This is a genomic window from Duganella fentianensis (assembly GCF_964031615.1).
In the GTDB taxonomy this organism is placed as follows: domain Bacteria; phylum Pseudomonadota; class Gammaproteobacteria; order Burkholderiales; family Burkholderiaceae_D; genus Rugamonas; species Rugamonas fentianensis_A.
In genome coordinates this window covers 57,672-114,585 of the sequence record NZ_CAXIQN010000005.1, presented here as the reverse complement: position 1 = coordinate 114,585, position 56,914 = coordinate 57,672, and the positions used below count along the sequence as shown (strand labels likewise).

The window sequence follows — 56,914 nt, the reverse complement described above, 5'->3', positions numbered from 1 at the left end:
GCCCAGCGTGGTCTTGGTGGCGCAGCCGGACAATGCCAGCGCGAAGACAGCTGCTGCCAGCACGGGCAGGCGGCGTGGGGTGGACTGCAACTTGGTCGGCTTGGGTGCCTGGGTGACGCGCATGTTTATCCTCAATCGGTTCGAGCGGAAGTGCCGAAAAACGCTATATCATAATGCACATGATGCAAGATGGGGCTAGCCGGGCACAGTTTGCGCAGGCATTATCCACCAAATCCAGCAGTATGTCCTTGTTTTATATAACTAAAATGTAAAACATTGCAAATTGCCGCGCGCCAGCGCAGCAGCGCCGCCGCAACGTTGCTGCGGCCAGCGCCGGAGTACGTTAAACTGTCGCCTCACCAGCACACATCCACACCACTGTAAGAGTCGCCAACATGGGTAACAATCCTAACGATCTGAAGGCCAGCGGCCTGAAAGCCACGCTGCCACGTCTGAAAATTCTGGACATTTTCCAGAACAGCGACGTGCGCCATCTGACCGCCGAGGATGTCTACAAGATCTTGCTGGCAGACAACATGGACGTGGGTCTGGCCACCGTCTACCGCGTACTGACCCAGTTCGAACAGGCTGGCTTGCTCAACCGCAATCACTTTGAAACGGGCAAGGCGATTTTCGAACTCAACGAAGGTTCGCACCACGACCATCTGGTCTGCCTCGATTGCGGCCGCGTGGAAGAATTCTTTGACGAAGAGATCGAAGTGCGCCAGCAGGTCATCGCGCAGGAGCGCGGCTTCAAGATCGCCGAGCACGCGCTGGCCATCTACGGCAACTGCACCAAAACGGCCTGCCCGCACCGCCAGTAAGCCTGCCGCCGCGCCGCCGCACTAGGCACAGCCCGCGCAGCGCTGCGCGCGGCCTAGCCGCTTATTGCTGGCTCAGCGCATTCGACAGCAGCTTGGCCGTAATATCCACGATCGGAATCACCCGCTCGTAAGCCATACGAGTAGGGCCGATCACGCCGAGCGTACCGACAATCTTGCCGTGCGCCGTGTACGGTGCCGTGACCACACTCATTTCATCCATCGGCACCAGACTCGATTCGCCGCCGATGTAGATCTGCACACCATTGGCCTTGCTCGACACATCGAGCAACTGCATGAGTCCCGTCTTCTGCTCGAACATATCGAACATCTGACGCAGCGAGCTCATATTCGAGGACAGATCGCTGACCGACAGCAGATTGCGTTCGCCGGCAATCACCATGTCTTCCGAATCGTCGGCCATGGCTTCGCTGCCCGCTTCCACGGCAGCCTGCATCAGCCGCCCCATATCGTCGCGCAGTTGTTTGACCTCACTCTGCAGACGGCGCTGCACTTCGTCGAACGCCAGCCCACCGTAGTTCTGGTTGATGTAGTTGGCCGACTGCACCAGCTGGGCGGGGCTGTAATCCACATCCGTCAGCAGCAGACGGTTCTGCACGTCGCCACCGGGCGCCACGATCACCAGCAGGATGCGTTTTTCGCCCAGACGCAGGAATTCGATATGCTGGAATACCGATTCGCGCCGCGGCGCCAGCACCACGCCGGCAAACTGCGACAGCGACGACAGCATCTGCGCCGCGTTATTGATCATCTTCTGCGGCTGCGGCGCCTGCAGGCGCAAGCGGCCCTCCACCGACTGCTCGTCCAGATGCTGCACCGTCAGCAGGGTATCGACAAAGATGCGGTAGCCGCGCGGCGTAGGTACGCGGCCAGCCGAGGTATGGGGGCTGGCCACATAGCCGAGTTCTTCCAGATCGGCCATCACATTGCGGATGGTGGCCGGTGACAGATCCAGACCGGAAATCTTGGACAGAGCGCGCGAACCGACCGGCTGGCCGTCCGCGATATAGCGCTCCACCAGAGCTTTAAGCAAAGTTTGCGCGCGGGGTTCGAGTTGCATGATGAGTGGTTCGATTAAAGCGAATTGCTGGCTACTTACTTCCTATTATGCACCGATGACAGGCCGGAGTGCTATGCAGCGTGGCATCAATGCTGCATCTGCCCCTCTAGCCAGTGACGCAAATCATGCAGATCGTGGCAGATCGCGTCCGGTGCCACCCCGGCTAGTTCGGCATGCTTGACGTCGCTGCGGCGCATCCACACGGCCCGCAAGCCCGCCTGCTGGGCGCCCTGCACGTCGAGCCGCAGGTCGTCGCCCACATACACGGCATGCTCGGGCGCTACCCCCATGGCGGCACAGGCGGCGTGGAAAATCGCCGGATCCGGCTTGGCCAGCCCGAAGCGGCTAGCGGCCAGATTGACCTTGAAATGGTGCTGCAAGCCGATCACGTCCAGATCGGCATTGCCATTGGTGACCACCCCCAGTGGCAGCAAGGCGCCCAGCCGGGCCAGCCCCGCCGCTACATCGGCATACGGCGTGACAGCATTGCGGCACTGGGCGAAATGGGCCATGGCACCGTCCAGATGACTGTGATCGGCGCCGATCTCGTGCAGCGCCTGCGCCAGCGCCACGCGGCGCAAGTTGTACAGATCGACGATCAGCTCCGGCTGCCGTTCCAGCAGGGCCATGCGCTGGCTGCGCAGTTCGGCAATGCTGTAGCGCGCGGTCAGTGCGGGCACGCGCTGGCTCAGCCAGTCATGCCAGCTCTGTTCGGCGCTGGCGATCACGGGGGCGATCGGCCAGAGCGTATCGTCAAGGTCAAACAGCAGGGCTTGCGGGCGGCGCTTCATCATCACTGGAACAGTCGGTAAAAGGCTTATTGTCGCACCAATCCCCCCAAGCCGGTGCGAGCTGAACCGGAGCAGCGTCCCGCGTGGTAAATTAACAGATTGCCCATGTGGAGTTATCGTGTCCCGATTGTCCCTGCCCCGCTCTTTTGTTTCCCTGCCGCCCGTGCTATTCACCGCGCTGCTGGCATCGCTACTGGGCGGCTGTACCGCGCTGGCACCTGCAGCGGCGCCGGCGCCAGAATTCAGTTCCTACGTCGTGCTGGGCGAAAACGGCCGTGCCGTGGCGCGCGTGCTGATCGATGCGCCGGCCTGCCCCGCGCTGCAGATAGACCAGCGCAGCGTGGCCATGACCGTGCGCTCGCTCCCTGCCACCGTGCCGCTGCGCCCCACCGTCTCGCCGCCAGCCAACTCGAAACCCGCCGTCTTTCCCCTGCTGACCTGCGAAGCCGAGCTGCCGGCCACCGGCAGCTATGCCAGCGCCAGCGTGCTGGGGCGTGCTTTGCCCCGTCCCGTGGCAGCGCCACAGCGCATTGTCGTGCTGGGCGATACAGGCTGCCGGCTGGCCGACCATGCGCAGAGTTATCAGGCCTGCAATGACAAGGATGCCTATCCGTTTGCCCGCATTGCCGCCGCTGCCGCTGCATGGCAGCCGGATCTGGTGATCCACGTGGGCGACTACCATTACCGCGAAAACGCCTGCCCGGATGGCAACGCCGGTTGCGCCGGCAGCCCGTGGGGCTATGGCTGGGACGCATGGCGGGCCGATTTCTTTGCGCCCGGCGCGGCCCTGCTGCAAGCCGCACCATGGATCATGGCGCGCGGCAACCACGAAAACTGCAGCCGTGGCGGTCAGGGCTATTGGCGCTGGCTCGATCCGCGCCCCTTGCTGCCCCAGCGCGATTGCGATCATCCCGCCAACGACAAGCTGGGCAACTACAGCGCACCGTATGCCGTGCCGATCGGGCAGGACACCCAGCTGCTAGTGATCGATAGCGCCAGCACCAGCTGGCGCGGCTTCAAGCCGGGCGATACAGGCTGGGAGCAGTACCGCGACACTTACCGCCAGCTGGCCGCACTGGCCGCCCGGACGCCGCGCAATCTGGGCATCGTCCACCACCCTATGCTGGCCATGGGGGCCGACCGCAAGGGCGATGGCCCTATCCAGCTGCTCAAGGGCGATGCCGGCCTGCTGCAGAGTTTCGGCTCGCTCAATCCGCTCTACCTGCCGGAAAACATCCAGACCATGCTGTCCGGCCATGTGCACCTGTGGGAGCAGATGAGCTTCTCCAGCCCCCACCCCAGCCAGTTCGTCTCCGGCTTTTCCGGTACGGCGGAAGACATCGTGCCCCTGCCCGAGCAACTCCCGGCAGGCGTGACGCCGGCACCGGGCGCCGTGGTGGAAGCGTTCAGCCACTGGATCGATGGCTTCGGCTTCATGACCATGGAGCGGCAAAGCGCCGACCAGTGGCTAGTACTGATCCACGACCTGCAAGGGCAGATCCGCAACCGCTGCCAGATCAACGGCCGCCATTCGCGCTGCGAGCAGGCGCAGGTCAGATAAGCGGACAGCCAGCCCGGCTGGCATCCGCAGGGCCGCTGCCGGCCGCCCCCCGTGTCACAGGCTGTTACATCGGCAAGTGCGCCGGGTGTTACCAAATGCACTAAAATACGGGCGATTCCGTGTAAGATGCCCCGGCTGCGCCCCACTGGCGCCCGCCCCATTTCGTTTTGGAGAAGAGTTTATGAAAAGTTTGTATCAGCGTGCAGGCCTTGCCCTGCTGTGCAGCGCGATCCTCGCAGGCTGCGGCGGCGGTGGCGGTAGTATGGCTCTGAGCGGCACCATCAGCGGCCTGGGCAAACCTGATCTGGTACTCGTGAACACCAAGAATGGCGAAACGCTGGCCATTGCATCCGGTCAGGCCAGCTTCGTCTTCACCAAGCTGGTGGCCCCGGACGAAGAATTCGACGTGCAGGTAAAAACCCAGCCTACCGGCGCCAAATGCGATCCGGTCGGTACCACCACCAAAGGCAAAGCCAGCGTCTACACGGTTTATTCGCTCCAGTTCACTTGCCAAACCAATCCCTACACCCTGGGCGGCACGGTTACCGGCCTCGATACCAAAGGTCTGGTGCTGACCAATGGTTCCGATACCGTCAGCATACTGCCGCCAGCGACGCCGGGCGCGGCCGTGAGCTTTACCTTCCCGACCATGGTGGCCGATGGCTCGCCTTACGGTGTCACCATCCTGACCCAGCCTAAGGACACCACCAAGGTCTGCACTCTGAGCAACGCCGTCGGCAATATGCCAGCCGGAAACTACAACGGCATCAGCGTTACCTGCCAATAATCTCTGCGCAACAGGCCGCCATGCTGGCGGCCCCCTGCCTGTCTATTCTGGAGCAATCGATGAACATCAAATTTATGGGCGCCGCAGCGGCGCTGGTACTGGGCGCGGCACTGGCTGGCTGCGGCGGCAAACAGCAGTTCGCCGTCCAGGGCACGATTACCGGCCTGAGTAATGCGGGTCTGGTACTGGCTAACGGCAGCGACACCGTCAGCGTGCCGGCCGGCGCCACCACCTTCACCATGCCTAAAACGATAGACTACGGTGCCAGTTTCAACGTGGTGGTACAGACCCAGCCAGCACACCAGACCTGTACGCCTGCCACCGCCACCTCGACCGGTTCGGCTGGCCACACGCTGTCGATTAATGCTGTGATCAGCTGCGTACATAATAGCTACGCACTGGGCGGCAAATTCACTGGCCTGTACGCCAACAACGATGCGACCTCGACCACTGCGGCAACCCCGCGCACCGTAGTGCTGCTGAACGGCACTACCGGCGGCCAGTTGTCAGTGTCCAGCGCCATGGCCGATACCAATACCCCGGGCGCAGGCTTCTTCAACTTCGCGGCCGCGGTGCGTTTCGGCGATGCCTACGGTGTGACCATCCTGTCCCAGCCTAGCGACGTCAACTGCACGCTGACCAATGGCAGCGGCATCATGCCGGAATCGAACGTCAGCAATATCGTGCTGACCTGCGTGCCGAAAACCTGATTTCAAGGAGGCCCGCGAGGCGATAGGCGCGTCATAGCAAGTCCGGCATAGAAATTCACAATGTGAATGATTGATATGCGAAAAATAAACTTGCCTTATATGACGCGACGCAGCATACTAGACCTGTCTCCTCCACTTCTTGCAAAGGAATTGGATTTAGCCCGCTCTCTGTAGCGGGCTTTTTTTTGCCTGCGCGGCTAGCCCGCCAGACTGGCGGACAAAAAAAAACCGCCAGCAGAGCTGGCGGTTGCAGGCTAGTTCCGGGCAAATCAGGGCAGATTGGCCAGTGCCACGTACTGTTCCAGACTGATGGTTTCAGGGCGCACGGTGGGATCGATACCCGCTGCGATGATCTGGGCTTCCGTGAACATTCCCGCCAGACAGTTGCGGATTACTTTGCGGCGCTGCGAAAACGCTTTCTGCACCACGGCTTCCAGCCGCGCGCCATCACAGGCCAGCGGCTGCGCCAGCGGGATCATGCGCACGATGGCGGAATCGACTTTCGGCGGCGGATCGAAAGCATCGGGCGGCACCACGAACAGCAACGTCATGTCATAACGCCATTGCAGCATCACGGACAAACGGCCATACACTTTGCTGCCCGGCTCGGCCACCATGCGCTCCACCACTTCCTTCTGCAGCATGAAATGCTGGTCCTTCACCTTGGGAGCAAAGGTCGCCAGATGGAACAGCAGCGGGCTGGAGATGTTGTACGGCAGGTTGCCGACGATGCGCAACTTCTGGCCTTCCGGTACGGGCAGGCTGCCGAAATCGAATTTCAGCGCGTCGCCCGCGTGCACGGTGAGCTTTTCCGGACGATAGCGCTGCTGCAGCCGCGCCACCAGATCGCGGTCCAGTTCCACCACATGCATGTGCGGCAGGCTGCGCGTCAGCTGGTCCGTCATGGCACCCAGACCGGGGCCGATTTCCACCATGGTGTCGCCGGCGGCGGGGGCGATAGAGTCGGTGATGCGGTCCAGAACGTGCTGATCGTGCAGGAAGTTCTGGCCAAAGCGTTTGCGGGCAACGTGTTTCATGATGTTCTTATAAAGTTTGTGAGGCAGCGACCATCGCCAGTGCGCTATCGATCGCGGCCAGCATACTACCACTGTCTGCCCGCCCCAGCCCCTGTGCGGCCAGATCGAGCGCCGTGCCATGGTCGACCGAAGTACGGATAAACGGCAGCCCCAGCGTGATATTCACGCCGCGCCCGAAGGTGGCGTACTTCAGCACGGGCAGGCCCTGATCGTGGTACATGGCCAGCACGCAGTCGGCCTCCTGCAGATATTTAGGCTGAAATACCGTGTCGGCCGGATACGGGCCACGCGCATCAATGCCGGCCGCCTGCGCTGCAGCCAGGGCGGGCTGGATCACATCGATTTCTTCGCGCCCCAGATAACCGTTTTCGCCGGCATGGGGATTCAGGCCACATACCAGTATGCGCGGTGTGGCAAGGCCAAATTTGTGTTTCAGATCCTGATCGATGATGCGCAAGGTACGCAGCAGACCGTCCACGCTGAGTGCTGCCGACACCTGCTGCAAGGGCAGATGGGTGGTGGCCAGCGCCACTCGCAGCGGTGCTGCGCCCGTTGCGCCAGTTGCGCCGGTAGCCGGATCGCCGGCCAGCATCATCACTACCTGTTCGGTGCCGCTGTGCTGGGCCAGATATTCGGTGTGTCCCGTGAAGGCGATACCGGCATCGTTAATGGTGGATTTCTGCAGCGGTGCCGTGACCATGGCGCTAAACCAGCCCGCCTTCAGCCCTTCCAGCGCCAGATCCAGCGTGGCCAGCACGCTGCGGCCGTTCAGATGATCGAGCTGTCCGGCTTTCACATGGGCCGCCAGCGGCACATCGATGGCGATCAAGCGGTCCGGTCCGAAATGGGGCAGCCCCCCATTACGCACCGCCTGCGAGGACAGTGCCGAAATACGGATAGCAGGATCAATATCGGCGGCCAGCATGGCCAGATAGGCGGCATCGCCCAGCAGCACGCAGTTGGCCTGCTGACGGCGCTCCCACGCGGCGCGAATGGCGATCTCAGGACCAATGCCGGCCGGTTCGCCGACCGTCAGGGCCAGCACGGGCCGGCGTCCCGCTAATTGATTGCTAGCGCCCACGGGCGACCCTTTCTGCTGATGTGATGAGGTGCAGGCCGTCCTGCCGGATCGGCCTGCGCGCCTTATTTGGCGGGGTTGCTGCCGTCTTCCGTACGGAACTCGACGTAGGCGCGGTCGCGCACTTCACGCTGCCAGCTTTCGCCCGCTTCTTCCATCTTGCGCTCGCGGATAGCCTGACGGGCATTGTTACGCTCGCGCTCTTTCGAGACGTCGTCGCTCTTACGTTCCAGTACTTCGATCAGGTGCAGACCGAAACTGGTTTCCACCGGATCGCTGACTTCGCCGATCTTCAGGTTGTTCATGGCCGCTTCGAATTCCGGCATGGTATCGCCCGGATACAGCCAGCCCAGATCGCCGCCCTTGGAAGCGGAACCGTCGTTCGATACCAGACGCGCCAGATCTTCGAACTTGGCCGCCTTGTTATCCAGCCGTTCCTTCAGTTCCAGCAGCTTGCGCTTGGCATCGGCGGCGCTCATGGTGGGCGTAACCTTGATCAGGATGTGACGTGCGTGGGTCTGCTGCACGGCAGCTACCGCCTGTGCTTCGGCCAGACTGCGGCGCTCGAACACCTTCAGAATGTGGAACGCGCCCACGCTCTTGATAATCGGCGTGACCTGACCCGGCTTCAGCTTGGACAGCGCTTCCGCGAACACGGGCGGCAGACGCTCAGGCTGACGCCAGCCCACCACGCCGCCCTGCAGCGCATCGCTGGAATCGGAATAGGTGCCGGCCATCTTGGCGAAATCGGCACCGGTGCGCAGCTGGCGCATCACGTCTTCGGCGCGGGCACGGCGCTGGGCAATCACTTCGGCCGTGGCATTGTCCGGAATCCGGATCATGATCTGCGAAATATTCAGCTCGAACTGCTCGGCTGCAGCGGCTTTTTCGGCCGCCAGGAAGCTATCCACTTCGGCGTCGGAAATCTGGATCTTGGCATCGACTTCATGCTCGCGCAGACGCTGCATGATGATCTCTTCGCGGATCTCTTCGCGGAAGGCAGCGTAAGGCATGCCGTCTTTTTCCATCTGGTTGCGCAGATCCTGCACACTCAGCTTCTGTGCTTCGGCGATACGGGCGATAGCGCGATCGAGCTGCAGGTCATCTACCCGCACGCCCATCTCCTTGGCCATCTGCAGCTGGGCGCGTTCCACGATCATACGTTCCAGCAGTTGGCGACGCAGGTCGGCAGCATCGGGCAGCGCCACGTTCTGCGCTTTCATACGGCCGGTCACCGTCTTGATACGGTTATTCAGTTCGCGCTGGGTGATCACATCGTCATTCACGACCACCACGATGGAATCGATCGCCACATTGCCCGATTCACCGGGCGGCAGGAAACCTTTGCCATCGCTCTTGACGGCTGGCTTGGCAGCCAGCGTGGCGGCCGGTGCTGCGGTAGCAGCCGGTGCGGCGACTGGGGCTGCTGCAGGGGCAGCGGCCGGCTTTTTGCCGAACAGGCTGCAACCGGCCAGCGCGCTGCTGCACAACAGCAGCGCCAGAACTTTCATCGGGATGGGACGGGCATTACGCATGGTAGAAGCTCAACAGTCAGTAGTCATCAATCAAACAGCAACTGCTATCCGGATAGGATGGCAGGCACCGGGGTCCTTAACGGCCATAGCCTTCATTTAAACGCTGGTAACCGGGAATACTATTCTTCATCGCTTCGAGCGGGCTGCCCACACCGAGGTGGGACAGGCCGTTCAGCTCCAGCTGGAAGAAGATCGGGGTGGAAGCCTTGGTCGAAGTCGTCACGAAACGCTGTGCACCCATACGGAACACCCAGCAATCGCTGTTGTACTCTAGACCGATCAGACTTTCCAGAATTTTCTTATCCTGCATCGAGTAGCTGACCCGGCCCACGCCATACCAGCGCTGGAAGATCGGCCACTGGCTCGACACATCGATATTTTTAAAGCTGTTACGCAGATAGCGGTAGCCCAGATTCAGTACCTTCTTCTGGCCCGGCAGCCACTGCACGGTATAGCTTTCCGAGACCACGCGGCTCTGGCTAGGGCTGTACTGCACGGCGCTATCGAAGCCCCAGCTTTCGGCGATGCGGCCGGTAGCGGCCAGCAGCATGTCGGAACGGGCATCCACCACCGGCGTGGAGGAGTTCAGCTGCACGCGCTGATCACGGAAATAGAAGCGCTGGCCGAACGCGAGGCGCAGGGCTTCGGCGCCCGCTTCATTGAGGAAGCGCGAGACCAGTGCCGCCGTCAGCTGGTTGGCGTCGCCGATCCGGTCAGAACCGACGAAGCGGTTCTCGCTGAAAATCTGGCTGAAGTTGAAGGTCGCCGCATCGGTATCGAAAGTGGGGAAGCGGCTCTGGTCACGGTAGGGCGTGTTCACGTAGAACAGGCGCGGCTCCAGCGTCTGCGTCACTTCCTTGCCGCCCCACTGGAGCGGACGCTCGAACACCAGCCCCGCATCGACCGACAGTGTCGGCACCACGCGCGACAGCTGCTCGGCCTTGCTGCCGGTAGTGTCATTGGCATCCAGATCGTAGCGCGCCAGATTCACACTGGCCTTGGGCGTAATGAAATAGCTGGCGCCGATCAGCGGATAGCTAAGCTGGGGTATCGCCACCATACGGGTGCCGCGCAACAGGGTCGGGTGATAGAAGCGTGTCAATTCGCTGTCCATGGCCCAGTCAAAGCCGCCGGCCACGTCGTACTGGGCGGCGTGGAAGTTAATCGCCGGCAGACGGTCGTAAGGGCGCGAAACGAACAGGCTAGGATCGACCAGCGCTTCCGGATCCTGCAGTACCTGATACTTCTGTACGCGCGCCGTCAGGGTCCAGAAGTCGCCATGATAGTCGGTGCGCAGTTCACGCAGCAGCTGGCGTTCCGTCGAGCTGGACACCGTCTTGGAAAAATCATTCGGATAGTTGTTGTCTGATGCCGCGCGCACCTGCCAGCCGTACGACCAGTCGGTACTCAGTTCCTGCGCATGCTGCGAACGGATACTCCAGCGGTCGGTCGAATCACCCGGCGTGGCGGGAATGTACTGCTTATCATGCGGCAGATATTCCAGATAGGTTTCGCCCTGATACAGCCCGCCTTCCGTTTCGCCCAGATAGCGCCCGTTGGCGCCCAGCTGGAAGCCGCGACGGGGAATGATTTTCGGGTACACCGTCAGATCGCGGTTAGGCGCGATATTGAAGTAATACGGCACCGTCAGTTCGGCCGCGCCTTTCGAGCCAAAGCCCGGCATCGGCGACAGCCAGCCGGAGCGGCGCGCACCGGACAGCGAGAACGACAGCGCTGGCGTACCCAGAATCGGCACATCCTTGAAGTAGATGATGGTCTTGCCGGCCGTACCCACATCGCGCCCCGAATCGAGGTTCAGGGTATTCGAGCGCAGATACCAGTCCGGATTGGCGCTCTGGCAGGTGCTGTAAGTGCCGTTCAATACCAGCGCTTCATCTTCATTGAGGAAGTTGATGCGCTCGGCCTTGCCCTGCGCATGGTTGGCTTCCAGCCGGTAGGTCGGGTTGAGCATATAGCCCTGCCCCGTATCCATATTCAGTTGCAGCGCATCGCCCGTGAAATAGTCACCAAAGCGCCAGATGCGCACATGGCCTTCCGCCTGCACTTCATCTTCCACCTGCCGGTAGCAGGCCGTATCGGCCTTGACGCGGGTCTGGTCCTTGACCAGTTCCGCATCGCGGTTCAGGGTGATTTCGCGCTCGGGGCGGCCGGTAATGTCTTCCGCCTGTATCACCGTCACTGCGGCCTTGTTCTCCACCCGTGGCGCGCGCGTCTTGCCGGGCAGGCTCTGGGCGTAGCCGGGCACGGACGTTACCGTCACGATGGCAGTCAGGGCATAGGCCCAGCGGGGCGAGGTAGAGGGGGGCAAAAGCCAGCGCAGGCAACTCATGAAAAATAAGGGCGTACCACCATGACAGGCGATTTTTTAATCTGAATCCCTTATTATAGGGGAATCTACAGTCTATACCGGTTTCCGCCGTTCGCTCCATGTCTTTATTACAGAATTTACCATCTGATACGCCTGCTAACAGCGCGCTTAACACTCCCGACCTGCGTCTGGCCGCTCTCACGGAGTGGCTGGCCGGCCTGAACGTGGTGAATACCGCCAGCACCCGCCCCGCTTCGGCCGATGCCAGTTTCCGCCGCTACTTCCGCCTTGATGTCTTGCCAGAACAGCAAGCAACGCTGGGCAGCACCCTGATCGCCATGGATGCGCCGCCGGAACGCGAAAACGTGCTCGGTTATGTCAAGGTCGCAGAAATGCTGCGTCAGGCCGGCGTGAGCGTGCCGCGCATTATCGCCACCGATTACGAACGGGGCTTCATGCTGCTGTCCGATCTGGGCACCACCACCTATCTGCAAGTGCTGAATCACGATAACGCCTCCGTCATGTACGCCGAAGCGCTGGAAGCCCTGAGCCGCTTCCAGCTGACCAGCGTGCCGGACGTACTGCCCGAATACGACCGCGCTTTCCTGCTGCGCGAAATGCAGCTATTCCCCGAGTGGTACATCGGCCAGCACCTGAAAGCTACCCTGACCGAAGCCCAGCAGAAATCGCTGCAGGGTGTGTTCGACGCGATTCTGGCCAATGTGACGGCGCAGGCGCAGGTGTTCGTGCACCGCGACTACCACTCGCGCAACCTGATGCAGATCGACGTGGGCAACCCCGGCGTACTGGACTTCCAGGATGCGCTGTACGGCCCCATGACCTACGATCTGGCCTCGCTGCTGCGAGACGCCTATGTGCAGTGGGATGAAGAACTGGTACTGGACTGGGTGATCCGCTACTGGCAGCACGCCAAGTCGCTGGGCCTGCCCGTAGCCGCCGACATCGATGACTTCTACAAGGATTTCGAGTTCATGGGCTTGCAGCGCCACCTGAAAATCCTTGGCATCTTCTGCCGCCTCAACTACCGCGATGGCAAGTCCCAGTATCTGGACGACCTGCCAACCGTACTTGAATACGTGCGCAAGACGGCGGGCCGCTACCCCGAACTGAAACCCCTGCTGCGTCTACTCGACACGCTGGAAAACAAGGCGCCGCAAGTCGGCTACACCTTCTAAGGGGCCGCCATGAAAGCAATGATCTTCGCCGCCGGTCGCGGCGAACGCATGCGCCCGCTGACGGATACCACGCCCAAGCCGCTGCTGGTGGTGCGTGGCCGCCCGCTGATCGTCTGGCACGTGGTGAATCTGGTCAAGGCCGGAATTACCGACATCGTCATCAATCACGCCCATCTGGGCGAGCAGATCGAAGCTCTGCTCGGTGATGGCAGCAAATACGGCGCCAACATCCAGTATTCGCGCGAAGGCACGGCGCTGGAAACGGCCGGCGGCGTGGCGGCCGCGCGCCACCTGCTCGGTGAAGAGCCTTTCCTCGCCATTTCGGCCGACCTGTTCATCCCGCAGTTCGACTTCACGCAGGTGCTCGACGTGCTGCACGATAAAGACCTGTGGGGCAATCCCTATCCACCTGAGAAGCGCGATGTGTGCTGGCTGTATCTGGTGCCGAATCCCGACTTCCATCCGGATGGCGATTTCGGCCTGACCATGTACACCGTGAATAACGACGGCACGCCGCGCTACACCTTCGGCAATATCGGCGTGTACCGCATGGAACTGTTCGACGGCATTACGCCGGGTAGCCACGCCAAACTGGGCCCGCTATTGCGCGCAGCGGCAGAACGGGGACAGGTAGGCGGCGAAGTCTACACGGGGCCATGGCACAACCTTGGCACCGTGCAGCAGCTGGAACAACTCAACGCCCCGCTGTCGCTGCGGCCGGCGTCTATCCAGTGAACAGCGCGGCCAGCCTGATGGCCGCCTGCGCGGCGCGCCGTGCGCGCCTGCTGGCGCAACTGCCGGCGGGCGCCGTCGCCGTGCTGGCTACGGCACCAGAAGTGGTGCGCAACGCCGACAACGAATACCCGTATCGCCATGACAGCGATTTCTACTACCTGAGCGGCTTCACGGAACCGGACAGCGTTCTGGTACTGGTAGCCGCATGCGCCGAGCGCGCCGCACAGGCCATCCTGTTCTGCCGCCAGAAAAACCCCGAACGGGAAATCTGGGATGGCTACCGCTATGGCCCCGAAGCGGCGCGCGTAGCCTTCGGCATGGATGCCGCTTACGCCATCGAAGACCTCGACGGCGAAATGAGCCGCCTGCTGGCCGATGCACCGGCACTCTACTACCCGCTCGGTGGCAGCCTCGAAACGCAAGTTAAAGTCTGGCGCTCGGCGCTACGCGCCCGTGCCCGCACGGGCGTAACGCCGCCCGACAGCACAGTCGATCTGCTGCCCATGCTGGCAGAACTACGCCTGCGCAAGGACGCCGAAGAACTGGCCTGCATGCAGCGCGCGGCCGACATCTCGGCGCAGGCCCACCTGCGCGCCATGCTGGCCACCCGTCCCGGCATGTACGAGTACGAAGTGGAAGCGGAGCTACTCTACACCTTCCGTCGCAGCGGCGCACAGGCACCAGCCTACAACTCCATTGTCGCCAGCGGCGAGCGTGCCTGCGTGCTGCACTATAGTGCCAACAACGGCGTGTGCCGCGATGGCGAACTGCTGCTGATCGACGCTGGCTGCGAGTACAACAGCTACGCGGCCGACATCTCGCGCACCTATCCTGTCAATGGCCGCTTTAGCGACGCCCAGCAGCGCCTGTACCAGCTGGTGCTGGATGCACAAGCGGCTGCGCTGGGCGCCGTCGCGCCGGGCCGTCCGTATGCCGACATGCATCAGGCAGCCGTCAAAGTGCTGGCGCAAGGCATGCTTGATCTGGGACTGCTGCGGGCCGATGTACACGGCACGGTAGACGACGTGATCGCCAACCAGCACCACCAGAAGTTCTACATGCACGGCACCGGCCACTGGCTAGGGCTGGATGTGCACGACGTGGGACACTACCGCGACATCACCGTCGCCGACAAGCCCTCGCGCCCGCTACAGCCGGGCATGACGCTGACGGTGGAGCCGGGCATCTACGTGCGCCCTGCGCCAGACGTGCCCGAGTGCTACTGGAACACCGGCATCCGCATCGAAGACGATGTGCTGGTGACGGACAGCGGCTACACCATTCTGAGCGCTGGCGCGCCCAAGAGCGTGGCCGACATCGAACACCTCATGCAACAGCGCCCTAAGCCATAAGCTGATGCAGCAACCCGAAATGCAGCAATCATGAGCACTACCCCGAATTCCCATAGCACTGAATACGATGTCGCCATCTGCGGTGCCGGTCCAGCCGGCATGGCACTGGCCCTGCTGCTGCACCAGCGCGGCATGGCGGCCGAGCGCATCGTCCTGATCGACGCCCGCTCGCTGGCACAGGCTAGCGACGATCCCCGTTCGCTGGCACTGGCATGGGGCAGCCGCCAGATTCTCGACGCTATCCACGCATGGCCTGCCGTAGCGACGCCGATCGAACAGATTCACGTGTCGCGCCGCGGCCAGTTCGGCCGCAGCCTGATCGACCGCAGCGAGCACGATCTGCCGGCACTAGGCTACGTCACCCGCTACGGCGACATCGTCACGGCGCTGGGCGCGGCCTGCCTGAAAGCGGGCATCCCCATGCTGCGTCCCGCCCGCGTAGAAAATATCGACGAACAGGCCGACCATGTGCGCGTGGTGCTGGCCGGCGATACGCCTGCCGTACGCGCGGCCATCGTGGTGCAGGCCGAAGGTGGCCTGTTCAGCGATCAGGCCAGCCGTGCGCAGCGGCGCGACTACCAGCAGAGCGCCGTCATCGCACAGGTGCGGGCTGAGCGTCCCATCGCTGCGCGCGCCTATGAACGCTTCACGGAACAGGGACCGCTAGCCCTGCTGCCGCAGGATCAGGGCGGCACTACCGGCGAATACTCGCTGGTGTGGTGTTTGCGTCCGCCAGAAGCGGCGCGCGTGCAGGCGCTGGACGACGCCAGCTTCCTCGCCGAACTAGGTGCCGCTTTCGGCTCCCGCCTTGGCTGCTTCGTGCACGCCACGCCACGACTGGCCTTCCCCCTTGGACTGAACGCCGACCCGCGCAGCACCGCGCGCACGGTCGCCATCGGTAACGCAGCACAGACGCTGCATCCGGTCGCCGGACAAGGTCTCAACCTCGGCCTGCGCGATGTAGCGGTGCTGGCCAAGGTGCTGGCACAGGGTGCCGATCCGGCCCATTTGGCACAGTTCACCGTGCTGCGCGAGCAGGACCGCCAGACCACCGTGCGTATCACTGATACCATGGCGCGCATCTTCGCCAGCACATCGCCCCTGCAAAGTTTGCTGGGTCTATCGCTGACCGCCATCGACCTCGTACCGCCAGCGCGCAATATGCTGGCCGAACTGCTGATGTACGGCCGCCGCTAACAGGCAGAGAAAAATGAAAATACGTGACGCCATTGCCGATGACGCTCAAGCCATAGTCACCATCTACAACCACTATGTGCTGACCACCACCATCAGTTTCGAAGAGCAGGCGGTGACGGCAGCGGAAATGCAGCAGCGTATCGCCGATGTCCAGCGGGGCGGCCTGCCTTGGCTGGTGGCCGAAGAAAATGGCGTAGTCGTCGGCTACGCCTATGCCACCAAATGGCGCGTGCGCCATGCCTATCGTTTTTCAGTCGAGAGCTCGGTGTATCTAGCGGCTGATGTTGCGGGCAAAGGTTGGGGCACAGCGCTCTATCAGCAACTGCTGGAGCGCCTGAGCGCCAGCGGCTATCACCTCGTCATCGGCGGCATCGCGCAGCCGAATGCAGCGAGCATCGCCCTGCATGAAAAAATGGGCTTCGAAAAAGTCGCCCAATTCCGCGAAGTCGGCTTCAAGTTCGGCCGCTGGATCGACGTAGGCTACTGGGAAAAGTCGCTCGCTACTTGCGCCACTGTCACAAACTAGCCTATCACCTCGGCCAAGCCCTCCCCTCTTTCCCGTCTCGTGTGGTAAACCTTCTGCGTTTTCCTCTTAAACCCTCTTATTTTCTCTTCTTTCCACTTATTTTCTCTGCATTTAAATCTGGTCTTTCGTTTGATCTGCAACAGAAGCCCATATTAGCAAGCAGAGAAAATAAGAGGGAAACAGAAGAAAAAAGAGCAAATAAGAGGAAATCGCAGAATGTTTACCACAGTGATCGCCCAACTGGACCCCGACACCCTGCTACGACTGATTCAGCACCTGCAGCGCAACGGTCAGTCTCCGGATGTCAATGCAGCCATCAACACCGCGCTAAAATTTTGGCTAGATGAAAGTGTCAAACTTGCGCCCGAACCCAGTGCTGCCCGACAGCGCGGCTACCAGTGGAAAACCGTCTTTCTACCAGAGGGCACCCTCCTGCGCTCATGGAGCTACGGCGAGCATAATTATGCCGAAGTCATTGGCGATCAGATCATTCATCAGGGCCGTTCCGTCAGTCCCAACCAGTTTGCCCGTTCATTTGCGCGCAGCATGCGCAACGCTTGGATAGACCTTTCCATCCGCCGGCCGGGTGAACATCACTACACCATCGCCAGCCGCCTGCGCGATGAATCTCTGAAAAAGAAATAGCTCCTCCCTCGCACCGACATTTACTATCAGCGCGACGTGCGCGCATAAAAAAACGGAGCCCTGATCGCTCAGGGCTCCGTACTCTTGCAGCCAGCAAGCACGCGTATGCTTTACTCGACCGCTTTCACCATATCCTCGATCACTTTCTTGGCATCGCCAAACACCATCATGGTGTTAGCCTGATAGAACAGCTCATTATCCAGACCGGCATAGCCGGAAGCCATGGAGCGCTTGTTGACGATGATGCTCTTGGCTTTGTACGCTTCCAGAATCGGCATGCCGGCAATCGGCGAGCTCGGATCTTTGGCAGCCGGATTGACCACGTCGTTCGCGCCCAGAATCAGCACCACGTCGGTCTGACCGAATTCGCCATTGATGTCTTCCATCTCGAACACCTGATCGTACGGCACTTCGGCTTCCGCCAGCAGCACGTTCATGTGGCCCGGCATACGGCCTGCCACAGGGTGGATCGCATACTTCACGTTCACGCCCTTGTGAGTCAGCTTCTCTACCAGTTCTTTCAGCGCGTGCTGGGCACGTGCCACCGCCAGACCGTAGCCCGGCACGATGATCACGCTTTCCGCATTCGCCATGATGAAGGAGGCATCGTCTGCCGAACCGGATTTGACGGGACGCTGTTCCTTCGCAGCACTGCTGCCCGCTTCCGCTGGTGCACCACCGAAGCCGCCCAGAATCACGTTGAAGAAGGAACGGTTCATGGCCTTGCACATGATGTACGACAGGATCGCACCGGATGAACCCACCAGCGAACCGGCGATGATCAGCATCGAGTTATTCAGCGAGAAGCCGATACCGGCAGCCGCCCAGCCCGAATACGAGTTCAGCATCGACACCACCACCGGCATATCCGCACCGCCGATAGGAATGATGATCAGCACACCGAGCACGAAGGCGATCGCTGTCATGATCAGGAACGGCAGCCAGGCTGGCGTGGCGCCGCTATCGAAGCAGAACACCAGGCCCAGACCCACCATAGCCAGCGCCAGCAGCAGGTTGAGCATGTGCTGACCGGCGAAGTTGACCGGCGCGCCCTGGAACAGACGGAACTTGTATTTGCCCGACAGTTTGCCGAACGCGATCACCGAACCGGAGAAGGTAATCGCACCCACAAAAGTACCGATAAACAGTTCGATACGGTTACCGAACGGCAGCGCTTCGCCAGCCTGCGCAATGCCGAAAGCCTGCGGCTCCGACACGGCAGCCACCGCGATACACACCGCGGCCAGACCGATCAGCGAGTGCATGGCTGCGACCAGTTCCGGCATCTTGGTCATTTCGACCTTTTTCGCCAGCACGGCACCGATGCCGCCGCCCACGACTACGCCCAGCGCCACCAGCGTGAAGCCGCCAGCGCTGCCGTGGCCTGCGGCCGCCGCTGCAGCCGCCATGGCCTGCAACTTGAAGATCAGCGCCACAGTGGTAACGAACGCGATGGCCATACCCGTCATGCCGAAAGCATTACCGGCACGTGCCGTGGCCGGCGAGGACAGACCTTTCAGCGCCTGAATGAAGCACACCGAAGCGATCAGGTACAGCAGGGTAACCAGATTCATGGAGATACCGCTCATGCCTGCTCTCCCTTGTTAGCTGCCGCCTTAGGCGCCTTCTTCTTGAACATTTCCAGCATGCGCTGGGTCACCAGAAAACCGCCGAACACGTTCACGGCTGCCAGTGCCACGGCGATCGTGCCGGCCACCTGCCCCACCAGACCTTCGGTCAGCGCGGCCGCCAGCATGGCGCCCACGATGATGATGGCCGATACGGCATTGGTCACGGCCATCAGCGGCGTATGCAGCGCAGGCGTCACGGTCCACACCACGTGATAGCCCACATAGATGGCCAGCACGAAGATGATCAGATTGATGATGGTATGGCTCACTTCCATAAAACCTCCTTTTATTTTCTCAACAGTTCACCGCCGCTGCACAGCAGCGTGGCTTTGAGGATTTCGTCTTCGCGGTCGATCACCAGCTGGTCTTCCTTGTTGATGATCAGCTTGAGGAAGTCGAGCACATTGCGCGCATACAGCGCCGAAGCATCAGCCGCCACCAGCGTTGCCAGATCGGGCTGGCCGACGATGTGCACACCGTGGCGCACCACCGTTTCGTTCAGCACGGACAGCGGGCAGTTACCGCCCTGCGCTACCGCCAGATCGACGATCACGGAGCCCGGTTTCATGGCTTTCACGGTGTCTTCGGAAATCAGTACAGGCGCTTTGCGGCCAGGGATCAGCGCGGTAGTGATGATGATGTCTGCCAGCTTGGCGCGTTCATGCACCAGCGCCGCCTGACGCGCCAGCCAGTCGGCCGGCATAGGACGGGCATAGCCGCCCACCCCCTGCGCGATTTCCTTCTCTTCGTCGGTGAGGAAAGGCACGTCGATGAATTTGGCGCCCAGCGATTCCACCTGTTCTTTGACGGGCGGACGCACGTCAGACGCTTCGATCACGGCGCCCAGACGCTTGGCGGTAGCAATCGCCTGCAGACCGGCCACGCCCACGCCCATGATCAGCACGCGCGCCGCTTTCACGGTGCCAGCCGCCGTCATCAGCATAGGCATGAAGCGCTGGTAGGTATTCGCGGCCACCATCACGGCCTTATAGCCGGCGATGTTAGCCTGCGAGGACAGCACGTCCATCGACTGGGCGCGGGTGATACGCGGTACGGCTTCCAGCGCAAACGCCTGCAGGCCAGCCGCCGCCATGGCAGCGTTGTTATCGGCATCAAAGGGATTGAGCATGCCGATCAGCACCGTGCCAGCCTTCATCAGGCCACGCTCCGCTGCCTCCGGTGCGCGCACCTTGAGCACCACGTCCGCACCGTATGCGTCAGCCGCGGTGCCGATCTGCGCACCTGCTGCCACATACGCCTCGTCGGTCACCGATGCTGCCAGACCAGCGCCTGCCTGCACGATCACACTGTGCTTGGCTGCCAGCTTCTTGACGGTTTCGGGCGTTGCCGCAACCCGGGTTTCGCCCGGCCGCGTCTCGGCCGGTATGCCTATTCTCATGCTGCCTCCCAAAGATTGATAAACTGACTAGAATCTAACACGGATTGCCGGGGCTGCACGCGGCAGAGTTTTCCCCTCGATGGCCCCATCATACTTAATACGTATTTATCAATAAATGTCGCATTTATCACTACATTTATTACAAAATGTCATCTATTGCCGTTAAAACACTTAATCTAGCGCAAAGAAGCCTGCGCCAGAGCACTCTTCGGGCAGAAGTTTGCGTTATTTCAATGTCGCGTCTATGACACGCGGACAGAGCAGCGCCTAAACCACCAGAACAGGCTAAAATATCGGCTCTTTCAAGGATCGCCTATGCCACGTATCTGGAAACCCTCCGTCACTGTTGCCGCCATCATCGAAAAGGATGGCAAATTCCTCGTTATCGAAGAACAGACCAGCGATGGCATCCGTATCAACCAGCCGGCCGGTCACCTCGACCCGCACGAATCGCTGGAACAGGCAGTCATCCGCGAAACCATGGAAGAAACCGCGCACGACTTCACCCCGACTGCGCTGGTCGGCATGTATATGTCGCGCTACACCTCCAACCGCACGGGCGAAGAAGTGACCTATCTGCGCTTCACCTTCTGCGGCGTACCGGGCGAAAAGTATGACCGCCCGCTCGACGATGGCATTCTGCGCACCATGTGGCTGACGCGCGACGAACTGGCCGCCTGCGCCGAACGTCACCGTAGCCCCACCGTGCTGCAGTGCGTGGACGAATATCTGGCTGGCCGCCGCGCGCCGCTGGAACTGCTGCAGACTCACGCTTCGGTATTTCTGTCGGCGCCGGACAGCAGCCACGGCTGACAGTAGCGCGCAGACAGCCAGCAGGAGCAGCGGCAGGACCGCTGCCGCTGGTGCTGATCCAATAAAAATATAAATGATATAAACAGTTTTTCAGGAAAATATATGAGCAAGAAAAAAGTCGTGATCGGTATGTCTGGCGGGGTAGATTCCTCGGTCTCGGCGTGGCTGCTCAAGGAACAGGGCTACGAGGTCGTAGGCCTGTTCATGAAGAACTGGGAAGATGACGACGACAGCGAATACTGCTCTACCCGTCAGGACTGGATCGACGCCGCCAGCGTGGCCGACGTGGTCGGCGTGGATATCGAAGCCGTCAACTTCGCCAGCGAATACAAGGACCGCGTATTCGCCGACTTCCTGCGCGAGTATCAGGCTGGCCGCACGCCGAACCCCGATGTGCTGTGCAATGCCGAGATCAAATTCAAAGCCTTCCTCGACCACGCCATGACGCTGGGCGCCGATCTGATCGCCACCGGCCACTATGCGCGCGTGCGCGAACGCGCCGGCCAGTTCGAGCTGCTCAAGGCAGTCGATCACACCAAGGATCAAAGTTACTTCCTGCACCGCCTGAATCAGGCGCAGCTATCCAAGACCCTGTTCCCGCTCGGTGAAATTCCGAAGACGGAAGTGCGCCAGATCGCCGCCAAACTGGGCCTGCCGAACGCCACCAAAAAGGATTCCACCGGCATCTGCTTCATCGGCGAACGGCCGTTCCGCGAATTCCTCAACCGCTACCTGTCCTACCGTCCCGGCCCGATGAAAACCGACGACGGCCGCGTGGTGGGCGAGCATGTGGGCCTGAGCTTCTACACGCTGGGCCAGCGCAAAGGTATCGGTGTGGGTGGCCTGAAAGCCTACAAGAAGGAAGATGGCAGCAGCGACGCATGGTATGTGGCGCGCAAGGACGTGCAGAACAACACGCTGTACATCGTACAGGGACATGATCACCCATGGCTGCAGTCGGCCAGCCTGACGGCCGATACGGCCAGCTGGATCGCCGGCCATGCGCCGGACGTGCGCGAGCTGGCCGCCAAGACGCGCTACCGTCAGTCCGATGTGGCCTGCGAGCTCACGCCGCAAGGCGAGAGCGACTTTGCGCTGCGCTTCATGGAGCCCCAATGGGCGGTGACGCCGGGTCAGTCGGCGGTGATCTACGACGGTGAAGTCTGCCTCGGTGGCGGTCTGATTGCCGGCTCTACGCTGGCCGGCTAATTAGCAGGCTAACCTGCGGGCTAAGCAGCAGGCTAGCTAGCCGCGAAGTTAGCTAGCCGCACCGGTATCGCCTTCGGCGGGCTTGTTCTCGCCCTCAGGTGCGCCTGCTTCGCGTGCCATGGCGGCACGCTGGCGCTTGACCATGGTGATGACGGTATTGCGGATAGTATTGAGAACCGTGTCAGCCTTGAACGGCTTGACGATGAAACCATGCACGCCCATGGCGTGCGCCGCCTGTATGGTGGCAGCATCGAACTCGCTCGACACCATGAAGATCAGCGTCTTGGGCCAGTTGGTTTTGATTTCGCGCACGATGTCATCGCCGCTTTCGATCTGCTCACGCGAAATGCAGATCAGGTGCGGCTGGTGCTTGATCAGCAGCGCCAGCCCGTTGGCGCAGGTGTGCGCCTGCCCCACCACATCGTAACCGCCCTCCACCAGCACCGTATTGAGCAAGCCGCGCGCAACGGCACTGGTATCGATAATCACTGCTTTTAACATCTTGCCTACCCTGTTCTAAACCCCGTTGGGGCCGGACCACGCCAGCATATTCCAGCTCACGCCCAGCCGCACGTCGGTTTTCAATTCCACCAATTGTCTGGAAAGATACAGCATTTCCTTCTCTTTTCGTAGCGTTATCCCCAGCCGGTCCTGCAGGATGCCGGCACCGGCAAGGATGCCTTCCAGCGTGCCGTAAGTGCGCAGCAGCCTTGCTGCCGTCTTCACGCCTACGCCGGACACGCCGGGGATGGAGTCGGCCGGATCACCCATCAGCGCCAGCAGATCGGCCAGTTGCGCCGGCACCACACCCCACTTGGCTTCCACCCATGCGGCGTCGTGCCACACGCCTTTGAACGGGTCCCACAGCAGGGCGCCCTGGGCGATCAGACTATGCAGATCCTTGTCGGTACTAGCCACAAAGGCTTCGCCCCGTCCTTCCGCCAGCCAGCGCTGCACCGCCGTGGCCAGCACGTCGTCCGCCTCCACGCCTTCGATGGCCAGCAGCGGCCAGCCTTGCGCCTGCAACTGCGCCTGCCATGGCGCCAGCGCGGTTTTCAGCACATCGGGCATAGGGGTGCGGCCAGCGCGGTAGCCAGCGTAAAGGTCGTGGCGCCAGGTCGGGCCGCCCGCATCGAAGGCCAGCAGCACGTGGCTGGGCGCATGCTGGCGCAGCAGCTTGTGCAGCGCCGACTGGGCGTAGCGCAGCGCCGTCAGCGCCTTGTCGTCGCTATCGGGTTCGGGACTGGCCTCGTACATGCGGCGCACGATGTTGAGGCCATCGATGGCCAGCAATCTAGCCATGGCAGCAAAGGGAATCAGGAACTCTCACGGCGCCATTGTAACGTAGCGCCGCTGGTGCCAACACAGCTGCCAGCGCAGCAGCCAGCGCAGGGGCTTACTTGAGCAGCTCGTAGGGTCCGCCGCGCTCCAGCGCGCGCTGGAAGGCGGCACGGCTATGGATGCGCTGCAGGAAGTCCATCAGGCGGGGACGGCTGGCGTTCAGGCCGGCACGGGCAGCAGCCGCTTCCAGCGGGAAGCTCATCTGGATGTCGGTCGCACTGAATTCGGCACCGGCAAACCATGGCCGCTGCGCCAGTTCGGCCTCCAGATAATCGAGGTGGCTGGCGATCTGCGGCAGGATGTAGCTACCCAGTACCTTGCGCGCAATCGCCCGTGCGATCGGCTTGACGAAGAACGGCGCAGGACTGCTCTCGACGCGGTCGAACACCAGTTTCATCAGCAGCGGCGTCATGGCCGAGCCTTCCGCATAGTGCATGAAGTAAGTCCAGCGGCGCTGTTCCGGCGTACCGGTCGCGGGCTTCAAGCGGCCCTGCCCGTAGGTATCGATCAGGTATTCGACGATGGCGCCCGATTCGGCCACCACCACTTCGCCATCGCTGATCACGGGCGATTTGCCCAGCGGATGGATGGAGCGCAACTCGGGCGGCGCCAGCATGGTCTTGCGGTCGCGCTCATAGCGCACGATTTCGTATGGCAGGCCCAGTTCTTCCAGCAGCCACAGAACGCGCTGCGAACGGGAGTTATTGAGGTGGTGGACAATAATCATGGTCAGCGCTGTATGTGAAGTTTGATGACGCGTGCAGACGGCGTGCCGGAAGCACCGCTGCCGCCCTGCCCTGCGGCGGCGCCAGACGCGCTGCCGCCTTTACCTTGCCCCTGCGGCCCGCTATCGCAGCCGCCGCAGCTACCGCAACCATCGCCGCAGCCTTTGCGCACGCCGAACAGGCGCGCCACTAGTGCCGCATTCAGACCGCGCTGCGCCAGCGCATCGGCCCAGCCCCGTCGCAGTGCAGCCGGCAGGTAGCGTCGGCACACATGCAGCAGTGCCAGCAGCACGATCAGGGCGACGATCAGGTTCTGCAGCATATCAGCCTCCGGCCAGTGCCACTGCAACGCGATAGGTGATGAACGAGGCCGAGTAGGCCAGCACGAACATATAGCCGGCCATCAGCAGCGGATAGCGCAGGCTGTTGGTCTCGCGCCGCACCACCGACAGGGTGGACATGCACTGTGGCGCGAACACATACCAAGCCAGCAGCGACAGCGCGGTAGGCAGCGTCCACGAACCGGCGATGATCGGCGTGAGCGACTGCGCCAGTTCGTCGCCGCTTTGCGACAGCGCGTACACGGTACCCAGTGCACCCACCGCCACTTCGCGCGCGGCCAGACCGGGCACCAGCGCGATGCAGATCTGCCAGTTGAAACCAATCGGCGCGAAGATGTATTCCAGACCGCGGCCCAGTATCCCGGCCAGACTGTAGTAGATAGGCGGATGGGTCGCGCCTTCCGGTGCGCCGGGGAAGGTGCTGAGGAACCACAGCAGCACCATCAGCGTGAGGATGATAGTACCCACGCGGGAGATGAAGATCTTGCAGCGTTCCCACAGGCCCAGCGCCAGATTCTGCAGGTGCGGCCAGTGATAGGCAGGCAGTTCCAGCATCAGCGGCTGCTGATGGTTGGCGCCCATGCTGCGCTTCATGAAGTAGGCCACCAGCATGGCCGAGACGATGCCCGTCACGTACAGGCCGAACAGCACCAGCCCCTGCAGGCTGATGAAGCCCGCCACTTCGCGTTCGGGAATGAAGGCGGCAATGATCAGCGCATACACGGGCAGTCGCGCCGAGCAGGTCATCAGCGGCGCGATCATGATGGTCACCAGCCGGTCACGGGGATTCTGGATGGTGCGTGCCGCCATAATGCCGGGAATCGCGCAGGCAAAGCTGGACAGCAGCGGAATGAACGCGCGCCCCGATAAACCCACGCCGCCCATCAGGCGGTCCAGCAGGAAGGCGGCGCGCGGCAGATAGCCGCAATCTTCCAGCACGAGGATGAAGAAGAACAGGATCAGAATCTGCGGCAGGAACACCAGCACGCTGCCGGCGCCACCCAGTATGCCCTCTACCAGCAGGCTGCGCAGCAGACCATCGGCCATGGAATCTTTGACCATGCTGCCTACGCCATCCACGCCATCCTTGATCAGATCCATCGGCACAGTGGCCCAGCTGAACACGGCCTGGAACACGCAGAACATCAGCACCGCCAGAATGATCGGCCCCAGCACAGGGTGCAGCACCACATGGTCGATCTTCTCGCTCAGATTGCCGCGGTCATCTTTTTCATGGCACACCAGCGCGAGGATGCGGCGCACTTCGCGCTGAGTCTCTTCCACGCTGACCGTATCGATCGCGCTGAGCGGATTCGGCGTGACTTTTTCAGTGAGGGCCATGGCATCGAGTGCCTGCACCAGCGCGCGTTCGCCGCCCGCCTGCACGGCCACGGTGGCCACCACCGGCATACCGAGTTCCTGTGCCAGCCGCGCTTCATCGATCACGATGCCGCGCTTACGCGCCACGTCCACCATATTCAGCGCGAGGATCATCGGCAGGCCCAGACGTTTAATCTCCAGCACCAGCCGCAGGTTCAAACGCAGATTGGTGGCATTCACCACGCACACCAGTACATCGGGCACCGACTCGCCCGCGCGCTTGCCCGCCACCACATCACGCGTGATGGCTTCGTCCGGCGTATGCGCCGACAGGCTGTAAGCACCGGGTAGATCAAGTATGCGATAGGCGCGTCCATCCGGCGAAGTGAAACTGCCCTCTTTACGCTCGATGGTGACACCGGCGTAGTTGGCCACCTTCTGGCGCGCGCCCGTCAGGCGGTTGAACAGCGCGGTCTTGCCGCAATTCGGGTTACCCAGCAGCGCCACCATGGGCGCAGCAGTAGCGGTGGCAGCGGCAGTAGCCGCCGCCCGTGTTTCGACGACAGCCATAACTTATTCCGGTTGAATTGAGACCAGTGCCGCTTCGAAGCGGCGCAGTGCGAAGGTGGCATTGCCCACCTTGATCGCCAGCGGCTCGCCACCGGGCATACCGCGCTTGAGCATGCGGATCTGTTCGCCCGGCACAAAGCCCAGTTCCATCAGCCGGCGCGCCAGCGTGGCGCCATCATCCTGCGGATTGCCGGGGGCAATATGCACCACGGTGGCCTTGGCGCCCACCGCCAGCGTATCGAGAGTGATCAGAGGAACAGCATGCGTCATAGCGAAATCCGTTCAAAACGCCGCCGGACCCGTGCCACAGCGGCTTTCCGCGGCTGGCCACCACCTGTTAATCAGCAGTTGCGAAGCAGTTCCAGCGGGAAATTACATGAGTCTATTATAAACGGTAATGCGAATTACTTCTATTTGCGCTTGCATGGCGCAGAAAACTGAGGCAAACTACCGGAAATGATAATGATTCGCATTAAGTGAACGAAATGCAACAGTGCCAGTGCGGCATCCCGTCCGCAGCACTGTCATCATCGAACTCAGGACTGAAGGTAATACCATGATCGTCTGCGTCTGCAACAACATCTCCGACCGCGAAATCCGCATGGCCATCGAGCTGGGCTCCGACTCCATCGAAGCGCTGCAGCGCGATCTGGGCGTGTCCACCTGCTGCGGCCAGTGCTTCGATTACGCCAGCGAGTTGCTGAACAAGACGCTGGCCGCCAGCGCTCCCCTGCAGGAAACCGTGCTGCAACGCCCTGGCCTGGGCGCGGTCTGCAACAACTAAGGGAGGGCAGCATGCATACCCTCAGCTTCGATAGCTACGGCCAAACGCGCGAACACGAACATGCCCGCTGGCGCAAGCTGGCGCCCATGGCAGCCATTGTGGCCGGCCATGCCCTGCTGTTCTACCTGTTCTACACCGGCATGCTGCATCAGGCTGCCCGTGCCGTGTTACCGAACATTGTCACCATCAATTTCGTACCGGCGGCCGAGCCAGTCAAACCGGCCACGCCGCCCATGCTGCCCAGCACGCCTATGCCGGTAGCCCACATCACCGTACCGCCACTGCCGCCTGTGGCCATCGCTGCCAGCGAACCGACCATCAGCGTGGCGCCGGCACCTGCCCGTAGCGCCGAAGCCCCGGCCAGCACGGCTGCCGTGGCCGTGGCCGTGGCCGCTGCCGCCAGCACGCCGGTTGCGGCGGCCGGCACGCCGAAAACTGTCTCCAGCGTGGAATATGTGCGCGCTCCGCAAGCCATCTATCCCCATAGCTCGCGCCGGCTGGGCGAAACGGGCGTGGTCATGCTGCGTGTGCTGATCGGCGAAAAAGGACTGGCCGAGCAGGTCGTGGTGCAGAAATCCTCCGGCTATACCAATCTGGACGAAGCGGGCCGTCAGGCCGTGCTGCGCGCGCTGTACAAGCCGTATATCGAAGATGGCAAAGCCATAGCCGTATACGCCCTCGTTCCTATCAATTTCCAGCTGGGCTAAGAATTTGATCGAAGTCACTTTAGCGGCTTCGATCAGGCTGACCCCAATTTGCCTGCAACGTGGCAAAATAGGCGTATTCCTCCACCACGACAAGAGAGAACGCCATGAAAGGTGATCCGGAAGTAATCAAGCAGCTCAATGCGCAGCTGACCAATGAACTGACCGCCATCAACCAGTATTTCCTGCATGCCCGCATGTACCGCCACTGGGGTCTGAGCCGCATCGCCAAAAAGGAATACGACGAGTCCATCGGCGAAATGAAACACGCCGACAAACTGATCGACCGCATCCTGATGCTGGACGGCCTGCCAAATCTGCAAGCCATGCACAAGATCATGATCGGCGAGAACACGGAAGAAATGCTGGGCGCCGATCTGGCACTGGAACAGGGTGCGCAGATCACCGTCAAAGCCGGCATCGCTGCGGCCGAAAAAGCCGCCGATTATGTCTCGCGCGACCTGCTGCTGGAAATCCTCGACGATACGGAAGAACATATCGACTGGCTGGAAACCCAGCTCGATCTGATCGCCAAGGTCGGCATCCAGAACTACCTGCAAAGCCAGATGCACGACGAATAAAAACGCAACGGCCAGCTGATCCAGCTGGCCGTTAGTTTTTTAGCGCTCGCCTGCTGACCTGACTTTCACCGCCAGTACGGCCAGCGCGCCGCACAGCATCAACCCACCCGCCAGCCGGATCACATTTTCCGGATTACCACCCAGCAGACTCTGATAATAGAGCGGCAGCGTGAAGATCTGGATGATCATGGGGATCACGATGAACATATTGAAGATGCCCATGTAGACGCCCGTACGTTCCGGCGGAATGCAGCCCGCCAGCATCACATACGGGTTGCCCATGATGCTGGCCCAAGCCAGCCCTATGCCCACCATCGGCACCAGCAGCAGCACCGGATTGTGTATCTGCGGGATCAGCAGCATGCCCACACCGGCCAGCGCCAGACACACGCTGTGGCTGCGCTGCGGACCGTAGCGGCGCGTGAACGGCACCATGGCCAGCGCGCCGACAAACGCTACCGCGTTGTAGAACGCTCCCACCTGCCCCGTCAGCAGCCCCGCATCGCGGAAGCCTTCCGAAGCCGGATCGGTGGTGCCGTAGATGGTGGTCGCCAGCGACAGCATGATGTATTGCCAGTAGCAGAACATGGCGTACCACTGGAACAGCTTGACCCAGGCCAGCTGCTTCATGGTGTCCGGCATTTCACGGATAGCGCTGGCCACATCGGCCAGCGTGTGGCGCCAGCCGCTGGGCTGGGCGCGAATTGCAGCCACCTCGGCTGCCGTCAGCGGCAGTTCCGGCGTCGTCTTCAGCGTCCACAGTATGGAACTGATGGAAAAGATCGCCCCGATCACAAACGCCACGATCACAATGTGGGGAATGTGGTGGCTATTCACCGCATCCTTGTTCATGCCGGCCCACACCAGCAGCGACGGCGTCAGATAGGCCAGCGTCTGGCCCAGCCCCGTGAACGCGCTCTGAGTCAGGAAGCCCAGCGAATGCTGGGACGGATCGAGCTTGTCGCTGACGAAAGCGCGATACGGTTCCATCGTCACGTTGTTGGCGGCATCGAGTATCCACAGCAGGCTGGCGGCGAACCACAACGTAGGGCTGAACGGCATGGCCAGCAGACCGAGGCTGCACAGGATGGCGCCGATCAGAAAATACGGCGTGCGGCGGCCCCAGCGCGTTACCGTGCGGTCGCTCATGGCGCCGATCAGCGGTTGCACCAGCAGCCCCGTCATGGGGCCGGCCAGCCACAGGTAAGGCAGGCTGGCTTCGTCGGCACCTAGATATTTGTAGATCGGGCTCATGCTGCTCTGCTGCAGCCCGAAGCTGAACTGAATACCGAAGAAACCGATATTCATATTGATGATCTGCCAGAACGACAGACGCGGCTTCATGCCTGCGCTCCCTGCCGCCAGGCTGCCAGCCATGGCTTGTAGAAGGCCAGATCGGCCGGCACCGCACCGGCGATGCCGCAGATGGCACCGGCAAAGGCGTTGGCGCGGTCCAGCGTCAGCGCCAGCGGCCAGCCCTGCATCTGCCCGTACAGGAACACGGAAGAAAACGCATCGCCTGCGCCCACCGTATCGACGATCTGCGCCGGTGCCGCGGCCGGCGTACTGATGGTCACCACGCCGTCGGCAGCGAAGTGCATGGCGCCCCGTTCGCCCAGCGTGACGATCATGCCCTGCAGGCGGAAGGTACGCATCAGATTCAGGCAGGCGTCGATCATTTCGCGGCTATCCATGGCACTGGTGCCGGGCTGGGTGTGGGTGTACCAGCGGAACAGGTCCTTCAGTTCGTCCTCGTTCACCTTCAGCACATCGGCCAGATGCAGCGACTCGAAAGCGCAGCGTTCCGTCACCTGCCCTTCGCGCACATTCAGATCCAGATAGCGCTGGGCCGGCGTGGTTTCCAGCAGTGCACGCAGGGTGCCGCGCGAGCAAGGGTGGCGCTGTGCCATGGTGCCGAAATAGATCGTGGCCGGTGCGGCCTGACGCAGCGCCGTCAGCGCTGCCGAGGCTTCCACATAGTCGTAGGCCTGATCGGGCAGGATGATGAAGCGGTGGCCGCCATCGTTGCGTTCCACCACCACGCGTCCGGTCGGTGCCACGGGATCGCTTTGCAGACCCGCTTCGCTCATGCCGAAACGCGAGAACTCGCCGCGCAGCAGCACGCCGTTCTGGTCCTGCCCCACGCGCGTTATCATCAGCGTGGCGGCACCGAAGGCGGCCAGATTGCGCGCCACATTGAACGGTGCGCCGCCGACTACCTGCTCGGTCAGAAAATCATCGACCAGCGCTTCACCGAATACGGCGATAGTTTGTTGGCTCATCTTATTCGTCTCCGCGTTCCAGCCAGTGCAGCGCATACGGCGCCAGCGTAATTGTGCCGCCCAGTATGCTGCCACTGATGCAATCAGTCCAGCGTCCCGCCAGCGTGTAATGCTGTTCGATAGCGCTGAAGTTCATCAGCGCGCGGAAGCGCTCGCCGCGTGCCAGCGCCAGCACAGCGGCTGGCGCATCGGCCAGCAGAGTGCGCGGCGCATGGGCCGCCAGCGCCGCATGGGCCTGACGTGTCCGCACCAGCGCCGTCAGCGCCTGATACATGCGGCCCGCCGGCGTGGCGCCATCGTGGCGCTGCTGCCAGCGCTGACGGTCGAAGCGGGGCCGCTGCAGCCAGCGGCTATCCATCGCATGCTGCGGCCGCTGCAGATAGCTCTCGTCGTTCTCCATCGCCAGTTCGTCGCCCATGTACAGCACGGGCAGCGCACCGAAGCTCAGCGCCAGACCATGCAGCAGCAGCATGCGGCGCATGGCCAGTTCGCGTTCCTGTTCGGTCTGGGCCGACTGCAACCCCGTCAGCGCCGCGGCCATGCCGTTGCTGCCGTGGGCGGCATTCGGGTCGCTGCTCTGGAACGCAGCGCCACGGGCATAACTGCCTTCCGCGCCGCTGAAGAAGCGCGCCACCCGCGCCAGCCGCTGCGCACTCTCAGCGCCCGCTTCGGCGCGCAGCACATTCCAGCCGATATCGTCATGGCAGCGCACATAGCTGAGCCAAGTGGCGGCCGGCGGCAGCGCTGGCGTATGCGCGATCACGGCGCGCAGTACTTCGGTATTCTGTTCGGCCAGTCCCACCCAGCCCGCCGCCATCAGGCTGCTGTGATAGGCAATATGGCATTCGGCCGCGTTAGCGCTACCGAGATAGGCCGGCAATTCGCGCGTGGGTACAATCGCTTCGGCCTTCAGCAGCACACCCGGCGCGACGATGTCGACGATGGCGCGCAGCGCCTGCAGCAACTGGTGTGCTTCCGGCTGGTTCATGCTGTTCGTGCCCACGCGCTTCCACAGGAAAGCGGTGGAGTCGAGGCGGAACACTTCCACCCCGCGATTGGCCAGCCGCAGCAAAGCCTGCGCCATTTCCGCAAACACGGCTGGATTGGCGTAGTTGAGGTCCCACTGATACGGGTAGAAGGTGGTCCAGACCCAGCCACCGGCCGCCGCCACATGACTGAAGTTACCCGGTGCCACTTGCGGGAACACCTGTCCCAGCGTCGCTTCGTACTGGTCCGGCATGCTGCGGTCGGGGTAGATGTGGAACATCGCCCGCGCCTCGGCATCACCAGCCTTGGCGGCCTGCGCCCACACATGGTCATCGGCCACGTGGTTAAGGATAAAGTCGGAACACAGGCTGATGCCGGCAGCGCGCAGCGCCGTGGTCAGCGCTTCCAGATCGGCGTTGTTGCCCAGCGCCGGTTCCACATCATCGAAGCTGGTGACGGCAAATCCGCCATCGTTTTCGCCTGCACGCGCGCGCAGGAAAGGCAGCAGGTGCAGATAGTGCACGCCCAGTTCCTGCAGATACGGAATCTGTTCGCGTACTCCGTTCAGCGTGCCGCCGAAATTATTCACGTAAGTGCAGTAGCCCAGCATCTGCTGGCTGAGGAACCAGTCCGGCTGCGCTGCACGCTGCGTATCGAGTGCCTGCAGGGCCGCCGGACGGGCTGCATACAGCGTGCCCAGACTGGCCAGCAGCGCGCCATACCAGCTGTCGAAATCAGCGCGCTCGCCGTACAGGCCGGCCAGCAGCCGGCGCAGCGTAGGTTCCGCTGCTGCCAGCCGCTGGGCCGCTTGCGGCCGCAGCGTTTCAGGCAGAACCGCCAGCAGGCGGTCCGTCATTACATTAGAAGGCATAAGTCAGGCCAACTTTGGCGGCACGGCCGTTGATCGAGCGGGCGGCATGGCCGTCGCCTTCCACTTCGGTGTAGCCGATCTTGTTAAACAGGTTGTTGACGCTGAACGACAGCGTGGTCTTAGGCGACAGACGGTAGTTGACGAAAGCATTCACCACTTGATAGCCATCCATCTCGATGGTGTGCGCATCATCGCCCCACGACTTGCCGGTGCCGATCAGGCTAGCACCCACGGTGGCCGCGCCGAAATCGTAGCTAGGCATGATCTGGTACACCACCTTGGCCTGACGGCGTGGGGTGTTGCCGATATTCGCCACATCCGCTGCTGCCGTGCCGACGATCTTGGCATCGGTGTAGGTCAGACCGCCCGTCACGCGGAAGCCGCCTGCCGAGTAGGCGCCTTCCAGTTCCACACCCTTGGCGTCGTACTTGTTGGAGGTGCTCTTCTGGGTGGTGGCTTCGTAGTTACTCTCGTCGGTCTTGGCCTGGAACACGGTCACGAAGGTCGAGATGCCGCCGCTACGCCACTTCACGCCGCCTTCGATCTGCTTGACGGTGTTGATGTTGATCGGTGCGCTGCCATCGAGCGGGGTGCCGAACAGGATACGGTCAGCATTGAAGGCCACACCGTCGCTGACGCGGGCAAACGCGGCCAGATTATTCGTAATGCGGTAGTTACCACCCACCGAGTACGAATTGTGGTTCATCTTGTAGTCCACCAGCTGCATGGTGGCGGCGTCGTAGTGCTGGCTGCCGTTGCTCAGGGTGGCGATGTTGGCCGTGCCGCTGGCGGTCTGGCGATCCTGACGGACGCTGGCATCCACATTCAGTGCGCCCACTTCATAGCCCACGTTCAGGTAAGGCGAAGTGAGTTTGTATTCCATGTCCACGGCGCGCGAGCAGCAGCCACCCCATGCCGGACCAACCAGACCGGGCGTGCTGCTGGCAGTTTTCAGCAGTGCCGGTTTGTCGCCGCTAGCCTGCAGCAGGTATTCGTTGAAGTTCCACGTCAGGCCCAGCTTCTGGGTCGACAGGTACAGGCCGGCCGTGGTGGTCAGCTTGCTGCCATCGGCCAGCGCGAAAGTCTTGCTCAGTTTGCTGTCGTTGAGGGTGTTGCCGGCATCGTCGATCGAGGTGTTGAACACCACGGCCGAAATGGCACGGCCCTTGTAGGTCTGGCCTTTGTTCGGGCCAGTGGCGAAGGTGTACGTGCCGACCGTGCCGTTATTGGCCGGGAACACACCGGCGAAGCGGCCGGTATTGCTGGAGGTACGGAATTTGTCGGTCAGGTTCCAGCCATCGCCCAGATCGAACGAGCCTTCCAGCCCGATGGAATCGCTCTTTACTTTCAGGCCGTCGTTGACGTTGGTGGTGACAGGTGCATTGTTCTTGCCCAGCGAGACATCACGCACCCAGTACGGCGAGTAGAACGAAACCGTGCGCGGATCGATGCCCGGCAGTTCCTGTATTTTCTTGTTGACCACCTGTACTGGCACTGGCAGTGCGGTCGGGGCTTTGTCATCAAGGTGCTTGAACGACAGGCGGATATAGCCATTATCCAGTTGGTGGGTAATGTTGCCGCGGATCTGGCCGCCGTCTTCCGTCTTCATGCCGGTGTTGCGCACGCCTTCGCCCGTGCGGTAGCTACCGCCGATGAAGAAGCGGGTCTTGTCCGAGATCGGTGCGCCATAGTCGAAGTCGAGACGGGTTTCGTCGTAGCCGAGGCCGCGGCTGACGCCGATATGGCCGCCCTTCTCCTCACCGGTTTTGCTGATGAAGTTAATGATGCCGCCCGGCGCATTGGTGGCCATGGTGGAAGCCGAACCGCCGCGCACCACTTCGAGGTGATCCAGCGTACCGTCGATCTTGATGTAGCTATCTGGCGTGATGAAGTTGAAATCGCCCGACTGCAGCACCGGCAGACCATCTTCCTGCATCTGCACGTAGCGTGCACCGCCGGCGGAAATCGGCACGCCGCGCACGGTGATGTTGGCATTACCTTCACCGCCCGACGATTCCGAACGCACGCCCGGCACCGAGCGCAGCACTTCGGCGGCGCTCAGCGGCGCGCCGTTCTTGATCACATCGGCTTCCACGGTACTGATGGAGACACTGGTTTTCATTTTCGACGAACCGGTCGCACTACCCGTCACCACCACGCGTTCCATATTCAGGCCGTCATTCGACGGGGTGGCGTCGTCGGCGTGGGCGCCGGCCATGTGCAGGACAGCGGTAGCAACAGCGGCAGCCATGCCGCACAGTTTGAAAGTGCGAGTATCCATTTTGTCTCCAGTATCGTCGTTGTGATGGTCGAATTCGCTCTGCACATTTGCTGAGCAGGTGATTCATTATGGGCCGATTCAAAAATTAATGCAATCGATTGCATTACGCATTGCAACAAGCCGCAGACGCGCTTTTTCCAACAGTGAAAGCGGCCAGAATCAAGGGCTGTAGCCCTATGTAACAAAACTATTTATATTGCAGCGCAGCAGAAAATTTATGCAATCGGTTGCATAAATCAGACAGTGGCGCTGCTTTCGCGCGCCATTAACTGGGTCGGCAGCTGTAAGGACGGGGCCGGACGGCCTTCTATCAGTTCCAGCAGCGAAGCCACCAGCGCGCGGCCGGCCGCGCGGATAGGCTGGCGTATGGTCGTCAGTGGCGGGTGGAAATAAGTCGATAGCTCGATATCGTCGTAGCCCACTACGGCGATCTGGCGCGGCACTTCCAGCCCGTGGGTGCGCAGCGTGTTAATCGCCGTCATGGCCAGCAAGTCGCTGCCGGCAAAGATCGCATCGAAGCGCACTTCGCGCCGCAGCAGTTCCTGCACCGCCTGCCGGCCGCTATCGGGCAGGAAGGCCACCGACACCTGCAGCGCCGGATCGATAGGCATGCCGGTCCGTTGCAGCGCCTGACAATAACCTTCGTAACGCTGCCCCACTTCGGGCAGATTGATATCGCCGAAGAAGGCGATACGCTGGCGCCCCTGCTGCAGCAGATGGCTGACGGCCAGATCGCCGCCCGAGACATTGTCGCCGCCAACGGTGCAATACAGCTGCTGCGGTAGTTGCGCGCCCCATACAACGATGGGCACATGGCGCGCCGCCAGTTGATTTAACTGATCATGATGGCGCCACTGGCCGATCAGCACGATGCCGATCACGCGGCCCGTATCGAACGGCGCCGCAGCCGCATCGAGTTCTTCCGCATCGACGCGCGACACCAGCATGTCGAAGCCCTGCTCCGTCAGCGCATCGGCCAGACTACCGAGCATGGACAGGAAGAACGGATCGGACAGATGCTGGCGCGTGGCCGAGTCATACGGAATCACCACACCGATGGTGCGGTTCTGTTTCAGGCGCAGATTCTGCGCCCCGATATTGATGGTGTACTTGAGCGAACGCGCCAGCTCCATGATGCGGGTGCGGGTTTCCTCGTTGACCAGCTTGCTGCCAGCCAGCGCGCGCGACACGGTGGAAGTCGATACGCCGGCCAGCCGCGCAATATCGGCCATCTGCAGGCGCTGCTGGGTGGGCGTACTCGATACTTCCGGTGGCGTTGGTTCACTCATCTTAGGCTTGTGGCACAGTATCCTTGAAGGATGGACGTTCGGACAGCTTGTCGTACAGCCGCGCCAGATTCGGATGGCTGCCACGCCAGTCAATTTCCGGGAAACGGAAACTGAGCCAGCCCAGCATACACCCTACCGCCACGTCGGCCAGCGAATAATGAATGCCGGCGCAATACGCCGATTCGCCCAGCCGCGCCGCCACCACTTCCAGACCGTTGTGCACTTTCAGCATCTGGCGCTCTACCCACTGCTCGCTCTGCAGCTCGGGCGGACGCTGGGTACGTTCCAGCCGCACCAGTATCGCCGCATCGAGCACGCCATCGGCCAGCGCTTCCCAGCACTTGATATCGGCCCGTTCGCGGCCGTTGGGTGGCAGCAATTTGCACACAGGCGTCAGGGTATCGAGATACTCCACCATGACGCGCGAATCGATCAGCACGTCGCCATCTTCCATGATCAGGCTAGGCACCTTGCCCAGCGGATTGAGCTGGTTGATGGTGGTGTCGGCCGCCCACACGTTTTCCAGCACAAACTGGTAATCCAGCTTTTTTTCTGCCAGCACCACGCGCACTTTGCGCACATAAGGACTGGCGAGGGAACCGATAAGTTTCATAGATGCTTAAAGTGGTCGATCAGACTTCAGTATAACATCGGCGGCTGGGGCGGCGGCGAGTGGTAAAATCACGCTTTTCGCATCACGCGTTGTTGGCTTTCTTTTAACTCCCGCCTAGTCCACCATGACCACTACTCCTTACTCCACGCTGTCGGCCCTGTCGCCGCTCGATGGCCGCTACGCCGGCAAAACCGATCTGCTGCGCCCCATCCTGTCGGAAGCCGGCTTCATGCACCACCGCGTCAAAGTAGAAATTTCCTGGCTGCAAGCACTGTCGCAAGCCGGTTTTGCCGAAATCCAGCCCTTCTCGGCGGCCGGCAATGCCCTGCTGGACAAGCTGGCCAGCGACTTCAGCGAAAAAGATGCGGCGCGCATCAAGGAAATCGAAGCCGTCACCAACCACGACGTGAAAGCCGTGGAATACTGGCTCAAGGAACAGGTTAAAGACGTGCCGGAACTGGTGGCCGCGTCGGAGTTCATCCACTTCGCCTGCACCTCGGAAGACATCAACAACACCTCGCACGGCATGATGCTGAAAGCGGCGCGTGATCAGGTCATGCTGCCAGCGCTGCGCAACGTTACCGCCAAGCTCAAAGAAATCGCGCTGGCCAACGCCGACCTGCCTATGCTGTCGCGCACCCATGGCCAGACCGCCAGCCCGACTACGCTGGGCAAAGAGATGGCCAACGTGGTGGCCCGTCTGCAGCGCGCCATCGTGCGCATCGAGCAAGTGGAAATTCTCGGCAAAATGAACGGCGCCGTGGGTAACTACAACGCCCACCTGTCGGCCTACCCAGCGTTCGACTGGCCAGCGTTCTCGCAAGCCGTGATCGAGCAGCGTCTGGGTCTGGTGTTCAACCCGTACACCATCCAGATCGAACCGCACGACTACATGGCCGAACTGTTCGACGCCTTCGCCCGCGCCAACACCATCCTGCTGGACCTGAACCGCGACATCTGGAGCTATGTCTCGCTGGGCTACTTCAAGCAGAAGCTGAAAGCAGGCGAAATCGGTTCGTCCACCATGCCGCACAAAGTCAACCCGATCGACTTCGAAAACTCGGAAGGCAATCTGGGTCTGGCCAACGCCGTGCTGAAGCACCTGTCGGAAAAACTGCCCGTCTCGCGCATGCAGCGCGACCTGACCGATTCCACCGTGCTGCGCAACATCGGCGTCGGTCTGGGCTACACCCTGCTGGCCTACGATAGCTGCCTGCGCGGCCTGAACAAGCTGGAAGTCAACCCGCAGCGTCTGGAAGCCGATCTGGATGCCAACTGGGAAGTGCTGGCCGAGCCCGTGCAGACCGTGATGCGCCGCTACGGCATCGCCAACCCGTACGAGCAGCTGAAAGAGCTGACCCGCGGCAAAGGCATCTCCAAAGACGCGCTGCGCGAATTCATCACCGGTCTGGCGATTCCGCAAGAAGCCAAAGACCTGCTGCTGCAGATGACCCCAGCCAACTACACGGGTATCGCCGCCCAGCTGGCTAAAGCCATCTAAGCCAGCATTTGCACTGCCGGATAGCAATTCCGGCAACAACTTGCTATACACTAGCCCCCGCGACCACCGTTGCGGGGGCTTTTCTTTTGCGGGGTCAGGTCGGGCAAAGTGCAGGTGTCAGGTCGGGCAGCGGGGCAACTGTTCAGTCTGTCCCTTTGCCCGACCTGACCCCGAAATGGGGGTCTTCTGCACGTTGCGCATTTCTTTGGTATATTAGTCCTAACACGTACTATTTCCGGAGTGACTGCTATGCAACGCTACACCAAGACTGCCATCGCCCTGCACTGGCTGATTGCGCTACTGATCATCGCCGCCTTCTTGCTCGGCGTGACCATGGTCGATATTCCCGGCTTTACCCCGACCAAACTCAAATACTTCTCCTGGCATAAATGGCTGGGCGTGACGGTGCTGGGTCTGGCCGCCATCCGTCTGCTGTGGCGCCTGCGTAATAAGCCGCCGGCAGCCTTGCCTATGCCACGCTGGCAGCATGCGGCGGCCGAAGGCATGCACCATCTGCTGTATCTGCTGATGTTCGCCGTGCCTATCTCCGGCTATCTGTATAGCTATGCGGCCGGCGTACCCGTGGTGTATCTGGGCCTGTTCCAGATGCCGGCCGTGATCGGCCCCGATCCTGCACTTAAGCCCGTTTTAAAGACCGTTCACTATGTTCTGACCATGACCATGGCAGGCGCCGTGCTGGCGCATGCGCTGGCAGCGATCAAGCACCATCTGATCGACCGCGACGACACCCTGAAACGCATGCTGCCTTAAACCTTGACCCTGACACCCATACCGACACTGGAGCTATCCATGAAAACCTTACCTAAACTCGCCCTCGTCACGCTGTTGGGCGTTACCCTTGCCGCCAGCGCTGCTGCGCTGAAAACCGATCCGGCCAAATCCACCGTGACGGCGACCTTCAAGCAGATGAACGTGCCGGTCGACGCCAAGTTCAAGCAGTTCACCGCCGCCATCGATTACGATGCCGCCAAGCCGGACGCCGCCAAGGCCAGCGTAGAAATCAACATCGCCAGCTTCGATCTGGGCGATCCCGAATACAACAAGGAAGTGACCAAGAAAGAATGGTTCAACGCGGCCCAGTTCCCTAAAGCGACCTTCGTCTCCAGCGCCATCAAGAGCGCCGGTGCCGGCAAACTGAACGTCACGGGCAAGCTGACCATCAAAGGTAAAACTGCCGATGTGACCTTCCCGCTCACCGTCAAGACCGAAGGCGGCAAACAGGTCTTCGAAGGTGCCCTGCCCATCAAACGCCTGACCTACAACATCGGCGAAGGCGAATGGAAAGACACCAGCATGGTGGCAGACGAAGTCACCATCAAATTCCACGTGATTGCACAATAACCCCCCTAGGAGACTCACTGCATGAAAAAACAGCTGATTATCGCGACCCTGCTGGCCGCTAGCGCCACCTCTGCCATCGCTGCTACCTACAACATCGATCCGTCGCACACTTTCCCCAGCTTTGAAGCGGATCACATGGGCCTCTCCACCTGGCGCGGCAAATTCGACAAGACCAGCGGCACCGTAACCATGGACCGCGCCGCCAAGACGGGCGCGCTGGACGTCACCATCCAGGCCGATTCGATCAACTTCGGTTTCGAGAAGATGAACAGCCACGCCAAGAACGCGGACATGTTCAACGTCGAGAAATTCCCCACCATCACCTACAAGAGCAACAACTTCAAATTCGAAGGCGATCAGCTGGTCGGCGTAGAAGGCGAACTGACCATGCTGGGCGTGACCAAACCCGTCAGCCTGAAAGTCGATCGCTTCAAGTGCATCATGCACCCACGCTACAAGCGTGAAGTGTGCGGCGCCAACGCTATCGCCGAATTCAAACGTAGCGATTTCGGTCTGAATTATGGTCTGCCAGCGTTCGCACCGGAAGTGCGTCTGGCCATCCAGATCGAAGCTATCAAAGCCGACTAAACCAGCGCTCCGTGCGCCCAAGGGCAGGTCACGCCGCAGTTCACACTGCGCGTGCCCTGCCCTTTTTTGTTGTTACAAAAATTCAACACTTCAATTGGTTTCATGCAGAAGTGATTTTGCTATACTCGCGCCGTTGTGCCCTCTATCCCCTTTAGGATCCGATAAAAATGCAAAAGACCCTGATCGCGCTCGCCATCCTGAGCGCCACCGCTGCCCATGCCGATGAAGGCATGTGGATGCCGCAGCAGCTGCCACAAGTAGCCAAGCAACTCAAAGCCGCCGGCCTGAAACTCGATCCCGCCACCCTCACCAAACTGACCGAATTCCCCATGGGCGCCATCGTCAGTCTGGGCGGTTGCTCGGCTTCCTTCGTTTCGCCGCAAGGTCTGGTTGCCACCAACCACCACTGCGTGTACGGCAGCGTGGCGCACAACTCCACGCCGGAGCGCGATCTGCTGGCCAACGGTTTCCTCGCCCACAATCTGGGTGAAGAACTGCCAGCCGCACCGGGCAGCCGCATTTTCGTCACCAAGGCCGTGACCAATGTGAGCAAGGAAGTGGTGACGGCCGAAGTCGCCAAACTGAGCGGCAAGAAGCGTAGCGACGCAATCGAAAAGAACATCAAGGCGATACAGGCGAGCTGCGAACAGGATGCCGGCCACCGCTGCACCGTGTCGTCCTACTACGGCGGTCTGGAATACTATCTGATCAAACAGCTGGAAATCCGCGACGTGCGTCTGGTGCACGCGCCACCAGCGGGTGTGGGCAAATTCGGTGGCGACACCGATAACTGGATGTGGCCACGCCACACGGGCGACTACGGTTTCTACCGCGCCTACGTGAGCAAGGACGGCAAAGCCGCCGACTACAGCAAGGACAACGTCCCTTATATTCCGCAGCACTACCTGAAGCTGGCCAAGGAAGGCAGCAAAGAAGGCGATTTCGTGATGGTACTGGGCTACCCTGGCCGCACCAACCGCCACCGCCTGCCATCGGAAGTGGCCTTCACCTTCGACTGGAGCTACCCTGCCTTCGTGAAGTCGTCGGCGGAAAGTCTGGCCATCATCGCCGACACCACCAAGGACAACAAGGACACCGCCCTCAAATACGCTTCGCAAGTAGCCAGCATCAACAATTACTACAAGAACCGTCAGGGCATGCTGGACTCCTACGCTGGCAGCGATATGCTCAAGCGTAAAACCGCCGAGCACGAAGCACTGAAAACCTGGATCAACGCCAACCCTGCGCGCAAAGCGGAATATGCTGGCGACATCGAACTGGTAGAAAAACTGATCGCACAGCGCGACGCAGAAACCCAGCGCGATTACTTCCTGTCCTCGTCCAAGCCACGCCTGCTGAACACCGCACGCATGCTGTACCGTCTGGCCAACGAGAACACCAAGCCGGATGCCGAGCGCAAAGCTGGCTATCAGGTGCGCGATGTGCCACGTATCAAAGCGTCGGTGGCAGCACTGGTGCGTAACTATGACGAGAAAGTCGATCAGGCACTGGTGATGAATAGCCTGAGCAAATACGCTGCCCAGCCAGCCGCCCAGCGCAGCGCAGCCTTTGACGCCGTCATCGGCATCAAGGATGGCATGAGCAAAGCAGAACTGCAGGCCGCACTGGAAAAACTCTACGCCGGCAGCAAACTGGGTGACGCCGCCGAACGCGCTAGCTGGATCGGCAAAACCCCGGCCGAGTTCAAAGCCAGCAACGACGCCTTCATTCAGGCTGCCGTGGCCCTGTACGAGCCAGGCATGAAAGAAGAAGCGGAAGAGGAAGAACTGGGCGGCAAGCTGCAGCAGGCTTATGCCAACTACATGAAAGCCAAAATCGCCTTCATGCAGAGCAAAGGTCAGGCAGTGTATCCGGATGCAAACGGCACCCTGCGCGTCACCTTCGGCAAGATCGCCGGTCGTGACCACGGCGCCGACGGCACCACCTGGAAAGCCTTCACCACCGTGGAGGGCGTCGCTGCCAAAGCCACCGGCGAAGGCGAGTTCAACGCACCGAAAGCCCAGCTGGCTGCCATCAAGGCCAAGGACTTCGGCAAATACGTCGACCCTATCCTGAAATCGGTACCGGTTGCGTATCTGGCGACGCTGGACATCACCGGCGGTAACTCCGGTTCGGCCGCGCTGAACGCCAAAGGCGAGTGGATCGGTCTGGCCTTTGACGGCACGCTCGATTCCATCATTTCCGACTGGGACTTCAACAAGGCCAACACCCGCGACATTCAGGTGGACCTGCGTTACATCCTGTGGAACATGAAGCACGTCGACCACGCTGACAATCTGCTGAAAGAAATGAACGCAGAATAAGCCTGACAGGCTGTCACCGAAACCACGCTCCGGCAACGCAGCGTGGTTTTTTTTGCGCTAAGATGGCGCTTCCCTTCCACCCCGAGAGGAGTTGCCATGTCCGCTAAAAAAATCGCTGTGATCGTAGGTAGCCTGCGTAAAGATTCCATCAACCGCAAATTCGCCCACGAGCTGATGGCCATGGCGCCCGCCTCGCTGGCTATGCAGATCGTCGAAATCGGCGAACTGCCGCTCTACAATCAGGATCTGGAAGAAAACGGCGCTACCGCACCGCAGGCATGGCAGACCTTCCGCCAGCAGATGGCCGGCATGGACGGCGTGCTGTTTGTCACGCCCGAATACAACCGCTCGGTTCCTGCTGCGCTGAAGAACGCCATCGATGTAGGCTCGCGCCCTTATGGCAGCAGCATCTGGAGCGGCAAACCGGCCGCCATCGTCAGCGTTTCGCCCGGGGCCACGGGCGGCTTCGGCGCCAACCATCATCTGCGCCAGTGCATGGTGTTCCTCGACATGCCGCTGCTGCAGCAGCCGGAAGCCTATATCGGCGGCGCCACCAAGCTGCTGGACGATAACGGCAAGATCAATAACGACAGCAGCCGCCAGTTCCTGCAGAAAATCATCGACACCTATGCCGCCTGGGTCGCGAAAACTGCCAAAGTCTAAAGCGGTCTAGATCGGTCTAGAACAGTCTAGAACGGTCTAGAAAAGTCTAGAACTTGCTAATCCGCACTGGCAGCCCAAACGTCTTAGCGCCGTACCGGCTTGAAATGCTGGCCCGCTGTCGTCAAGGCTGCGGGCGCTGCGTTTTTGCCCGCAGGCTGGCCTTGCAGCGCCAGCACCTGCGGCACCTGCCGATCCGGCAGCAAAACCAGATCGGCACCGGGCAGGCGCTGCGCCAGCACCTGCGCTTCACTATGCCCCAGCGGCAGGCAACTGAGATACAGCCGATAGCTGGCGCGCCCATTGCCCATATCCAGCATAAAGCCCGCCAGCTCCATGCTACCGGCGCCGCCCGGCAAAGCCGTCACCCGCAACCGCACCTTACCCTTGTTCAGATGCAGCGCGTCCCACAACTGCATGGGATACAGCGTCGCCTTCGCTGCAGACGGCAGCAGGCCTGACGCCTGCGCCACGCTAGCGGATGCAGCGGGTGCAGCGGCCTGCGTGTGCGGCTGGGCGGCCACAATCACCGGCAGCCCAGCACGCGCGGCCAGCGGCGCAAAGCCCTCATAACGGCCGCTCGCCGCCGGCGTCAGCACCAGCAAATCGGCCTGCGGCCAATGCGCCATCGCTTCCGTGCTATAGGCTTCTGCATCTGCCCCCAGCGCCAGTATGCGTAAGCCCTGAAAACTGATCAGCGCCAGCCCCTTGCCCGCCAGTTGTACCTGCCCCGCCGCGCTCGCTGCCGCTGCCGCCGCCCCGCCCGCCCCCTCCAGCGCGAGCACATAACGCGGCCCCACCTGTGCCACACCCAGACGGCAGCCGAATACCAGCAGCGCCAGCACAGCCAGCGCCCGCCAGCCATAAGCACGCGCCGCCTGCTGGCGCCACCCCATCAGCACTTGTCCTAGCCTGCCCATCATGCGCTCCTTGTTAAACCAGAACGCCAGTACAGCACGGGGACGCACAGTAAATATTGAAGTGCGGCAATCTTGCCCGCTATGTGTCCTGCTATCGCTCAAAAAGTGGGCACGAATGATACAATTCCGCCCGCAGCAGCGCTACTTCCCGCTCACAAGGCGGACCAGCGCGTTTTTTCCCACCACCCCGAGATCCAGACCTGCCATGCACCCAGAAATGCCCACGCCCTACGAATTAGGCAATCAGAATCAAACCACCTTGTGGTCGGAATGCATCGCGTTCTACCAGACGCTGGCCCAGCGTTTCCCGCAAGTGCTGCGTTTCGAGCAGATCGGCGTTTCCGATGGCGGCATTCCAGTGCACGCCGGCGTGGTGAGCGCAGACGGCGAATTCGACCGCAACATCATCAAGGCCACGGGCCGTCCCGTATTCTTCAACAATAACGGCATCCATCCGGGCGAACCGGAAGGCGTGGATGCCTGCATGGCCATGGTGCGCGACCTGTGCTACCAGCCGGAACTGCTGGCCGCACTGGGTAAAACCGTGCTGCTGTTCGTCCCGCTGTACAACGTCGATGGCGCCCACAACCGCGCCAATACTTCGCGCGTAAATCAGGACGGCCCCGAGCAGTTCGGCTTCCGCGGCAACAGCCGCCACCTCGATCTGAACCGCGACTTCGTCAAATGCGACACGCTCAACGCGCAAATCTTCAACCAGCTGCTGACCAGCTGGGATCCGGATGTGATGGTCGATACCCACACCTCCAACGGTGCCGACTACCCGTACACCATGACGCTGATCCACACCCAGGCGGACAAACTGGGCTACGGTCTGGGCCCGTTCCTGCGCGAGACCATGCTGCCGCACATCTACACCCAGATGGAAGCCCGTGGCTGGCCTACCTGCCCTTACGTCAATCCGGTCAAGGACTCGCCGGATGACGGCATCGCCGAATTCCTCGAAGTGCCGCGCTTCTCGACCGGCTACGCCGCCCTGCACCATGTGATCGGCTTCATGCCGGAAACCCACATGCTGAAACCGTTCAAGGACCGCTACGAATCCATGCGCGCACTGGTCGACGTGACGCTGGCCTTCACCGTGCAGTACGGTGAGCAGATCCGCGCCCTGCGTGCCGAAGCCCGCGCACAGGCCGCCGCTGCCAGCGAATGGACCGTGCACTGGAAGATGGACGAAAGCCAGCCTTCGACCTTCCGCTTCAAAGGCTATGCCGCCGTACGCAGCCCGAGCAAGCTGGGTAACTACATGCGCCTGTCCTACGACCGCAGCCAGCCGTGGGAAAAGGACATCGCCTATTACAACCGCTTCGTGGCCGACACCACCGTGCGTGCACCGAAAGGCTACGTGATTCCGCAAGCATGGCGCGAAGCCATCGAACGCCTGCAATGGAACGGTGTAGAAATGGCCCGCTTTGACGAAGCCTCTACCATCGAAGCGCAGTATTACCATATCAAAGCCGTACGTTCGCGCCCGAATGCCTACGAAGGCCATATGTACCACGACGAAGTGGAAGTAGAAGCGCGCACCGGCAGATTTACCGTGCAGCCGGGCGACTACTTCGTGCCGCTCAAGCAGGACAAGGCCCGCTACGCCGTCGAGACGCTGGAACCGCAAGGCCACGACTCGTTCTTCCGCTGGGGCTTCTTCAACAGCGTGCTGGAAAAGAAGGAAGCCTATTCCGACTACGTGTTCGAAGATCTGGCGATGGAAATGCTGGCCACCGAGCCTGAGCTGAACGCCAAGTTCGAAGCATGGAAAGCCGCCCATCCTGAGCTGCTGTCCGACCAGACCAAAGTACTCGACTTCATCTTCGAAAACGGCGCCCGCCACGCCGAACCGGAATGGCGCCGCTATCCGGTGCTGTCAGTTTTCTGATGTCATAGCACGACCAGAGCGGCACACCGCTCTGCGCACAATCTGTTAGTACCCTATGTACGCTGCGGCGATCCCGCAGCGTGCATGCTCGCTGCCCACAAGATCACAGCCATGCACTACGCACTCAACCTGCGCACGTTCTTCTATAGCCATTACTTTTATCTCGGCCTGCGTTTCGCTGCCGGGCTGGTAGGCGTTACGCTATTTACATTGCAGTTCGCCAGTCTGGAAACCGCCATGACGGTCTGCATCGGCGCGCTGTGCACGGCGCTGATGGACATGCCTAGCCCGCTGCGCCACAAGTTCAACGAAATGAGCGCCTCGGTGCTGCTGTGTAGCGCCGTGACACTGCTGATCAGCCTGAGCGCCCCGCTGCACTGGCTGCTGATGACCATGCTGGTCGCCATCAGCTTCCTTGCCTGCATGATGATCGTGTACGGCAAGAAGTCCATGCCGCTGCAACTGGCCACCCTGTTCATCATGACCATGTCGATGGAACACGCGATGACGGCCAGCGAGGCTTTCATCCATACGGGCCTGTTCACACTGGGCGCACTGGCCTATCTGGCTTATGCCATGGGCATCTCTTGGCTGCTGCGCCATCGCATCAAACAGCAGGTGCTGGCCGAAGCCCTGTTCGAACTGGCCGCCTACATCGACATCAAAGCCGACTTCTACGACACCCGCTACAACCTGAGCGAACAGTTCAACAAACTGGTGCGCCATCAGAGTTTGCTAGCCGACCGCCAGCAGGCGGCGCGCGATCTGATCCTGCGCAGCCACAACAACCGCAAGGACGCCATCGTAGTGCAGACCCACGTCTGCATGCTGGACCTGTATGAACTGATCCTCTCCACCCACACCGACTATGCCCAGCTACGCCTGCATCTGGCCGATAGTCCCGTACTGAAAACCCTGCACGATCTGGCCTACAAAGCGGCACGCGATATCGAATCGGTAGCCTACGACGTCACTCGGAACAAACCTTCCTATCCCGAAATCAGCTACGACACCGAACTGGCCGCCGTCGAAGCGGAACTGGCAGTGCTACAGCAGCGCATCAGCGAAGGCAAGCCAGCGCACGAAGCGTTGGCCGTACTGCGGGCCCAGCGCAACAAGATCCGCGCCATCATCCAGATGATAGTCGAACTGCACGCCGCCAGCCAGAAAGTGGCCGACAGCACGCCATTCTGGGCCGATGCCGACATGGGCCCCTTCCTGTCGCAGCAGAAGTACGAATTGCGCATGATCCTGTCGCACCTGCGTCTGGGCTCGCCCATCTTCCGCTTCTCGCTGCGAGTGGCGATGGCGATTACGGTCGGTCTGGCCGTGGCCGCGTGGCTACCGTACGCCGCACACAGTTACTGGATCGTGCTCACCATCGTCATCATCCTCAAGCCCAGCTTCAGCATGACCAAGCAGCGCCGTAGCGACCGCATCATCGGCACCGTGATCGGCTGCGTGATCACCGCACTGATCATCCAGTACCTCAACTATCCTGCCGCGATACTGGGCTTCCTGATCCTCGCCACAGTGGCCACGCCCACCTTCATCTACCTGCGCTACCGCTACGCCGCAATTGCCGTCAGCGTGATGATTCTGCTGCAGATGCACCTGATCGCACCGGGCAACCACGACCTGATCATCGAACGGCTGGTCGACACCTTCGTCGGCGCCGCCGTCGCCACCGCCTTCAGCTTCGTACTGGCCAACTGGGAATACCAGTCGCTGCCACGGCTGGTGAATGAAGTGCTGAGCGTCAGCCTGCGCTATATGCAGGCCAGTTCCGATCTGCTGCAGGGCAAAGGCACCGACGATTTCGCCTATCGCATCGAACGCAAGCGCCTGATGGACAGCCTCGCCGCCTTAAACAGCGCGCTGGTGCGCATGCTGGACGAACCGGCCAGCAAACAGCGCGCGGTGGAAGACATCAACCTGTTCATCGTGCAGAACTACCTGCTGGTAGCGCACGTGGCAGCGCTGCGCGCCATCGTGCGGCGCCACGTCAAAGAGATTCCCCGTGCGGCGCTGAATGCCATGCTGGCGGAAAGCCACGCACAGGTGAGCGACATCCTGCAGCGCGCTATCCGCAAAGGCGCGGGCCAGCGCACCACCGCTGCCGCTAGCACAGCCACCCCATCTGCAGCGGCCTCTGCGACGATCGCTGCTACTGCTGCGGCTACTGGCGCCGCCACCGTCGCAGACACTGGCAGCGACAGCCACGCCGAGGGCAGCACCATCCACTGGTCCGGGTGGCCGCTGGTACAACGCCGCGTGCGGCTATTGCAGGCCGACGCGGCCAAGATCGTCGTGCACAGCGCCGCCATCCTGCGCGACGTCGAATAAGGGTGTCGCCAGCAGAGATTGCGCCAGACTGTTACTATTGGTCGCATGACTGCTGTAACACCCGCCTCCTTCAGCCGTAACGACCTGTTATCGGCCCTGCTCGTCGTCCTCATCTGGGGCACCAATTTCGTCGCCATGAAAATAGGCCTGCGCGACCTCACGCCCTTCCAGCTAGGCGCGGCGCGCTACATCTTTGCCGTACTGCCGCTGATCCTGTTCCTGCGCCCGCCGAAAATGCCAGCGCGCTGGATCATCGCCTACGGCCTGTGTCAGGGCGTAGGCCAGTTCGGCCTGCTATTCCTGTCGCTACGAGTCGGCATGTCCGCCGCGCTAGCCTCCGTGATCCTGCAGACGCAAGTGTTCTTCACCGCCTTCTTCGGCTTCGCCCTGCTGCGTGAGCGCGCCAGCCGCGCCCTCAAATACGGCCTGTTACTGGCCGCACTGGGCCTGATCTGCTTCGCCATGAACTATCTAGGCAGCAGCCACGCAGGCGGCACCAATGCCGCTGGCTTCGCCCTATGCTTATCGGCTGCCGCCATGTGGGCGGCCTCCAACATCGTCGTGAGGCGCGCCCAGCACCACACGCCGCAATTCGACGTCGTGAACTTCATGGTGTGGTGCAGCCTCGTGCCCATCCTGCCCTTCATCGGCCTCACACTGGCGTTCGATCCGCCCGAACTACGCTGGCACTGGCTAGAGGCACCGCTGGCAACATGGCTGTCGGCTGCCTATCTAGGCTGGATGGCCACCATCCTCGGCTACGCCATGTGGACTCGCCTGCTGAAGCGCCACCCAGTCAACCGCGTCGCCCCGTTCAGCCTGGGCGTTCCCGTGGTCGGCATCGCCGCCGGCATGATCGCGCTGGGCGACGTCATCACCGGCTGGCAGTGGGGCGGCATCGCCCTGATCGTCGCCGCCCTGCTATGCACCATGTTCGGCGGCCGCTGGCTCAAATCCTAAACCCGGGGTCAGGTCGGGCAAAGTGCAGGTGACAGGTCGGGCACTGGGGCAGCGGGGCAGCTCAAACGGCGAGCGAGCAAACGCGGTTACGCCCATCCTGCTTGGCACGGTATAGCTGGGCGTCAGCTTGCTGCAGCATGGCTTCCGCACTGCCCGCCTGCAGATCGGCTGCCACGCCTATGCTGATCGTCACCGCCAGTTGCGGATGCAATTGCTGCCACGCATGGCCAGCGATCAGCTCGCGCAGCTTATCGCACAGCACAGCCGCCTGCGCGAGGCTGGTTTCAGGGAAGGCCATGACGAATTCTTCACCACCGTAGCGCGCCACCAGATCACTCTCGCGCATATGCTTGCGGAAGATTTCACCCACCGCGCGCAGCACCGCATCGCCGGTCGCATGGGTCAGCTGGTCATTAATGCGCTTGAAAAAGTCGATATCCGCTATCACCATGCTGAATGGCCGCTGGTAGCGCACAGCATGGCGATACAGGCTGGCCGCCTGTTCATCGAAATAGCGCCGGTTATGCAACCCTGTCAGCGCATCACGCACACTGAGTTCGCGCAGCTGCTCGGCCTGCGCGCTGATGGTCAGATGCGACGCCTGCAGCGCTTCGTGGCTGTGGGCCAGTTGCGCACTCATTTCGTTGAAAGCGCGCGCCAGCTGCGCCACTTCGTCGCGCCCCTCTACCGGCACGTTCTGGCGCAGCGTGCCCTGCTGGATAGCGCGCACGGCAACGATCAGATGCCGCAGCTGCCGGCTCAGACCACGACTCAGCAGCACGCCGAGCGCCAGCGCCAGCAAGGCCGCGCCGCTGACACCGGCCCATAACGCATCGTACATGGCGTCCAGATACTGCTGTTCCTCCTTGCTAGGCGTGAGTACGCCCTCCGGTGAAATATAGGCGGCTACTTTGCCATTGACTTGCACTGGGCGGGCATCGCGCCGTGCCGCTTCCGGCAGCGGTTCGCCGGGACGGTACACGCCAGCACCCAGCAGAACGGCGAAATTTTGATCAGCCAGTATGAAGTGATAGGGCGTATCACCATCGCCGCGCGGCGGCGGTGGGCCGCGTCGCTCCCTCACGTCATCCGGTGGTGGGCCGCGCCGTTCGCGCGCAGCAATACCCTCGTCCGGCGGCGGCAACCTGCCATCCGGCGCGGGACGGATGCGCTGCATATAGTGGTCAAACGGCTCAGCCTGATTAGCCGCCTGCCAGCTACCATACGGACGTAAGTAATCACTTACTGCGCTGTAGAAGTGCTCGGCAGCGGCCTGTCGCCGGATCATATCGACTTTCTTGCCCAATCCATAGGACGCCAGACCACCCACCATGGCCACGGAAGCCAGCCCCGTGAGCAGCAAGGCCAGCATAAGTTTGGTGCGCAAAGACATGGTTCTCCTGTCGATTTATTGCCAATCTGGCAGCAATCATACCTGCAGGGCAGTGCTCCTGAAAAAAAATTTCAGATTTAAATGTAGCTTTACAGCACTACTGTTTCATAGGGAAAACAGGCCAGTTATATGCTTTGCTTATGCCGAGTATCATAAATCAAAAGTTTATTTATTACTGAACTAGCCCCATACTGCACTGCAACAAACGAAGATATGGAGCTAATCATGAGCACGAGCAAACTGACCTACACCGAATTCGCCGACACCGGTTATCTGAGCAATGTAGCCGCCGCTGCACGCCAGTTGCTGGCCGCACTGCTGGCTGTAAAGCCACGTAGCGCCGTAGTCGAAACGGTCGTCGAGCAGCCAGTCTCGAATGCATGGCTGCACAGCCTGGCTCAGGATTGCGAGCGCCATTCCCCTAACCTGTCGGCCGAGTTGCGCTTCATGGCGTCGCGCGGTTAATTGAAGTTAATTTACTACGGAGAATACTATGCTGACCATCATCGAAAATCTGCCTGCTGCCATCGCTCTGTCCGGCCTGCTGCTGCGTCTGTATCTGGGCGCCGAGCCACAAAACGAAGAGTAATAGCCGCGCCGGCCCCTGCATGCCGGCCCCGCAAACAGAAAAGCCGTTCAGCACAAACTGAACGGCTTTTCTGTTTGCGCAATCCGTGCGCAGCCAAAACAAAGGCAGTGGTAAGACTAGCGATATCCAGCGCAAGCTACCTTCGGTAGGTACCGACAATGAAAGATCAAATCTGGTTACTGATTTGCGGGCTGGGCTGTGCCTTGGCTGCCTGGGCGTTCTGGCACTATCTGGATACCTATGCCGCCCCGACACTAATACTGGCCGCACTCGTATCGCTACTGGCAGACAATATCCGTTTGCGCCGCAAACTACGTGAAACGGGGCGCAAGACCTGACCGCGCTCAACACAGTCAGGCTTACGCCCCGCAATATTTATAGCAGAATCAGGCGGCTTTATTCAGGCGCGAATGGCGCATTCCGTACAGCAGATAGGTCACGATGGCCGCGCTCATCCAGATTACGAAGATGGTGTAGGTGGTCATCGACAGGCCGAACATCAGATACAGGCAGGCGCCGATACTCAGGCCCGGCACCACATACGGCCCGAACGGCACGCGGAAGCCCGCCACCGCTGGCTCGCCCGCTTTCTCGGCACGGCGACGCATCACTGGCACAGCCAGCGACACCACGATAAACGCCGTCAGCGTGCCCATGCTGACCATATCCCACAGGAAGGTCGCATCGACAAAGCCCGCCACCAACCCCACCACCGCACACACGATCAGCGTATTACGCACGGGCGAACCGGTACGGGCGCTAACCTTGTTGAACGACGGCGAAATCAGGCCATCCTTGGAAATCGCATACAGAATCCGCGTCTGGCCGTAGATGGTCACCAGCGTCACGCTGAACACGGAAATCACGGCACCGGCCGACAGCACCAGCGCCGGCCAGGTCTTGCCCGTCACATTCTGCAGAATCACGGCAAGACCCGCTTCCTGACCCGCAAACTTGGAAGCCGGCTGCGCGCCCATGGCCGCAACGGCCACCAGCATATAGAACAGCGTGACAATGCCCAGCGCAGCCAGAATACCGATCGGCACATTACGCTTAGGATCGCGCACTTCTTCACCAGCCGTCGCCACCGTATCCAGACCGATAAACGAGAAGAACACCGTGGCCGCCGCCGCCGTCACACCAGCCATGCCGGTGTAATGCACGCCATTGTCCGGGCTGAAGAACGGATGGAAGTTATTGATATCAAAGCCGGAGAACGCAATCACCACGAAGAAAATCAGGATCGCCAGCTTAATCAGCACCATGATGGCATTGGTAGTGGCCGATTCCTTGGCGCCGCGTACCAGCAGGAAGCAGCACAGCGCCACCAGCAGCATAGGCGGAAGATTGATATGCCCGCCATGTATCTCGATACCTTTCGGCGTAGAAACAATCATCGGTGAGCGGAACACCTCGGAAATATGCCAGCCGAAGGCATTGCTGAGGAAATTGTTCAGATAATCAGACCAGCCTATCGCCGTCGCGCTGGCCGCCAGCCCATATTCAAGCAGCAGACAGGCCGCCATGATGAAGGCAAGGAACTCGCCCACGGTAGCGTAGGCAAAGGAATAGGAAGAACCGGAAGCGGGAATGCGGAACGACAGTTCGGCATAGCACAGCGCCGTCAGACCGGCCGTAATGGCAGCGATCAGGAAGGACAGTACCACCGATGGACCGGCCTTGGGCACGGCTTCCACCATGGTGAAGAAGATCCCCGTGCCGATGGTGGCACCGACCCCTATCATGGTAAGGGGGAACAGACCGATCGAACGATGCAGACTATTGCTACTGGTAGGAGCAGTTTCTTGGTGATGGCCGACCGGCTTGGTACGGGTCAGTTTCTGGACCAGCGTTTGGTTCACAGGCATTCCTTGTGGGATATATGTACGGGCAAAAAACTTAGCGATTATAGGCTGTTCCAGCCCGTGTCCCTAAAGTTTGTGTGTGTTAAAAAACAACTCACATTGATCCCGCACCAACACTGTGCACCAGCAGTTACACCTGCTTACTTTTGATACAGCGTAATGTCTAGATTGGCGGCAACACAGCAGTTAATCTAACTTCACTTTTTACCTGTTCAGAGGAGCCCGCCATGCCCATCAAGAAGATCCCCACCGTCTCGCGCCGCGTGACGCCGGCTATGGCTGGCGCCGCAGTTGTTCTGCTGGGTCTGGCCGCCACCGTGGCGGCCGTGCTGATCCGCGTCTAGGCTGCACGTCGGGCGCGCAAGCGTCCGACTATCCCCGTCGGGAAGTAATACACGGACAGCACCAGCAATACCCCCATCCACAGCGACCAGCGGTCGGCATGTACCAGCCGCGCCAGCAGCGCCAGCACCGGCTCCAGCGCGGAACCGGCTTGCGCCGCCGCTCCCTGCACCAGCGCACCACTGGCCCACTTCATCAGATCGATCAGATAGGTCTGCGCCACGATGTACAGCGCACTACCGAGCACCGCACCATACAGCGTACCGCGCCCGCCGATAAAGGTAATCAGCAGCACGTTTAGCATGATGGCGAAGGACAGCGTGGTATCCGGCCCCAGATAGCGCAGCCACAGCACCAGCATGGCACCGGCCAGCGTGGCACCAAGCGCCCCCAGTACGCTGCCCAGCGTGCGGTAGGCCGCCGTGTGATAGCCAATCGCTTCGGCGCGGAACTCGTTCTCGCGGATCGCCTGCAGCACCCGCCCGAAAGGCGAAGCGACGATGCGCAGCATCAGCAGGAAAGCCAGCAGCGCCACCACGAACAGCAGGTAATAGGTAATCACCTTGCCGTTGATGACCTTATCGAACAGCGGTTCTTCCAGCAGGCGGAAAGCGGGGCTGAGTAATTCAGGCACAGGGATGGTCAGACCATCATCGCCGCCCGTCCACTCGGGGAACTGGCTAGTCATCACGCTCACGCAGCTGGCAATGGCCAGCGTCACCATGGCGTAGAAAATGGCCTGCACACGCAGCGAGAACACCCCGATCAGCAAGGCCAGCGCCAGCGAGACCAGCATGGCCGCGCCCAGCCCGATTAGCACGGAGCTGAAGCTGGGGCCGCGATGCAGCAGCGCCAGCCCCACGCCGTAAGCGCCCACGCCATAGAACATGGTGTGGGCAAACGAGATAATCCCCGTATAGCCCAGCATCAGATCATAGGAAGCCGTCAGCACGACAAAAATGCAGATAGTGGCAGCGGCATTGATGGCACGCGCACCGGGGAACAGGAAGGGAGCCAGTGCCAGCAGCAGCACAATCAACACCAGCGCCACGCTCAAGCGGCGGCTGCGCGGCAGTTCGTTCGAAAGCAGATGGATGCTCATAGTCGTCGATCTCAGTGCATAGTCAATGCGTAATCAATGCGTAATCGGATACAGCCCGCGCGGACGCCATGCCAGCACCACCAGCATCAGCCCCACTTCGGACAGCAGCGCCGCCTTGGGTGCGAGGAAGCCCACGTAGTTACTGGCCAGCGCCACCAGCAGCGAAGCGAGGAAGCAGCCGCCCACGGAACCCATGCCGCCGATGATGATGACGATCAGGATGGACACCAGACTGCTGGCGCCTATGCTGGTGGTCAGCTCCTGACGGTACAGCCCCCACAGCACACCGCCCATACCGGCCAGCGCCGCACCGGCCACGCTCACGCCGACAAACAGCGTCCGCACGCGATAGCCCAGGGCCTGCACCATTTCTCCGTTGGCGACACCAGCACGTACCAGCAGACCGATGCGGGTGCCGTGCAGGATCAGCATCATGGCGCCGAACACCAGCAAGCCAGCGCCCGCGCACAGCACGCGGAATTTCTCGATCACGGCATCGCCCAGCACCCATGCACCATCGAATGCGGCAGGACGGGTCAGCGGAATCAGCTCGGCGCCCCAGATAGCGGTTACCAGTTCCTGCAGCACGGTGGCAGCACCGAAGGTAATCAGAATCTGCATCAGCGCATTGCCATACACGGGACGGATAATCAGCCGTTCGTAGACCCAGCCCAGCGCCGCCGTCACCACTACGGCAGCCAGCAACGCCAGCCCCAGCGCCGCGGCATTCAGGCCGATGGCATCGGCCTGCAGCCAGTCGCCAAGACGCAGCAGCACCAGCGTGGCAGCGTATGCGCCCACGGTAATAAAAGCACCATGACCGAAGTTCATCACGCCCATCAGGCCGAACACCATGGTCAGGCCGCTGGCCATAATGAACAGCAGCATACCCATGGCCAGACCGGCCACAGTCAGCGTCAGCCACGTGGCGCTGTCGCCCACCCATAGCCATGTGAGCGCCAGTATCACCGCCAACACATACCAGGGCTGGTAGTCGACTCGCTTACGCGGCAACATCATCTCGGCCGCAGCAGGGGTAGCAGCGGCAGCAGTGGCTGGAGACGTAGCCGTCATCGTGTTCCTCTCTATTGATGCGCTGCGAGCGAAAGCCCCAGCAAACGGGTTTGCAAATCCTGATCGGCTGCCAGATCGGCCATGCGGCCGCTGTGCACGATCACGCCGCCATCCATCACGGCCACCGAATCACCGAGCCGCGCCACGAAGCCGAAGTTCTGCTCCACCAGCAGGATGGTGGTGGCACTGGCCTTGAGCTGCACAAACGCTTCCGCCAGATGATCGATAATGGCCGGCGCCAGCCCCTTGGTCGGCTCGTCCACCAGTATCAACCGGCGCGGCTCGATAATGGCACGCGCAATCGCCACCATCTGCTTCTGCCCGCCGGACAGCGTGCCAGCCGGCTGGTGCCAGAAACGCTTCAGCGCAGGGAAGATACCGAAGATCCAGTCCAGCCGCGCCATATCGGGTTTGCCGTTGCGGCAAGCCAGTTGCAGATGCTCCTGCACAGTCAGCTGGGCAAAGATGCCCATGTTCTCGGGGATATAGGCGATGCCCTGTCGCGCAATATCGGGCGTCTCCATGCCGGCCAGTTCGCGGCCGTCGAACTGCACGCTGCCGGCCGAAGCACGCCACAGCCCCATGATGGTACGCAGCGTAGTGCTCTTGCCTGCGCCATTCCGGCCCAGCAGCACAGTCAGTTCGCCGCGCGGCACCACCAGATCCACCCCGTGCAGAATATGGTATTGCTCGATATGGGTGTGTACCCCGCTCAGTTTCAATAAGGGCTCACTCATGCCGCACTCCTGTCGATCCCAGATAGGCTTGCTGCACCAGCGGCAGTGCCATCACTTCGGCCGGATCACCATCGGCCATCAGACAGCCCTGATGCAGCACGATGATGCGGTCGGCCAATGCGCCGATCACATCCA

At 61.2% G+C, this 56,914-nt stretch carries 55 protein-coding genes (2 of these 55 only partly in view); 26 read left to right on the top strand and 29 right to left on the bottom strand.

The window, feature by feature from the left end; translation table 11 throughout:
- On the bottom strand, window positions 1-123 hold the 5' portion of the coding sequence (locus ABNT42_RS03050; RefSeq protein ID WP_348693845.1) for an outer membrane protein assembly factor BamE. It extends 423 nt beyond the left edge of the window; the window shows 123 of its 546 coding nt (coding positions 1-123); it begins with the start codon at window positions 121-123; its stop codon lies beyond the left edge, outside the window.
- A gap of 272 nt (window positions 124-395) precedes the next feature.
- Here ABNT42_RS03050 and fur point away from each other — a divergent pair, with 272 nt between their 5' ends.
- Window positions 396-824 carry a ferric iron uptake transcriptional regulator gene (gene fur / locus ABNT42_RS03045; RefSeq protein ID WP_161039845.1) on the top strand — a complete coding sequence of 143 codons (429 nt, stop codon included), beginning with the start codon at window positions 396-398 and terminating at the stop codon, window positions 822-824.
- Window positions 825-885: 61 nt separating this feature from the next.
- On the opposite strand, the gene hrcA is transcribed toward fur, so the two are convergent.
- Both hrcA and ABNT42_RS03035 read right to left on the bottom strand, forming a co-directional pair.
- On the bottom strand, window positions 886-1,902 hold the full coding sequence (hrcA, locus tag ABNT42_RS03040) for a heat-inducible transcriptional repressor HrcA (protein ID WP_348693842.1): 1,017 nt from the start codon (window positions 1,900-1,902) through the stop codon (window positions 886-888).
- A gap of 86 nt (window positions 1,903-1,988) precedes the next feature.
- On the bottom strand, window positions 1,989-2,696 hold the full coding sequence (locus ABNT42_RS03035) for an HAD family hydrolase (protein WP_348693840.1): 708 nt from the start codon (window positions 2,694-2,696) through the stop codon (window positions 1,989-1,991).
- Between the two features lie 115 nt (window positions 2,697-2,811).
- Here ABNT42_RS03035 and ABNT42_RS03030 point away from each other — a divergent pair, with 115 nt between their 5' ends.
- From ABNT42_RS03030 to ABNT42_RS03020, 3 genes are all read left to right on the top strand, one after another.
- Window positions 2,812-4,254 (top strand): metallophosphoesterase, encoded by a 1,443-nt coding sequence (locus ABNT42_RS03030; RefSeq protein WP_348693838.1) that lies wholly within the window; start codon window positions 2,812-2,814, stop codon window positions 4,252-4,254.
- A 181-nt stretch (window positions 4,255-4,435) separates the two neighbouring features.
- Window positions 4,436-5,041 (top strand): hypothetical protein, encoded by a 606-nt coding sequence (locus ABNT42_RS03025; RefSeq protein ID WP_348693835.1) that lies wholly within the window; start codon window positions 4,436-4,438, stop codon window positions 5,039-5,041.
- A gap of 59 nt (window positions 5,042-5,100) precedes the next feature.
- Window positions 5,101-5,751: a hypothetical protein gene (locus ABNT42_RS03020; protein ID WP_348693833.1), complete on the top strand. Its 651-nt coding sequence runs from the start codon at window positions 5,101-5,103 to the stop codon at window positions 5,749-5,751.
- Window positions 5,752-6,020: 269 nt separating this feature from the next.
- On the opposite strand, the gene rsmA is transcribed toward ABNT42_RS03020, so the two are convergent.
- The 4 genes from rsmA to ABNT42_RS03000 all read right to left on the bottom strand — a co-directional run bounded on the left by rsmA (window position 6,021) and on the right by ABNT42_RS03000 (window position 11,751).
- Window positions 6,021-6,788: a 16S rRNA (adenine(1518)-N(6)/adenine(1519)-N(6))-dimethyltransferase RsmA gene (rsmA, locus tag ABNT42_RS03015; protein ID WP_348693831.1), complete on the bottom strand. Its 768-nt coding sequence runs from the start codon at window positions 6,786-6,788 to the stop codon at window positions 6,021-6,023.
- Between the two features lie 7 nt (window positions 6,789-6,795).
- Entirely contained in the window at window positions 6,796-7,869 is a 1,074-nt protein-coding gene (gene pdxA, locus ABNT42_RS03010; protein ID WP_348693829.1) for a 4-hydroxythreonine-4-phosphate dehydrogenase PdxA, read from the bottom strand.
- Between the two features lie 62 nt (window positions 7,870-7,931).
- Window positions 7,932-9,401, bottom strand: a complete 1,470-nt coding sequence (locus tag ABNT42_RS03005) for a peptidylprolyl isomerase (protein WP_348693826.1) — start codon at window positions 9,399-9,401, stop codon at window positions 7,932-7,934.
- A 76-nt stretch (window positions 9,402-9,477) separates the two neighbouring features.
- Window positions 9,478-11,751, bottom strand: coding sequence for an LPS-assembly protein LptD (locus ABNT42_RS03000; protein WP_348693824.1), 2,274 nt, complete (start codon window positions 11,749-11,751; stop codon window positions 9,478-9,480).
- 98 nt (window positions 11,752-11,849) lie between these two features.
- Here ABNT42_RS03000 and ABNT42_RS02995 point away from each other — a divergent pair, with 98 nt between their 5' ends.
- From ABNT42_RS02995 to ABNT42_RS02970, 6 genes are all read left to right on the top strand, one after another.
- Window positions 11,850-12,926, top strand: a complete 1,077-nt coding sequence (locus ABNT42_RS02995; protein ID WP_348693822.1) for a phosphotransferase — start codon at window positions 11,850-11,852, stop codon at window positions 12,924-12,926.
- Window positions 12,927-12,935: 9 nt separating this feature from the next.
- The gene (gene murU, locus ABNT42_RS02990) at window positions 12,936-13,661 is read left to right on the top strand and encodes an N-acetylmuramate alpha-1-phosphate uridylyltransferase MurU (RefSeq protein WP_348693820.1); all 726 of its coding nucleotides are present in this window, start codon (window positions 12,936-12,938) and stop codon (window positions 13,659-13,661) included.
- A 17-nt stretch (window positions 13,662-13,678) separates the two neighbouring features.
- Window positions 13,679-15,013 carry an aminopeptidase P N-terminal domain-containing protein gene (locus ABNT42_RS02985; protein ID WP_348694010.1) on the top strand — a complete coding sequence of 445 codons (1,335 nt, stop codon included), beginning with the start codon at window positions 13,679-13,681 and terminating at the stop codon, window positions 15,011-15,013.
- Window positions 15,014-15,043: 30 nt separating this feature from the next.
- Complete coding sequence (locus ABNT42_RS02980; protein ID WP_348693818.1) at window positions 15,044-16,210, top strand: UbiH/UbiF/VisC/COQ6 family ubiquinone biosynthesis hydroxylase; 1,167 nt, start codon at window positions 15,044-15,046, stop codon at window positions 16,208-16,210.
- 13 nt (window positions 16,211-16,223) lie between these two features.
- Entirely contained in the window at window positions 16,224-16,736 is a 513-nt protein-coding gene (locus tag ABNT42_RS02975; protein WP_348693815.1) for an arsinothricin resistance N-acetyltransferase ArsN1 family B, read from the top strand.
- A gap of 216 nt (window positions 16,737-16,952) precedes the next feature.
- Window positions 16,953-17,381, top strand: coding sequence for a hypothetical protein (locus ABNT42_RS02970; protein WP_348693812.1), 429 nt, complete (start codon window positions 16,953-16,955; stop codon window positions 17,379-17,381).
- Between the two features lie 110 nt (window positions 17,382-17,491).
- Here ABNT42_RS02970 and ABNT42_RS02965 read toward each other — a convergent pair whose 3' ends face one another.
- Genes ABNT42_RS02965 through ABNT42_RS02955 form a run of 3 tightly spaced genes read right to left on the bottom strand, consistent with a single transcriptional unit; the run spans window position 17,492 to window position 20,411 of the window.
- Window positions 17,492-18,970 (bottom strand): NAD(P)(+) transhydrogenase (Re/Si-specific) subunit beta, encoded by a 1,479-nt coding sequence (locus ABNT42_RS02965; RefSeq protein ID WP_348693809.1) that lies wholly within the window; start codon window positions 18,968-18,970, stop codon window positions 17,492-17,494.
- On the bottom strand, window positions 18,967-19,287 hold the full coding sequence (locus tag ABNT42_RS02960) for an NAD(P) transhydrogenase subunit alpha (RefSeq protein WP_348693806.1): 321 nt from the start codon (window positions 19,285-19,287) through the stop codon (window positions 18,967-18,969). The genes ABNT42_RS02965 and ABNT42_RS02960 overlap by 4 nt, the downstream gene beginning before the upstream one ends.
- A gap of 11 nt (window positions 19,288-19,298) precedes the next feature.
- Entirely contained in the window at window positions 19,299-20,411 is a 1,113-nt protein-coding gene (locus tag ABNT42_RS02955; RefSeq protein WP_348693803.1) for a Re/Si-specific NAD(P)(+) transhydrogenase subunit alpha, read from the bottom strand.
- Between the two features lie 315 nt (window positions 20,412-20,726).
- On the opposite strand from ABNT42_RS02955, the gene ABNT42_RS02950 reads away from it, so the two are divergent.
- The gene (locus ABNT42_RS02950; RefSeq protein ID WP_348693801.1) at window positions 20,727-21,224 is read left to right on the top strand and encodes an NUDIX hydrolase; all 498 of its coding nucleotides are present in this window, start codon (window positions 20,727-20,729) and stop codon (window positions 21,222-21,224) included.
- A gap of 102 nt (window positions 21,225-21,326) precedes the next feature.
- Window positions 21,327-22,433, top strand: coding sequence for a tRNA 2-thiouridine(34) synthase MnmA (mnmA, locus tag ABNT42_RS02945; protein ID WP_348693799.1), 1,107 nt, complete (start codon window positions 21,327-21,329; stop codon window positions 22,431-22,433).
- 48 nt (window positions 22,434-22,481) lie between these two features.
- Here the strand turns inward: mnmA and ABNT42_RS02940 are convergent, their stop codons facing one another.
- The 6 genes from ABNT42_RS02940 to ABNT42_RS02915 all read right to left on the bottom strand — a co-directional run bounded on the left by ABNT42_RS02940 (window position 22,482) and on the right by ABNT42_RS02915 (window position 27,000).
- Window positions 22,482-22,934: a response regulator gene (locus ABNT42_RS02940; protein ID WP_348693797.1), complete on the bottom strand. Its 453-nt coding sequence runs from the start codon at window positions 22,932-22,934 to the stop codon at window positions 22,482-22,484.
- Window positions 22,935-22,949: 15 nt separating this feature from the next.
- Window positions 22,950-23,735 carry a 5'-3' exonuclease H3TH domain-containing protein gene (locus ABNT42_RS02935; protein ID WP_348693795.1) on the bottom strand — a complete coding sequence of 262 codons (786 nt, stop codon included), beginning with the start codon at window positions 23,733-23,735 and terminating at the stop codon, window positions 22,950-22,952.
- A gap of 94 nt (window positions 23,736-23,829) precedes the next feature.
- A complete protein-coding gene (locus ABNT42_RS02930; RefSeq protein WP_348693792.1) occupies window positions 23,830-24,501 on the bottom strand; it encodes a glutathione S-transferase in 672 nt (223 codons plus the stop codon).
- A gap of 2 nt (window positions 24,502-24,503) precedes the next feature.
- Window positions 24,504-24,821 carry a DUF6587 family protein gene (locus ABNT42_RS02925; protein ID WP_348693789.1) on the bottom strand — a complete coding sequence of 106 codons (318 nt, stop codon included), beginning with the start codon at window positions 24,819-24,821 and terminating at the stop codon, window positions 24,504-24,506.
- A gap of 1 nt (window position 24,822) precedes the next feature.
- On the bottom strand, window positions 24,823-26,730 hold the full coding sequence (locus ABNT42_RS02920; protein ID WP_348693786.1) for a ferrous iron transporter B: 1,908 nt from the start codon (window positions 26,728-26,730) through the stop codon (window positions 24,823-24,825).
- Window positions 26,731-26,733: 3 nt separating this feature from the next.
- On the bottom strand, window positions 26,734-27,000 hold the full coding sequence (locus ABNT42_RS02915; RefSeq protein WP_161039819.1) for a FeoA family protein: 267 nt from the start codon (window positions 26,998-27,000) through the stop codon (window positions 26,734-26,736).
- 286 nt (window positions 27,001-27,286) lie between these two features.
- Between ABNT42_RS02915 and ABNT42_RS02910 the strand changes: the two genes are divergently transcribed.
- From ABNT42_RS02910 to bfr, 3 genes are all read left to right on the top strand, one after another.
- Window positions 27,287-27,514 (top strand): (2Fe-2S)-binding protein, encoded by a 228-nt coding sequence (locus tag ABNT42_RS02910; RefSeq protein WP_348693782.1) that lies wholly within the window; start codon window positions 27,287-27,289, stop codon window positions 27,512-27,514.
- 11 nt (window positions 27,515-27,525) lie between these two features.
- Window positions 27,526-28,221, top strand: coding sequence for a TonB family protein (locus tag ABNT42_RS02905; protein WP_348693780.1), 696 nt, complete (start codon window positions 27,526-27,528; stop codon window positions 28,219-28,221).
- Between the two features lie 104 nt (window positions 28,222-28,325).
- Entirely contained in the window at window positions 28,326-28,799 is a 474-nt protein-coding gene (bfr, locus tag ABNT42_RS02900; RefSeq protein ID WP_348693777.1) for a bacterioferritin, read from the top strand.
- Between the two features lie 39 nt (window positions 28,800-28,838).
- On the opposite strand, the gene ABNT42_RS02895 is transcribed toward bfr, so the two are convergent.
- From ABNT42_RS02895 to ABNT42_RS02870, 6 genes are all read right to left on the bottom strand, one after another.
- Window positions 28,839-30,143: an MFS transporter gene (locus ABNT42_RS02895; protein ID WP_348693775.1), complete on the bottom strand. Its 1,305-nt coding sequence runs from the start codon at window positions 30,141-30,143 to the stop codon at window positions 28,839-28,841.
- Window positions 30,140-31,081, bottom strand: a complete 942-nt coding sequence (locus ABNT42_RS02890; protein WP_348693773.1) for a PfkB family carbohydrate kinase — start codon at window positions 31,079-31,081, stop codon at window positions 30,140-30,142. The genes ABNT42_RS02895 and ABNT42_RS02890 overlap by 4 nt, the downstream gene beginning before the upstream one ends.
- Before the next feature lies 1 nt (window position 31,082).
- Window positions 31,083-32,939: an alpha-amylase family glycosyl hydrolase gene (locus tag ABNT42_RS02885; protein ID WP_348693770.1), complete on the bottom strand. Its 1,857-nt coding sequence runs from the start codon at window positions 32,937-32,939 to the stop codon at window positions 31,083-31,085.
- Window positions 32,929-35,220 carry a TonB-dependent receptor gene (locus tag ABNT42_RS02880; protein ID WP_348693767.1) on the bottom strand — a complete coding sequence of 764 codons (2,292 nt, stop codon included), beginning with the start codon at window positions 35,218-35,220 and terminating at the stop codon, window positions 32,929-32,931. The genes ABNT42_RS02885 and ABNT42_RS02880 overlap by 11 nt, the downstream gene beginning before the upstream one ends.
- Window positions 35,221-35,456: 236 nt before the next feature.
- A complete protein-coding gene (locus tag ABNT42_RS02875; RefSeq protein WP_348693764.1) occupies window positions 35,457-36,509 on the bottom strand; it encodes a LacI family DNA-binding transcriptional regulator in 1,053 nt (350 codons plus the stop codon).
- Between the two features lies 1 nt (window position 36,510).
- Entirely contained in the window at window positions 36,511-37,122 is a 612-nt protein-coding gene (locus ABNT42_RS02870) for a glutathione S-transferase N-terminal domain-containing protein (protein WP_348693762.1), read from the bottom strand.
- A gap of 124 nt (window positions 37,123-37,246) precedes the next feature.
- Between ABNT42_RS02870 and purB the strand changes: the two genes are divergently transcribed.
- From purB to ABNT42_RS02840, 6 genes are all read left to right on the top strand, one after another.
- Window positions 37,247-38,623 carry an adenylosuccinate lyase gene (gene purB, locus ABNT42_RS02865; RefSeq protein WP_348693760.1) on the top strand — a complete coding sequence of 459 codons (1,377 nt, stop codon included), beginning with the start codon at window positions 37,247-37,249 and terminating at the stop codon, window positions 38,621-38,623.
- Between the two features lie 249 nt (window positions 38,624-38,872).
- Window positions 38,873-39,394: a cytochrome b gene (locus ABNT42_RS02860; RefSeq protein ID WP_348693757.1), complete on the top strand. Its 522-nt coding sequence runs from the start codon at window positions 38,873-38,875 to the stop codon at window positions 39,392-39,394.
- Window positions 39,395-39,433: 39 nt separating this feature from the next.
- The gene (locus ABNT42_RS02855; protein WP_348693755.1) at window positions 39,434-39,985 is read left to right on the top strand and encodes a YceI family protein; all 552 of its coding nucleotides are present in this window, start codon (window positions 39,434-39,436) and stop codon (window positions 39,983-39,985) included.
- Window positions 39,986-40,006: 21 nt separating this feature from the next.
- Window positions 40,007-40,573, top strand: coding sequence for a YceI family protein (locus tag ABNT42_RS02850; RefSeq protein WP_348693752.1), 567 nt, complete (start codon window positions 40,007-40,009; stop codon window positions 40,571-40,573).
- Window positions 40,574-40,740: 167 nt separating this feature from the next.
- On the top strand, window positions 40,741-42,897 hold the full coding sequence (locus tag ABNT42_RS02845) for a S46 family peptidase (RefSeq protein ID WP_348693749.1): 2,157 nt from the start codon (window positions 40,741-40,743) through the stop codon (window positions 42,895-42,897).
- A 96-nt stretch (window positions 42,898-42,993) separates the two neighbouring features.
- The gene (locus ABNT42_RS02840; RefSeq protein ID WP_348693746.1) at window positions 42,994-43,560 is read left to right on the top strand and encodes an NAD(P)H-dependent oxidoreductase; all 567 of its coding nucleotides are present in this window, start codon (window positions 42,994-42,996) and stop codon (window positions 43,558-43,560) included.
- An 83-nt stretch (window positions 43,561-43,643) separates the two neighbouring features.
- On the opposite strand, the gene ABNT42_RS02835 is transcribed toward ABNT42_RS02840, so the two are convergent.
- Window positions 43,644-44,525: a hypothetical protein gene (locus ABNT42_RS02835; protein ID WP_348693744.1), complete on the bottom strand. Its 882-nt coding sequence runs from the start codon at window positions 44,523-44,525 to the stop codon at window positions 43,644-43,646.
- A 157-nt stretch (window positions 44,526-44,682) separates the two neighbouring features.
- On the opposite strand from ABNT42_RS02835, the gene ABNT42_RS02830 reads away from it, so the two are divergent.
- The 3 genes from ABNT42_RS02830 (at window position 44,683) to ABNT42_RS02820 (ending at window position 49,677) form a co-directional block, all read left to right on the top strand.
- Entirely contained in the window at window positions 44,683-46,371 is a 1,689-nt protein-coding gene (locus tag ABNT42_RS02830; protein WP_348693741.1) for a M14 family zinc carboxypeptidase, read from the top strand.
- A gap of 111 nt (window positions 46,372-46,482) precedes the next feature.
- Complete coding sequence (locus tag ABNT42_RS02825) at window positions 46,483-48,717, top strand: FUSC family membrane protein (protein ID WP_348694008.1); 2,235 nt, start codon at window positions 46,483-46,485, stop codon at window positions 48,715-48,717.
- Between the two features lie 45 nt (window positions 48,718-48,762).
- A complete protein-coding gene (locus ABNT42_RS02820) occupies window positions 48,763-49,677 on the top strand; it encodes an EamA family transporter (protein ID WP_348693738.1) in 915 nt (304 codons plus the stop codon).
- 61 nt (window positions 49,678-49,738) lie between these two features.
- Here ABNT42_RS02820 and ABNT42_RS02815 read toward each other — a convergent pair whose 3' ends face one another.
- Complete coding sequence (locus tag ABNT42_RS02815) at window positions 49,739-51,070, bottom strand: diguanylate cyclase (RefSeq protein ID WP_348693735.1); 1,332 nt, start codon at window positions 51,068-51,070, stop codon at window positions 49,739-49,741.
- A 225-nt stretch (window positions 51,071-51,295) separates the two neighbouring features.
- Here ABNT42_RS02815 and ABNT42_RS02810 point away from each other — a divergent pair, with 225 nt between their 5' ends.
- Window positions 51,296-51,535, top strand: a complete 240-nt coding sequence (locus ABNT42_RS02810; RefSeq protein ID WP_348693732.1) for a hypothetical protein — start codon at window positions 51,296-51,298, stop codon at window positions 51,533-51,535.
- 282 nt (window positions 51,536-51,817) lie between these two features.
- A complete protein-coding gene (locus ABNT42_RS02805) occupies window positions 51,818-51,997 on the top strand; it encodes a hypothetical protein (RefSeq protein ID WP_348693730.1) in 180 nt (59 codons plus the stop codon).
- A 48-nt stretch (window positions 51,998-52,045) separates the two neighbouring features.
- Here the strand turns inward: ABNT42_RS02805 and ABNT42_RS02800 are convergent, their stop codons facing one another.
- From ABNT42_RS02800 to ABNT42_RS02780, 5 genes are all read right to left on the bottom strand, one after another.
- Complete coding sequence (locus ABNT42_RS02800) at window positions 52,046-53,521, bottom strand: amino acid permease (RefSeq protein WP_348693727.1); 1,476 nt, start codon at window positions 53,519-53,521, stop codon at window positions 52,046-52,048.
- A 343-nt stretch (window positions 53,522-53,864) separates the two neighbouring features.
- Window positions 53,865-54,968, bottom strand: coding sequence for a branched-chain amino acid ABC transporter permease (locus ABNT42_RS02795; protein ID WP_348693725.1), 1,104 nt, complete (start codon window positions 54,966-54,968; stop codon window positions 53,865-53,867).
- Between the two features lie 33 nt (window positions 54,969-55,001).
- Window positions 55,002-56,042, bottom strand: coding sequence for a branched-chain amino acid ABC transporter permease (locus ABNT42_RS02790; protein ID WP_348693722.1), 1,041 nt, complete (start codon window positions 56,040-56,042; stop codon window positions 55,002-55,004).
- Window positions 56,043-56,053: 11 nt separating this feature from the next.
- The gene (locus ABNT42_RS02785; RefSeq protein WP_348693719.1) at window positions 56,054-56,779 is read right to left on the bottom strand and encodes an ABC transporter ATP-binding protein; all 726 of its coding nucleotides are present in this window, start codon (window positions 56,777-56,779) and stop codon (window positions 56,054-56,056) included.
- Window positions 56,772-56,914, bottom strand: partial view of an ABC transporter ATP-binding protein gene (locus ABNT42_RS02780; protein ID WP_348693717.1) — the end only. It continues 634 nt past the right edge of the window; only the last 143 of its 777 coding nucleotides appear in the window; the start codon falls outside the window, past its right edge; its stop codon occupies window positions 56,772-56,774. Before ABNT42_RS02780 ends, ABNT42_RS02785 begins: the two co-directional genes overlap by 8 nt.

Coding starts and splice junctions, on each gene's coding strand:
- fur (WP_161039845.1), top strand. CDS start 396: ATGGGTAACAATCCTAACGATCTGAAGGCCAGCGGCCTGAAAGCCACG.
- hrcA (WP_348693842.1), bottom strand. CDS start 1,902: ATGCAACTCGAACCCCGCGCGCAAACTTTGCTTAAAGCTCTGGTGGAG.
- ABNT42_RS03035 (WP_348693840.1), bottom strand. CDS start 2,696: ATGATGAAGCGCCGCCCGCAAGCCCTGCTGTTTGACCTTGACGATACG.
- ABNT42_RS03025 (WP_348693835.1), top strand. CDS start 4,436: ATGAAAAGTTTGTATCAGCGTGCAGGCCTTGCCCTGCTGTGCAGCGCG.
- ABNT42_RS03020 (WP_348693833.1), top strand. CDS start 5,101: ATGAACATCAAATTTATGGGCGCCGCAGCGGCGCTGGTACTGGGCGCG.
- rsmA (WP_348693831.1), bottom strand. CDS start 6,788: ATGAAACACGTTGCCCGCAAACGCTTTGGCCAGAACTTCCTGCACGAT.
- ABNT42_RS03005 (WP_348693826.1), bottom strand. CDS start 9,401: ATGCGTAATGCCCGTCCCATCCCGATGAAAGTTCTGGCGCTGCTGTTG.
- ABNT42_RS03000 (WP_348693824.1), bottom strand. CDS start 11,751: ATGAGTTGCCTGCGCTGGCTTTTGCCCCCCTCTACCTCGCCCCGCTGG.
- ABNT42_RS02995 (WP_348693822.1), top strand. CDS start 11,850: ATGTCTTTATTACAGAATTTACCATCTGATACGCCTGCTAACAGCGCG.
- murU (WP_348693820.1), top strand. CDS start 12,936: ATGAAAGCAATGATCTTCGCCGCCGGTCGCGGCGAACGCATGCGCCCG.
- ABNT42_RS02985 (WP_348694010.1), top strand. CDS start 13,679: ATGGCCGCCTGCGCGGCGCGCCGTGCGCGCCTGCTGGCGCAACTGCCG.
- ABNT42_RS02980 (WP_348693818.1), top strand. CDS start 15,044: ATGAGCACTACCCCGAATTCCCATAGCACTGAATACGATGTCGCCATC.
- ABNT42_RS02975 (WP_348693815.1), top strand. CDS start 16,224: ATGAAAATACGTGACGCCATTGCCGATGACGCTCAAGCCATAGTCACC.
- ABNT42_RS02970 (WP_348693812.1), top strand. CDS start 16,953: ATGTTTACCACAGTGATCGCCCAACTGGACCCCGACACCCTGCTACGA.
- ABNT42_RS02965 (WP_348693809.1), bottom strand. CDS start 18,970: ATGAGCGGTATCTCCATGAATCTGGTTACCCTGCTGTACCTGATCGCT.
- ABNT42_RS02960 (WP_348693806.1), bottom strand. CDS start 19,287: ATGGAAGTGAGCCATACCATCATCAATCTGATCATCTTCGTGCTGGCC.
- ABNT42_RS02955 (WP_348693803.1), bottom strand. CDS start 20,411: ATGAGAATAGGCATACCGGCCGAGACGCGGCCGGGCGAAACCCGGGTT.
- ABNT42_RS02950 (WP_348693801.1), top strand. CDS start 20,727: ATGCCACGTATCTGGAAACCCTCCGTCACTGTTGCCGCCATCATCGAA.
- mnmA (WP_348693799.1), top strand. CDS start 21,327: ATGAGCAAGAAAAAAGTCGTGATCGGTATGTCTGGCGGGGTAGATTCC.
- ABNT42_RS02940 (WP_348693797.1), bottom strand. CDS start 22,934: ATGTTAAAAGCAGTGATTATCGATACCAGTGCCGTTGCGCGCGGCTTG.
- ABNT42_RS02935 (WP_348693795.1), bottom strand. CDS start 23,735: ATGGCTAGATTGCTGGCCATCGATGGCCTCAACATCGTGCGCCGCATG.
- ABNT42_RS02930 (WP_348693792.1), bottom strand. CDS start 24,501: ATGATTATTGTCCACCACCTCAATAACTCCCGTTCGCAGCGCGTTCTG.
- ABNT42_RS02925 (WP_348693789.1), bottom strand. CDS start 24,821: ATGCTGCAGAACCTGATCGTCGCCCTGATCGTGCTGCTGGCACTGCTG.
- ABNT42_RS02920 (WP_348693786.1), bottom strand. CDS start 26,730: ATGGCTGTCGTCGAAACACGGGCGGCGGCTACTGCCGCTGCCACCGCT.
- ABNT42_RS02915 (WP_161039819.1), bottom strand. CDS start 27,000: ATGACGCATGCTGTTCCTCTGATCACTCTCGATACGCTGGCGGTGGGC.
- ABNT42_RS02910 (WP_348693782.1), top strand. CDS start 27,287: ATGATCGTCTGCGTCTGCAACAACATCTCCGACCGCGAAATCCGCATG.
- ABNT42_RS02905 (WP_348693780.1), top strand. CDS start 27,526: ATGCATACCCTCAGCTTCGATAGCTACGGCCAAACGCGCGAACACGAA.
- bfr (WP_348693777.1), top strand. CDS start 28,326: ATGAAAGGTGATCCGGAAGTAATCAAGCAGCTCAATGCGCAGCTGACC.
- ABNT42_RS02895 (WP_348693775.1), bottom strand. CDS start 30,143: ATGAAGCCGCGTCTGTCGTTCTGGCAGATCATCAATATGAATATCGGT.
- ABNT42_RS02890 (WP_348693773.1), bottom strand. CDS start 31,081: ATGAGCCAACAAACTATCGCCGTATTCGGTGAAGCGCTGGTCGATGAT.
- ABNT42_RS02885 (WP_348693770.1), bottom strand. CDS start 32,939: ATGCCTTCTAATGTAATGACGGACCGCCTGCTGGCGGTTCTGCCTGAA.
- ABNT42_RS02880 (WP_348693767.1), bottom strand. CDS start 35,220: ATGGATACTCGCACTTTCAAACTGTGCGGCATGGCTGCCGCTGTTGCT.
- ABNT42_RS02875 (WP_348693764.1), bottom strand. CDS start 36,509: ATGAGTGAACCAACGCCACCGGAAGTATCGAGTACGCCCACCCAGCAG.
- ABNT42_RS02870 (WP_348693762.1), bottom strand. CDS start 37,122: ATGAAACTTATCGGTTCCCTCGCCAGTCCTTATGTGCGCAAAGTGCGC.
- purB (WP_348693760.1), top strand. CDS start 37,247: ATGACCACTACTCCTTACTCCACGCTGTCGGCCCTGTCGCCGCTCGAT.
- ABNT42_RS02860 (WP_348693757.1), top strand. CDS start 38,873: ATGCAACGCTACACCAAGACTGCCATCGCCCTGCACTGGCTGATTGCG.
- ABNT42_RS02855 (WP_348693755.1), top strand. CDS start 39,434: ATGAAAACCTTACCTAAACTCGCCCTCGTCACGCTGTTGGGCGTTACC.
- ABNT42_RS02850 (WP_348693752.1), top strand. CDS start 40,007: ATGAAAAAACAGCTGATTATCGCGACCCTGCTGGCCGCTAGCGCCACC.
- ABNT42_RS02845 (WP_348693749.1), top strand. CDS start 40,741: ATGCAAAAGACCCTGATCGCGCTCGCCATCCTGAGCGCCACCGCTGCC.
- ABNT42_RS02840 (WP_348693746.1), top strand. CDS start 42,994: ATGTCCGCTAAAAAAATCGCTGTGATCGTAGGTAGCCTGCGTAAAGAT.
- ABNT42_RS02830 (WP_348693741.1), top strand. CDS start 44,683: ATGCACCCAGAAATGCCCACGCCCTACGAATTAGGCAATCAGAATCAA.
- ABNT42_RS02825 (WP_348694008.1), top strand. CDS start 46,483: ATGCACTACGCACTCAACCTGCGCACGTTCTTCTATAGCCATTACTTT.
- ABNT42_RS02820 (WP_348693738.1), top strand. CDS start 48,763: ATGACTGCTGTAACACCCGCCTCCTTCAGCCGTAACGACCTGTTATCG.
- ABNT42_RS02815 (WP_348693735.1), bottom strand. CDS start 51,070: ATGTCTTTGCGCACCAAACTTATGCTGGCCTTGCTGCTCACGGGGCTG.
- ABNT42_RS02810 (WP_348693732.1), top strand. CDS start 51,296: ATGAGCACGAGCAAACTGACCTACACCGAATTCGCCGACACCGGTTAT.
- ABNT42_RS02805 (WP_348693730.1), top strand. CDS start 51,818: ATGAAAGATCAAATCTGGTTACTGATTTGCGGGCTGGGCTGTGCCTTG.
- ABNT42_RS02795 (WP_348693725.1), bottom strand. CDS start 54,968: ATGAGCATCCATCTGCTTTCGAACGAACTGCCGCGCAGCCGCCGCTTG.
- ABNT42_RS02790 (WP_348693722.1), bottom strand. CDS start 56,042: ATGACGGCTACGTCTCCAGCCACTGCTGCCGCTGCTACCCCTGCTGCG.
- ABNT42_RS02785 (WP_348693719.1), bottom strand. CDS start 56,779: ATGAGTGAGCCCTTATTGAAACTGAGCGGGGTACACACCCATATCGAG.